Origin of the sequence: Pelagirhabdus alkalitolerans (assembly GCF_900096905.1) — a bacterium.
GTDB classification, from domain to species: Bacteria; Bacillota; Bacilli; order Bacillales; family Amphibacillaceae; genus Pelagirhabdus; species Pelagirhabdus alkalitolerans.
Window position 1 is genome coordinate 1 of sequence record NZ_FMYI01000012.1, and the last position, 57671, is coordinate 57671.

45 protein-coding genes, 14 tRNA genes and 1 rRNA gene (1 of these 60 running past the window's edge) are annotated in these 57671 nt (G+C 37.1%); 51 read left to right on the top strand and 9 right to left on the bottom strand.

All coding sequences use genetic code 11. From position 1 onward, the window contains the following. The first annotated feature begins 17 nt into the window (after positions 1-17). The 18 genes from rrf to BLR62_RS11410 all read left to right on the top strand — a co-directional run bounded on the left by rrf (position 18) and on the right by BLR62_RS11410 (position 8620). Positions 18-131: ribosomal RNA gene (gene rrf / locus BLR62_RS11325) — 5S ribosomal RNA — on the top strand. An 11-nt stretch (positions 132-142) separates the two neighbouring features. Next, a tRNA-Asn gene (locus BLR62_RS11330) sits at positions 143-217 on the top strand. A 4-nt stretch (positions 218-221) separates the two neighbouring features. Then, positions 222-314: transfer RNA gene (locus BLR62_RS11335), tRNA-Ser, on the top strand. 14 nt (positions 315-328) lie between these two features. After that, a tRNA-Glu gene (locus tag BLR62_RS11340) sits at positions 329-403 on the top strand. A gap of 23 nt (positions 404-426) precedes the next feature. Continuing rightward, positions 427-502 (top strand) — tRNA-Val (locus BLR62_RS11345). Positions 503-521: 19 nt separating this feature from the next. Continuing rightward, positions 522-598 (top strand) — tRNA-Met (locus BLR62_RS11350). 4 nt (positions 599-602) lie between these two features. Then, positions 603-679 (top strand) — tRNA-Asp (locus tag BLR62_RS11355). A 28-nt stretch (positions 680-707) separates the two neighbouring features. Then, positions 708-783, top strand: a tRNA-Phe gene (locus BLR62_RS11360). Between the two features lie 7 nt (positions 784-790). Beyond that, a tRNA-Tyr gene (locus BLR62_RS11365) sits at positions 791-876 on the top strand. A gap of 22 nt (positions 877-898) precedes the next feature. Continuing rightward, positions 899-969 (top strand) — tRNA-Trp (locus tag BLR62_RS11370). 9 nt (positions 970-978) lie between these two features. After that, positions 979-1054, top strand: a tRNA-His gene (locus BLR62_RS11375). Between the two features lie 32 nt (positions 1055-1086). Beyond that, positions 1087-1161: transfer RNA gene (locus BLR62_RS11380), tRNA-Gln, on the top strand. Between the two features lie 4 nt (positions 1162-1165). Then, positions 1166-1240 (top strand) — tRNA-Gly (locus BLR62_RS11385). 38 nt (positions 1241-1278) lie between these two features. Next, a tRNA-Cys gene (locus tag BLR62_RS11390) sits at positions 1279-1352 on the top strand. A 6-nt stretch (positions 1353-1358) separates the two neighbouring features. Beyond that, positions 1359-1440, top strand: a tRNA-Leu gene (locus BLR62_RS11395). Positions 1441-1575: 135 nt separating this feature from the next. Further along, the gene (locus BLR62_RS11400) at positions 1576-4272 is read left to right on the top strand and encodes a glycosyl hydrolase family 95 catalytic domain-containing protein (protein WP_090797035.1); all 2697 of its coding nucleotides are present in this window, start codon (positions 1576-1578) and stop codon (positions 4270-4272) included. A 95-nt stretch (positions 4273-4367) separates the two neighbouring features. Next, positions 4368-5528, top strand: a complete 1161-nt coding sequence (locus tag BLR62_RS11405) for an exonuclease SbcCD subunit D (protein ID WP_090797038.1) — start codon at positions 4368-4370, stop codon at positions 5526-5528. Beyond that, positions 5525-8620, top strand: a complete 3096-nt coding sequence (locus BLR62_RS11410) for an AAA family ATPase (RefSeq protein ID WP_090797040.1) — start codon at positions 5525-5527, stop codon at positions 8618-8620. The genes BLR62_RS11405 and BLR62_RS11410 overlap by 4 nt, the downstream gene beginning before the upstream one ends. Before the next feature lie 37 nt (positions 8621-8657). Here BLR62_RS11410 and BLR62_RS11415 read toward each other — a convergent pair whose 3' ends face one another. Next, positions 8658-9395 carry an alpha/beta hydrolase gene (locus tag BLR62_RS11415; RefSeq protein WP_090797043.1) on the bottom strand — a complete coding sequence of 246 codons (738 nt, stop codon included), beginning with the start codon at positions 9393-9395 and terminating at the stop codon, positions 8658-8660. A 106-nt stretch (positions 9396-9501) separates the two neighbouring features. On the opposite strand from BLR62_RS11415, the gene BLR62_RS11420 reads away from it, so the two are divergent. Next, positions 9502-10227: a YwaF family protein gene (locus tag BLR62_RS11420; RefSeq protein WP_090797045.1), complete on the top strand. Its 726-nt coding sequence runs from the start codon at positions 9502-9504 to the stop codon at positions 10225-10227. Positions 10228-10253: 26 nt separating this feature from the next. On the opposite strand, the gene BLR62_RS11425 is transcribed toward BLR62_RS11420, so the two are convergent. Beyond that, positions 10254-11075, bottom strand: coding sequence for a Cof-type HAD-IIB family hydrolase (locus BLR62_RS11425; protein ID WP_090797048.1), 822 nt, complete (start codon positions 11073-11075; stop codon positions 10254-10256). 135 nt (positions 11076-11210) lie between these two features. Further along, positions 11211-13076: a PTS fructose transporter subunit IIABC gene (locus tag BLR62_RS11430; protein ID WP_090797049.1), complete on the bottom strand. Its 1866-nt coding sequence runs from the start codon at positions 13074-13076 to the stop codon at positions 11211-11213. Between the two features lie 214 nt (positions 13077-13290). Here BLR62_RS11430 and BLR62_RS11435 point away from each other — a divergent pair, with 214 nt between their 5' ends. The 13 genes from BLR62_RS11435 to fliT all read left to right on the top strand — a co-directional run bounded on the left by BLR62_RS11435 (position 13291) and on the right by fliT (position 25592). Further along, positions 13291-13944 carry an SDR family oxidoreductase gene (locus BLR62_RS11435; protein ID WP_090797052.1) on the top strand — a complete coding sequence of 218 codons (654 nt, stop codon included), beginning with the start codon at positions 13291-13293 and terminating at the stop codon, positions 13942-13944. A 194-nt stretch (positions 13945-14138) separates the two neighbouring features. Beyond that, positions 14139-16400 carry a sensor domain-containing diguanylate cyclase/phosphohydrolase gene (locus tag BLR62_RS11440; protein ID WP_090797054.1) on the top strand — a complete coding sequence of 754 codons (2262 nt, stop codon included), beginning with the start codon at positions 14139-14141 and terminating at the stop codon, positions 16398-16400. A gap of 390 nt (positions 16401-16790) precedes the next feature. Next, entirely contained in the window at positions 16791-17462 is a 672-nt protein-coding gene (locus BLR62_RS11450; protein WP_090797059.1) for a response regulator transcription factor, read from the top strand. Next, entirely contained in the window at positions 17463-18809 is a 1347-nt protein-coding gene (locus BLR62_RS11455) for a sensor histidine kinase (RefSeq protein ID WP_090797062.1), read from the top strand. 77 nt (positions 18810-18886) lie between these two features. Further along, a complete protein-coding gene (locus tag BLR62_RS12480) occupies positions 18887-19051 on the top strand; it encodes a hypothetical protein (protein WP_218119775.1) in 165 nt (54 codons plus the stop codon). 26 nt (positions 19052-19077) lie between these two features. Further along, on the top strand, positions 19078-19746 hold the full coding sequence (locus tag BLR62_RS11460) for a zinc metallopeptidase (protein WP_245719463.1): 669 nt from the start codon (positions 19078-19080) through the stop codon (positions 19744-19746). 16 nt (positions 19747-19762) lie between these two features. Then, positions 19763-21178: a phospholipase D-like domain-containing protein gene (locus BLR62_RS11465; protein ID WP_090797066.1), complete on the top strand. Its 1416-nt coding sequence runs from the start codon at positions 19763-19765 to the stop codon at positions 21176-21178. A gap of 24 nt (positions 21179-21202) precedes the next feature. Then, positions 21203-21868 carry a cobalamin B12-binding domain-containing protein gene (locus BLR62_RS11470; RefSeq protein ID WP_090797068.1) on the top strand — a complete coding sequence of 222 codons (666 nt, stop codon included), beginning with the start codon at positions 21203-21205 and terminating at the stop codon, positions 21866-21868. Between the two features lie 20 nt (positions 21869-21888). Beyond that, a complete protein-coding gene (locus BLR62_RS11475; RefSeq protein ID WP_090797071.1) occupies positions 21889-22812 on the top strand; it encodes a GGDEF domain-containing protein in 924 nt (307 codons plus the stop codon). Between the two features lie 84 nt (positions 22813-22896). Next, positions 22897-23280: a flagellar protein FlaG gene (gene flaG, locus BLR62_RS11480; RefSeq protein ID WP_090797074.1), complete on the top strand. Its 384-nt coding sequence runs from the start codon at positions 22897-22899 to the stop codon at positions 23278-23280. A 15-nt stretch (positions 23281-23295) separates the two neighbouring features. Beyond that, entirely contained in the window at positions 23296-24804 is a 1509-nt protein-coding gene (locus tag BLR62_RS11485) for a flagellar hook-associated protein 2 (RefSeq protein WP_090797077.1), read from the top strand. 34 nt (positions 24805-24838) lie between these two features. Then, positions 24839-25237 (top strand): flagellar export chaperone FliS, encoded by a 399-nt coding sequence (gene fliS / locus BLR62_RS11490; protein ID WP_090797079.1) that lies wholly within the window; start codon positions 24839-24841, stop codon positions 25235-25237. A 1-nt stretch (position 25238) separates the two neighbouring features. After that, entirely contained in the window at positions 25239-25592 is a 354-nt protein-coding gene (fliT, locus tag BLR62_RS11495) for a flagellar protein FliT (RefSeq protein WP_090797082.1), read from the top strand. A 41-nt stretch (positions 25593-25633) separates the two neighbouring features. Here fliT and BLR62_RS11500 read toward each other — a convergent pair whose 3' ends face one another. The 3 genes from BLR62_RS11500 to BLR62_RS11510 form a co-directional block, all read right to left on the bottom strand. Further along, positions 25634-26380 (bottom strand): amino acid ABC transporter ATP-binding protein, encoded by a 747-nt coding sequence (locus tag BLR62_RS11500; RefSeq protein WP_090797084.1) that lies wholly within the window; start codon positions 26378-26380, stop codon positions 25634-25636. A 19-nt stretch (positions 26381-26399) separates the two neighbouring features. After that, positions 26400-27098, bottom strand: coding sequence for an amino acid ABC transporter permease (locus BLR62_RS11505; protein WP_090797087.1), 699 nt, complete (start codon positions 27096-27098; stop codon positions 26400-26402). Between the two features lie 136 nt (positions 27099-27234). Beyond that, positions 27235-28143 (bottom strand): transporter substrate-binding domain-containing protein, encoded by a 909-nt coding sequence (locus tag BLR62_RS11510; RefSeq protein ID WP_090797090.1) that lies wholly within the window; start codon positions 28141-28143, stop codon positions 27235-27237. 178 nt (positions 28144-28321) lie between these two features. On the opposite strand from BLR62_RS11510, the gene hpf reads away from it, so the two are divergent. Then, entirely contained in the window at positions 28322-28885 is a 564-nt protein-coding gene (hpf, locus tag BLR62_RS11515; protein WP_090797093.1) for a ribosome hibernation-promoting factor, HPF/YfiA family, read from the top strand. Positions 28886-28935: 50 nt separating this feature from the next. Here hpf and BLR62_RS11520 read toward each other — a convergent pair whose 3' ends face one another. Next, positions 28936-30108, bottom strand: coding sequence for an ROK family transcriptional regulator (locus tag BLR62_RS11520; protein ID WP_090797095.1), 1173 nt, complete (start codon positions 30106-30108; stop codon positions 28936-28938). 179 nt (positions 30109-30287) lie between these two features. Here BLR62_RS11520 and BLR62_RS11525 point away from each other — a divergent pair, with 179 nt between their 5' ends. Continuing rightward, on the top strand, positions 30288-30896 hold the full coding sequence (locus tag BLR62_RS11525) for a hypothetical protein (RefSeq protein ID WP_090797098.1): 609 nt from the start codon (positions 30288-30290) through the stop codon (positions 30894-30896). Between the two features lie 70 nt (positions 30897-30966). On the opposite strand, the gene upp is transcribed toward BLR62_RS11525, so the two are convergent. Continuing rightward, positions 30967-31599, bottom strand: coding sequence for a uracil phosphoribosyltransferase (gene upp / locus BLR62_RS11530; protein WP_090797101.1), 633 nt, complete (start codon positions 31597-31599; stop codon positions 30967-30969). 252 nt (positions 31600-31851) lie between these two features. Between upp and secA the strand changes: the two genes are divergently transcribed. The 8 genes from secA (at position 31852) to BLR62_RS11570 (ending at position 42757) form a co-directional block, all read left to right on the top strand. Further along, a complete protein-coding gene (secA, locus tag BLR62_RS11535) occupies positions 31852-34359 on the top strand; it encodes a preprotein translocase subunit SecA (RefSeq protein WP_090797103.1) in 2508 nt (835 codons plus the stop codon). 63 nt (positions 34360-34422) lie between these two features. Further along, positions 34423-35524, top strand: a protein-coding gene (gene prfB, locus BLR62_RS11540) for a peptide chain release factor 2 (RefSeq protein WP_143008375.1) whose coding sequence is annotated in 2 segments (ribosomal slippage) — positions 34423-34494 and positions 34496-35524 — 1101 coding nt in all. Because the reading frame shifts where the segments join, the coding sequence is not laid out codon by codon here. A gap of 150 nt (positions 35525-35674) precedes the next feature. After that, on the top strand, positions 35675-36541 hold the full coding sequence (locus BLR62_RS11545; protein ID WP_090797108.1) for a YitT family protein: 867 nt from the start codon (positions 35675-35677) through the stop codon (positions 36539-36541). Between the two features lie 217 nt (positions 36542-36758). Then, complete coding sequence (gene ftsE / locus BLR62_RS11550; protein ID WP_090797109.1) at positions 36759-37445, top strand: cell division ATP-binding protein FtsE; 687 nt, start codon at positions 36759-36761, stop codon at positions 37443-37445. Then, positions 37435-38328, top strand: coding sequence for a permease-like cell division protein FtsX (gene ftsX / locus BLR62_RS11555; protein WP_090797112.1), 894 nt, complete (start codon positions 37435-37437; stop codon positions 38326-38328). Before ftsE ends, ftsX begins: the two co-directional genes overlap by 11 nt. 69 nt (positions 38329-38397) lie before the next feature. Further along, positions 38398-39798 (top strand): murein hydrolase activator EnvC family protein, encoded by a 1401-nt coding sequence (locus BLR62_RS11560; protein ID WP_176759290.1) that lies wholly within the window; start codon positions 38398-38400, stop codon positions 39796-39798. A gap of 113 nt (positions 39799-39911) precedes the next feature. Further along, positions 39912-41390: a S41 family peptidase gene (locus BLR62_RS11565; protein ID WP_176759291.1), complete on the top strand. Its 1479-nt coding sequence runs from the start codon at positions 39912-39914 to the stop codon at positions 41388-41390. Positions 41391-41581: 191 nt separating this feature from the next. Continuing rightward, positions 41582-42757 (top strand): PDZ domain-containing protein, encoded by a 1176-nt coding sequence (locus BLR62_RS11570; RefSeq protein WP_090797117.1) that lies wholly within the window; start codon positions 41582-41584, stop codon positions 42755-42757. Positions 42758-42810: 53 nt separating this feature from the next. Here the strand turns inward: BLR62_RS11570 and BLR62_RS11575 are convergent, their stop codons facing one another. Beyond that, positions 42811-45996, bottom strand: a complete 3186-nt coding sequence (locus BLR62_RS11575) for a DEAD/DEAH box helicase (protein ID WP_090797119.1) — start codon at positions 45994-45996, stop codon at positions 42811-42813. A 138-nt stretch (positions 45997-46134) separates the two neighbouring features. On the opposite strand from BLR62_RS11575, the gene BLR62_RS11580 reads away from it, so the two are divergent. The 9 genes from BLR62_RS11580 to BLR62_RS11620 all read left to right on the top strand — a co-directional run. Then, on the top strand, positions 46135-47724 hold the full coding sequence (locus tag BLR62_RS11580) for a peptide chain release factor 3 (protein WP_090797120.1): 1590 nt from the start codon (positions 46135-46137) through the stop codon (positions 47722-47724). A 139-nt stretch (positions 47725-47863) separates the two neighbouring features. Next, a complete protein-coding gene (gene uvrB, locus BLR62_RS11585) occupies positions 47864-49840 on the top strand; it encodes an excinuclease ABC subunit UvrB (RefSeq protein WP_425438881.1) in 1977 nt (658 codons plus the stop codon). Between the two features lie 6 nt (positions 49841-49846). Beyond that, a complete protein-coding gene (uvrA, locus tag BLR62_RS11590; protein WP_090797124.1) occupies positions 49847-52708 on the top strand; it encodes an excinuclease ABC subunit UvrA in 2862 nt (953 codons plus the stop codon). Between the two features lie 66 nt (positions 52709-52774). Then, the gene (locus tag BLR62_RS11595; protein ID WP_090797127.1) at positions 52775-52978 is read left to right on the top strand and encodes a PspC domain-containing protein; all 204 of its coding nucleotides are present in this window, start codon (positions 52775-52777) and stop codon (positions 52976-52978) included. After that, entirely contained in the window at positions 52975-53337 is a 363-nt protein-coding gene (locus BLR62_RS11600) for a phage holin family protein (RefSeq protein ID WP_090797129.1), read from the top strand. Before BLR62_RS11595 ends, BLR62_RS11600 begins: the two co-directional genes overlap by 4 nt. 96 nt (positions 53338-53433) lie before the next feature. After that, positions 53434-55167 carry an aminodeoxychorismate synthase component I gene (gene pabB / locus BLR62_RS11605; RefSeq protein WP_090797132.1) on the top strand — a complete coding sequence of 578 codons (1734 nt, stop codon included), beginning with the start codon at positions 53434-53436 and terminating at the stop codon, positions 55165-55167. Positions 55168-55268: 101 nt separating this feature from the next. Beyond that, positions 55269-56222 carry an HPr(Ser) kinase/phosphatase gene (hprK, locus tag BLR62_RS11610; protein WP_090797134.1) on the top strand — a complete coding sequence of 318 codons (954 nt, stop codon included), beginning with the start codon at positions 55269-55271 and terminating at the stop codon, positions 56220-56222. Positions 56223-56325: 103 nt separating this feature from the next. Next, positions 56326-57135, top strand: coding sequence for a prolipoprotein diacylglyceryl transferase (gene lgt / locus BLR62_RS11615; RefSeq protein ID WP_218119776.1), 810 nt, complete (start codon positions 56326-56328; stop codon positions 57133-57135). Positions 57136-57159: 24 nt separating this feature from the next. After that, positions 57160-57671, top strand: the 5' portion of a protein-coding gene (locus tag BLR62_RS11620) for a nucleoside recognition domain-containing protein (RefSeq protein WP_090797138.1). The gene runs 436 nt beyond the window's last position; only the first 512 of its 948 coding nucleotides appear in the window; it begins with the start codon at positions 57160-57162; its stop codon lies off the right edge, out of view.

A 57671-nucleotide genomic window follows, 5' to 3' on the forward strand; every position in this document is an offset into this window, starting at 1 on the left:
CCTTCATATTGACTTTGTCTAGTGACAATCGCGAAGAGGTCACACCTGTTCCCATGCCGAACACAGAAGTTAAGCTCTTCAGCGCCGATGGTAGTTGGGTTTACCCCTGCAAGAGTAGGACGTCGCTAGGCATTTCATCCATTCCACAGTAGCTCAGTGGTAGAGCAATCGGCTGTTAACCGATCGGTCGTAGGTTCGAATCCTACCTGTGGAGCCATAATGGAGAGCTGTCCGAGTGGCTGAAGGAGCACGATTGGAAATCGTGTAGGCGATATTAATTCGTCTCGAGGGTTCAAATCCCTCGCTCTCCGCCAGAGTTTCATTATCTGGCCCGTTGGTCAAGTGGTTAAGACACCGCCCTTTCACGGCGGTAACACGGGTTCGAATCCCGTACGGGTCACCATTTATTTTATATTTATTTCATACGGAGGATTAGCTCAGCTGGGAGAGCACCTGCCTTACAAGCAGGGGGTCGCAGGTTCGAGCCCTGCATCCTCCACCATGAAGTCCTTTTACATTATCGCGGGGTGGAGCAGTCTGGTAGCTCGTCGGGCTCATAACCCGAAGGTCGCAAGTTCAAATCTTGCCCCCGCAACCAAAATGGTCCGGTAGTTCAGTTGGTTAGAATGCCTGCCTGTCACGCAGGAGGTCGCGGGTTCGAGTCCCGTCCGGACCGCCACTTAAATTAATAAGTGTCCACAAAAAATGGCTCGGTAGCTCAGTTGGTAGAGCAACGGATTGAAGCTCCGTGTGTCGGCGGTTCGACTCCGTCTCGAGCCACCATTTATTTGGAGGGATAGCGAAGTTGGCCAAACGCGGCGGACTGTAAATCCGCTCCCATCGGGTTCGTAGGTTCGAGTCCTACTCCCTCCACCATTTCTTTATTAAAAAAATATATAGGGGTATAGTTTAACGGTAGAACAGAGGTCTCCAAAACCTCCGGTGTGGGTTCGATTCCTACTACCCCTGCTCTTTATGGCGGTTGTGGCGAAGTGGTTAACGCACCGGATTGTGGTTCCGGCATTCGTGGGTTCGAGCCCCATCAACCGCCCCATTCATTTAATTAATCTCAAACTATATATATGTTGGGCTATAGCCAAGCGGTAAGGCAACGGTTTTTGGTACCGTCATGCGCTGGTTCGAATCCAGCTAGCCCAGCCATGATGCGAAAGTAGTTCAGTGGTAGAACACCACCTTGCCAAGGTGGGGGTCGCGGGTTCGAATCCCGTCTTTCGCTCCATTTTTTTATTTACACATTAAAATAATGATTTGCAGTGTGGCGGTATAGCCAAGTGGTAAGGCAGAGGTCTGCAAAACCTTTATCACCGGTTCAAATCCGGTTACCGCCTCCATATTTTGCCTGAGTGGTGGAACTGGCATACACGCGGCACTCAAAATGCCGTGCCTCCGGGCTTGTGGGTTCGAATCCCACCTCAGGTATCATATATTAAGATCCTCTAACATTTATTGTTGGAGGATCTTTTTGCTTAAACATTCATTTGTTAACGCTTCCATTAAGTGAATAGAATGTTTATACTGTAAATTAACATTCAAATATTTACGGGAGGTTAAATCATGAACATACCAAAGTCATTATACAAAAAAGGCTGTCATTCTTATTCTTATGAGGAAATTCCTGATTATAATGCTAAAACGGAGTGGAGAGAAGGAATGGTTAGTGGAAATGGTGAGAATGGTTATGTAACATCAGGTTCACCTTATTCAGACACATTTATATTTCAATATATGCAGAACTTATTTCCATCAAATGCGCCAAGGTTTATTCCAAACGAACTCCCAGAACAGTTAGATGAAGCAAGAAGGAATGTTTTTAATCTTAATGATAATTGGAAAATAAAATATGCTAATGGTGAGGTTAGAAAACAAGCTTACTATTATAGTTACCATCCTGCACATCAATTAAGAATTAAGATACGTAAGCAAAGTGAATTGAAAGACTATATGAGGTGGACAAATTATGAAACGGCAGAGACAGGTGTTGCCTATGAAGATGTGGATGGACAATGGGTTCGAAAGTCATTCACTTCAAGAGTAGACAATGTTACAATTACTAAAATCGAACAATCTTCGTCACATAGTAAGATAAATTTAGTCATTTCAATCGATGATGTATTAGGTATGTCAGGTGCACATGAAACGTTAAATGAAGTAAAAAAATTGCAATATAAAAAGTTAGTTGATGACTCTGCTCAGTATATTGCTCAGGTGGGACATTATCCATCTTATGAAGGCAGTGAACTAGCTTTGGGTGGCTATGCCGGATTAACGCGAGTGTATGTTGTCAATGGCACGAAGGAAAGAATTTTATTGCCAGATACTAATGAGTCCATTAATGTAGGAAATGATCAAAATCCAGCTATAGAAGTAAAAAATGCAGAGGCGGTATATTTAGTTACTCAATCCAATCGAACACATGATATGGGTAAATTAAATGCGTTTAAAGACCAATTAAAATTCTCATTGTTAGATCAACTTTTGTTAAATACAAATCAAGTGGTTTCACGTTATATAGATAGTAATGGTCATTTTGATTACGATGAAGCACTAAATGTACATATACAAAAGCATGCACCAGAGTTTAATGCAGCCTACTTTCAGTTAAAGAGTAATGAAAATAACGATAAGGATAATGAAGCTATTATTGAAAGGCAGAAACAAAATCAAAATCAGGTTGATCCAGATTTTCTGAATAAAATATATTTACAAGGACGATACGCGATGATTTGCAGTAGTGGACTCAGTGCTCCGCGTTTATATGGCATGTGGACAGGCGAATGGGATCCAGGGTGGCGTTCGATTCATACGTTAGATGCAAATGTTAATTTACAAGTTGCAGCTATGAATACAGGAGGGCTCACCTATTTACCTCTTGGCTATATTTATTTCTTTTTAAGACAAGCGCCTGATTTTGAGTATAATGCTAGGATGGCTTATCATATGCATGATGCATTACAAGTTTCAGTCAATTCTGATGGGGATCGTGCGATGCATATAGAGTATGACAATGATTATCCGTTTCAATATTGGAATGCAGGGGCGAGTTGGGGCTTACTTCCTATATTTGAGTACTGGCAATGCTATGGTAATCGTCACATACCAATCCATGAACAAATGAGAATTCATGATTTGCAATCACTTTTAAGTGTTCGAGATGGTGGTCTTGACGATCAGGAATTTGATGAATTATTGGATAAAGGCTATCTAGATTTAGAAAAAGATATTTTACTCCCGCTACTAACAAAGCAAGCAAATTTTTGGGAACAAATATGTACGCCTGAATATTTTACAGATGTGAATGGTGTTCCTAGATATCAAAAAGGTAAAAAGGGTTTATTAAGTGGAGAGAAGTATTTAATTTTACCGGCCTATTCTCCTGAAAATCACCCGATTGGTTATGATAGTCATCTTACTGCAAACGCAACAATGGACATTGCAGCTGCAAGGGATGGACTTTTCATGGTAATTGAACTGGAAAAGGCGGTCAAGCGTCCTGGTTATGAAAGAGCCGTCCGAAAATGGGAACGACTTCTTAAGAAATTACCTGAGTATCTTTATGATGAGGACGGGGCTTTACGTGAATGGTCGATGATAAGTTATAAAGAAAATAATAATCATCGACATTTAAGTCATTTGTATCCGGCTTGGCCAGGTTATGAAACGAAAACAGATTCAATTTTATCAAAAGCAGCGAAAAAGGCATTAGAAAACCGAAATACAGCCAATACGAAAGATGCAACAGCTGGTCATGGCTGGATGCATAAGGCACTTGTTTCGGCACGACTTAAAGACCCTAAAGGTGTTGTCGATTCCCTTCTTCCAATGATGACTCACCAGGGTTATTACACATCATTAATGACCGACCATGATACAGACAGAAGTCATAATAGCTATTGTACCGATACACTTTATGCTACAGTCGCGGTTATTCATGAGGTGCTATTGTATTCGAATAAGAATGAAATTGAGTTGCTGCCTGCACTTCCTTTAGATTGGTCTTCAGGTATGATCCATGGGTTGACGGCTCGTACACAAGTTGAAGTTCAAAGGTTATCTTGGGATTTGGATAAGAAGTCAGTGAATGTAACAATTTGCTCCCATTCAAATTCGGATCAAGTTATCCAAATGAAACTCGGTTTTTCTTGGAAAATGGCAGAAGTAGATGGCAAAATAAGTTATAATGAATTTAACGAGAATTTGAAAGTATCTTTAAAAGCGGGTGTCGAGTTAACGATTAACTATACATTGATATGAAAAATGTAAATCATACCAACAGATGTAAAAGCACTCATTTTAACTAATTGGGTGTTTTTGCATTCATGCATAAAAGATTAGGAGTGAGGATGATTATGAAATTTTTACATACAGCTGATTGGCACTTAGGCAAGATTGTTCAAGGTGTTCATATGACAGATGATCAAGATTACATATTAAAAGAATTTATTAAGGCTATTGAGACTGAAAAACCTGATGCGGTTGTTATAGCAGGGGATTTATATGATCGAGCGGTACCACCTACTGAAGCTGTGTCGTTACTCGATAATGTTCTTGAAAGGATCATTTTGCACTTAGAGGTACCAGTTATTGCGATTGCCGGTAATCATGACAGTCCAAGCCGGCTGCATTTTGCAAATAAAATTATGCGATCTAAAGGCTATTATGTAACAGGGGAACTATCGAGCCAACTTGAGCCAGTTAAATTAGAAGATGAACATGGTGAGGTGCACTTTCACACGGTTCCTTATACAGATCCCAGTCAGGTGCGGACGTTATTTGGAAATGATGACATAAAATCACACGATGATGCGATTAAAGAAGTGGTGCATCACATCGAACGTGATATGGATCCGAACGCACGTCATGTTTTTGTTGGTCACTTATTTGTGACACCTCGTGGCGAAGAAAAGGAAAACACCTCTACTTCTGAACGACAGTTATCTGTTGGAGGGGCGGAACATGTTTCAAGTGAGCATTTTAAAAACTTTCATTACACAGCTTTAGGTCACTTACATCAGGCACATAAAGTCCATTCAGACAACATTCGATATGCAGGTTCGCCACTAAAATATTCGGCTTCTGAAGAGCGCCATCAAAAAGGCTATTACGTTGTAGAAATTGACGAGCATGGACACACATCAATCGAAAAGAAAAACTTGATCCCTAAGCGTGATATGAGAATTGTCCGAGGCAAAATGGAAGATCTCCTTAGTCAACCTCGTAACGATGATTATGTCTTTGTTCACTTAGAAGATGAGACACCTGTTTTATCACCAATGGAAAAAATTCGTGCTGTCTTTCCCAATACGTTGCACATTCAACGCGATGTGTCGATAACGGGTGCATTAAGTTGTGACGCATCTACTTCAACGCCAGTTCGTCATAAAATGGATCATCTTTCTTTGTTTAAAGCTTTTTATCAAGAGGTTAAAGGAACGGTGTTAACTGATGAATCAGAAGCAATCTTTAAAGATGTATTAGAAGAAGTAAATGAAGAGGAGCGTCGTAAATGAAACCTATCAAATTGACCATGACAGCATTTGGCCCATATAAAGATCAAGAAGTCATTCAATTCACGGATTTAAATGCACATAAATTATTTGTTATATCAGGTAAAACCGGTGCTGGTAAGACGACTGTATTCGATGCGATTTGTTTTGCTTTGTATGGAACGGCAAGTGGTGAAGATCGTGGTGAGGCGAGAATGTTGAGAAGTCATTTTGCTGATGAACAGGTACATACCTCGGTTGAATTTGAATTCGAACTTCAGTCTAAACGTTATCGTATTTTTAGACAAATGCCTCACATTAAGAAAGGGAACAAAAGTGCCACTGGTGACAAGTATGAGTTTTATCAGCAATTAGAAGATAAAGAAATTCCTTGTGTTGACCGTCAAATGGTCAGTGAAATCAATCAAAAGGTAAAAGACCTAATCGGCTTATCAGAAGATCAATTTAAACAAATTGTTATGTTACCTCAAGGTGAGTTTCGTAAATTACTAACCTCTGAGACGGACAATAAAGAACTTATTTTACGTAAAATATTTAAAACAGAACCGTATTTATGGTTTTCGAATAAAATGAATGAAAAACGAATAAAAGCTGAAAAAGCGTATAAAGAAGCCCATATGTATTTAAAACAACAAGTAAGTCATATTCGTGAGTCGATACCAGAACGTGAGGGTTCAAGGTTAAAAGAAGTGTTCGAGCAAGGTGAATGGCTACCTCAACAGATCATAAAAGGTTTAGAAGATGAAAATGTCTATTATAAAAAAGAACTTGACTTAAGTAAGAAGGCGTTTGATCGAGCTAAGAAAGCTTATGATGAAAAATACAAAGCTTATTACCAAGCGGAAGCAACGAATCAACAATTTGATCAATTAAAAGAAAAAGAAGCTGAGCATCAAGCGTTAAATGCACAAAAAGAAGAAATGAATGAGAAAAGAGAGTTGTGGAAGCAAGCTGAACGAGCAGCAACATTAAGTGCTTATGAAACGCAAAAATGTGAGGCTTATTCCGATGAACAAGCACAAACGCAAACGGTTGAAACGTCAAAAAAGGTTTTGGAGCAGACAAAGAATCGATTAAGTCAGGCTGAGAAAAAGTATGCTGATGAACAAAAAAAAGAAGAAGACAGACACAAAACCACGCAAGATTTGAATCGTTACAAAGAGTTATTACCTATTGTGGAAGCAGCAGACCGAAAGAAACGTAAACTTGATGAATTTGAAAAAGCAATCAAAGAACAAGAAAATGTACTGAATTCAACTAAGGAAAAAGAAACAGCATTAAGTGACGAAATTGATCATTTGAACGCTGAACTTTCAAAACTAGATGAGGTACCTGAGAAATTATTTGAGAAGAAAGAAAAGCTAAACAAAATGACTGAGAAGGGCAAGACGTTTCGTCAATATATAGATGGAACGAAAGAGATACAAACTCTAACATCAGAAGTTGAACAAGCAAAGGCATTATATAAAAAAGAAAAAAATCACTTTAAAAGTATAGAAGATTCTTGGATAAAAGGACAAGCAACTGTTCTTGCGCGGCAACTTCATGATGAAGAGCCATGTCCTGTTTGTGGAAGTATGAGTCATCCGAATAAGGCCATTCATCATGACCGTGTCCCTTCTCAAGAGGCATTTGATCAAGCAAAGGATGCTGTTAACAATACTTATGAAGTCTATATTAAGAAAAATACAGACTTAAAAGGTAAACATGAAGAAATCGAAAAATTAAGAGAGACTTTATCCGAATTTCAATTTTCAACTGATGAAGAAGCAAGTTTGTTATTTAATCAGTATTTAGCGGAAGCGAAAGCATTAGGTCAAAGTGTTAAAGATTTAGAAAAAGAAAGTGAAAAGTTAAAATCAACGCGTAAAGAAAAAGAAGAAAAGGAAAGAGAATTAAAAGCCTTAAACGAAACACTGGAAAAGCAAAAAGCAGATCTACAAACGGCTAACGTTAACTTTGCGTCTTTAAAATCAGAATATGAAAGTGAATTGAGTCGATTACCAGAAGAACACCAGACACTTTCGGGGTTAAATCAAGCCATTGAACAGTTGGAAAAGAAGAAACAGCAATTAGATGCTGCATGGGAACTGGCTCAAAAAGAGTTAACGGATGCAAAACAAGAACAAGTAACGAAAGAAACAGAATTAAATGCCGCTAAACAACAGTTAAAAGAGAGAAAAGACCGATATGAAAGAGCAATGACGCAATTTAATGACGCCTTAAAAGAAGCTGGGTTTCGATCTGAAGAGGCTTATCAAGAAGCTTTCATGTCAAAAGAGGAACGTGATCAACTTAAAGACGAGGTGGATCGATTTGACTCGAGGCTTTCAACACTTGATCAACAAATTACAGAGCTTAAAGATAAGCTAAAGAACAAACAAGAGTTAGATCTTGTTGCCATGAGTGAGGCATTGGTCGTACTCGAGAGATCAAAAGAAGAAGCTTATCAGAAACAAACACAGACACGACAGTTCGTCGATCAAACTAAACAAATGATGAGGTCGTTGACTGAAATGGTTGAAGAAATAAAGCAGAAAGAACATACTGTAAACGTCATAACGGATCTTTATGATGTGATTCGTGGTCAAAATGATCGTAAAATATCATTTGAACGTTATGTGCAAATTGAATTTCTAGAACAGATTATTGTCGCTGCAAATGAACGATTGAATCGTGTTTCTAACGGTCAATTTCACCTTGTGCGTAGTGACAGGCAAGAAAGCAGAGGGAAGCAAAGTGGTTTAAGTCTTGATGTATATGACGCCTATACCGGTCAAAATCGAGATGTTAAAACGATGTCTGGTGGTGAGAAATTTAACGCTTCCCTTAGTCTAGCATTAGGTATGTCTGATGTTATTCAAAGTTATCAAGGTGGTGTGAAGATTGATACGATGTTCATCGATGAAGGGTTCGGTTCATTAGATGAAGAGTCGTTACAAAATGTGATCGATACATTAATTGATTTACAAAAATCCGGCAGAACGGTCGGAGTTATTTCACACGTTCAAGAAATGAAAAATGTTTTCCCTGCCATTTTAGAAGTGAAGAAAACACTTGAAGGTTACAGTGAAACAACCTTTATCGTAAAATAGTAATGAAACTAAATAAACGTATAGGAAAATAAGTGATTTAATCTATAATATGATCAATCAATGTTTGAACGACTTTGTCTAATTGTTCTTCTCGGGTGATGGTGCTTTCACCATCGCCTGATTGGAATCCGTAATGTGCAAAATTTGAGTGGTTACCACCTTCAATTTCAATAAAATTTGTATGAGGGGGTAATAAATTCATCGAGTCTTGATAATTGTCATAATCGATAATGTCATCATTTGTTGCATGCAATGAAATGACAGGTTGATCAATATGACTTAAATCACTACCACTTGAAGGATAAGAGGCTAGAAAAAAGATCCCATCTATTGCTTCAATATTTTCACTCGCATAAATCGAGGCACTGGCTCCACCGAGTGAGTGTCCACCAATCCACCATTGTTTTTCAGAAGGATGAGCATCTTTAATGTCTTCAAAGGCACTAGTGTTTAAGATAGCTAAATTTAGAGGCATTTCAGGTATAAACACACGAATGCCCTTGTTTTGAAGCATCGTTGCAAAGACAGCATAGGCTTCTGGTTCGACTAGGGCACCTTGGTACAAAACAAGATTAGCTAACGCGTTTTCTGGCTCAAAGATCACCGTGTTATTGTTGGTGGAAACAGAAGATGATTGCATCGCTTCGTTTGCTTGTTCATCAGCTGAGTATGTTCTCAATTGTAAGAATAGGTAGCCGCCCATGAAGATAATCAGAATAATAATTAGGACAATTATGAATCGTTTAAAGATTTTGTTGTTTAGGGATATAGACATAGAACAAGTCTCCTTATTTTAATAATTAATACGTAAATTAAGTCTGATCACATAATAGCTATTACTGATCTTTTCAAGGTTTATTTATAGAAAGGAGGCTACTAGATTGATAGACCTTATAAGTTTTAACCGAGAAGATTATCCATTTGAGCTTTTTTCTTTTTCACATATTAGTATGATCATTATAGCATGCTTATTAATATGGGTGATGTCACATTATCGACATGCAATTAAGCAAAAGGGAGCTGGAATTTTAAAATACAGCTTACTCGTTATTTTAATAGGGGGAGAAATCACATTTCATTTGTGGTTCTTCGTACATGGCGAATGGGATTTGACAACGAATTTGCCGTTACAATTATCATCACTTTCCCTCTATTTATGTGCGATCATGTTAATAACGAATCATTATAAAATGTTTGAGGTGACATTTTTCATTAGTGTGGTAGGTGGTTTTATTGCGATGATCACCCCGGAGCTTTTCTTCGGATTTCCTCATATGCGTTTTTTTCATTTTTTTATTGTCCATGCTGCGATGATCGCTTCTAGTTTTTATATGGTCTGGATTGAAGGGTTTAAAGCGACTGCAAGATCCGTCATTCGCTCATTTATTACATTAAATATCATCGCTGCTTTTGTTTTTATGGTGAATCAATTGATTGATGCGAATTATATGTTTTTAGCAGGGAAACCGAGTAATGTCAGTGTGATAGACTTTTTAGGTCCATATCCTTGGTACATTATTCCGCTTGAAATAATCGCTTTTACATCATTTTGGATGCTTTATTTTATCTATTTTAAAGCAAATAAAAAGCAGCAAACAACCTCCTAGTTATAAAGGAAGTGTTTGCTGTTTTGTTATTGGTGGACTGTTAACACATAGTCTTCAATCACTTGACTGACACCTTCATTGTTATTTGATGCTGTTGTTAAATTGGAACGATTTTTAATTTCATCAGGTGCATTTTCCATTGCGACACCGAGTCCAGCGTATTCGATCATTTCAAGGTCATTATAACTATCACCCATTGCAATGATCTCCTCTTGTTTAATCCCTAATGATTGTGCAAGTTGATTTAATCGTGTTCCTTTTGTAATTCCTTTTTCCGTAAATTCCAGAAAGTAGGGTTTAGATCGAAACACACTAAACACGTCAGTAATTGAAGGTTCTTTGATTAGTTTTGATTGAATCGCTTCTAACTTTTTAGGTTCATCGACCATGAGAACTTTAACGGGCTCTTTTGTGACGTGATCCATAAAGGTATCAACTTTTTCAATCGGCAGTCCTGTAATATCGGATTCGATTTGAGTGTATGGATTAATGTCTTCAGTAATAATAACATCATCAATATAAGTATGGATGTATGTATTTTCGATTTTACTTTGTTCAAACAAGAAGTTTACTTGTTCACGTGTCAGCGTACTGTTTAACACCAATTCATCGGTTCTGTAATTTAATACGTTAGCGCCATTGAAAGATAAAATGTAACTACCATAATGATCAAGCTTTAACTCTTCAGCATACGGACGCATGGCTAGAGTGGGTCTACCGGAAGCGAGTACAACTTTTATACCTTGTTCTTGAGCTCGTATGAGTACTTCTTTTGTTTTGGGTGAAATGGTATGATCATCTCTCAGCAAGGTATCATCTAAATCTAGTACAATCATTTTGTATGTCATGTTTTTTGTCCCCTTTTATTTTCTATATTTGATTCATTGTACTAAATTGAAAGTGAATTGGACAGTCTTATGAGAAAAAAAGACTGAAAGAACTTGTAAATAGTCCTTTCAGTCTTAAGCTTGTTATTTAACTGATTAATTTTTAATCGGTTTTTTCAAAATACCCAATAATAAAGCCGTCACAATTGATCCGATTAAAATAGCTAAGAAGTAAAGAAATGCACTACCTTCAACTAAACCAATAACAAAAATTCCCCCGTGTGGTGCGGGAAGTCCAATGTTAAAGATCATCGATAGTCCGCCTGCCACTGCCGAACCAGTGATTAAAGATGGAATAACCCTTCCAGGGTCAGCTGCGGCGAATGGAATAGCGCCTTCTGTAATGAAGCTGGCTCCCATAACAAAGTTTGATTTACCAGCGTCCAACTCTTCACGGGTGAAGCGATTTTTAAAAATCAATGTAGCGATTGCAATACCGAGTGGTGGAACCATCCCACCAGCCATAATGGCTGCATGTGGTGTTAAAAACCCTTCTGCAATCATAGCAATACCAAATGTATACGCTGCTTTATTGACAGGTCCACCCATATCAACGGCCATCATACCACCTAGAATAATACCTAATAAGACAGCGTTTGTTGTTCCCATACCTTGTAACCATTCACCTAGTGCGAGGTTAAAGGCACCGATTGGAATTTCAATAACGTAGTACATGAGCATACCTGTTGTAAAGATGCCTAAAACAGGATAGATTAAAATCGTTTTGATGCCTTCAAGTGAAGCGGGTAAGTTTTTGAATAGTGCTTTAAATCCTAAAATAAGATAACCAGCTAGAAAGCCTGCGATTAAGCCACCTAAGAAGCCAGACTCACCTTGAGCAGCTAGAAAGCCCCCAACCATCCCTGGTGCGAGTCCAGGACGGTCAGCAATACTCATTGCAATAAAACCAGCCAATACTGGAACCATCAAGCCAAATGCATTTCCGCCACCAATCGTATTTAAGGCTTCAGCAAATGGATGATAAGTAGGTGAATCAGGGACATGGGCTTCAATATCAAACAAGAAACCAAGTGCAATTAAGATACCGCCCCCAACTACAAATGGAAGCATGTGTGAAACCCCGTTCATTAAATGACGATAAAAGGCGTTACCTTGTTTTCTTGGTGAAGAAGAATGGTTTCCTTCTGCTGAATGAATCGGTGCATTAGGTGCGAGCGCTTGTTTGATGAGCTCTTCAGGTTTGTGAATGCCGTCTGTTACTCCCGCTTCAATTAACACTTTGCCACCAAAACGATCACGATCAACCTTTGTATCAGCAGCAATGATGATTGCATCAGCTGATTGAATTTCTTCATCTGTTAAAACGTTTTTAGCTCCTCCAGATCCTCGTGTTTCAACCTTCATATTGATATTTAATTCCTTAGCTTTATCTTTAAGTGCATCCGCAGCCATAAAAGTATGGGCAATACCCGTGGGGCAACCTGTTACGGCTAAAATCGTTTGTCTGTTATGTTGCTCGGAGCTTGAGTCATCTTCAGCTTGTTTTTCGTTTTCTTTACGATCAATGATTGAAAGAATGTCTGCTTCATCCCTTGCATCTAATAATTGTTGTCTGAATGAGGTGTCCATTAGCATACTTGATAAGCGTGCTAACGTATCAAGGTGCTCATTGTTTGCGCCTTCTGTAGCTGCGATCATGAAAATCAAATGACTATCCTGGCCATCTAAAGCATCATAATCCACACCAGACTGAGATCGTGCAAATGCAATTGCGGGCTGTTTTACAGCATTTGATTTAGCGTGAGGTATGGCAACTCCATCCCCAATGCCTGTTGTTGTATGTTCTTCTCTTTTCAAAATGTCGCGCTTAAAGCGATCAGCGTTACTCAGCTTGCCAGCACGATCAAGCATCTTTACCATCTCATCAATGGTATCTGATTTGGAACTTGCGGATAAATTCAGATCAATAGTCGCTTCTGTTAACAGTTCTGTAATTCTCATTGTAAAACCTCCTAAATAATAGAGTAAAAAATAATGAGTTCATGAAGCTCAATTCTTAATATAAATAGCATAACTGAAACGCTTTCAAAAATCAATCATTTTTATTCATTTTTTATCATTTACAATCAAAATCGATCAAACCTTAATAATGTTTAACGTTTTATTATAAAGGTAATAGACAATATTAGAACATCAAAAAGAAAGGATGAAATTAATGAAAGTATTAGTTATAGGCGCAAATGGCCAAATTGGAAAACATTTAGTTAAGATGATTCAAGATACAAGTGATATGACAGCCAAAGCGATGATTCGTAAAGAAGAGCAAAAAGATTATTTTGAAAAGCTCGGAGCTGAAACAGCTGTTGTTGATCTAGAATCATCGATTGAATCAATCCAAGCAGCAACAGAAGATGTTGATGCTGTGGTGTTTACGGCAGGATCTGGTCCAAATACCGGTAAAGATAAAACGATCATGGTTGATTTAGATGGTGCGGTTAAAACGATTGAAGCGGCTAAAAAAGCGGGCGTTAAGCGTTATGTAATGGTAAGTTCATTTGATACAACACGTGAAGAGATTCAACGAGCACCTGAAGGTTTCGCGCCCTACGTTGTAGCTAAGCATTATGCTGATGATTGGTTAAGAAAAGCAGATATGGATTATACGATTGTTCATCCGGGTGGTCTTACGAATGATGATGGAACAGGAAAAGTTACGTTAAAAGAGAAAACAGATCGAGGAAACGTACCTCGAGAAGATATTGCGCACGTGCTATTAGAAACGCTCCAAAAACCTTCGACAATAGGTAAAGAATTTCAAGTGATTGAAGGCGATCAAACCATTAGTGAATCGTTAGATCAGATTAAATAAAGTTATAAAGAGGATGTAAACTAGGCGAGCAGTGCATATTGTTGCATTGCTCGTTTTTATATGTTCACGAATTCGTCATTGAATTATCAGAATTTGTCGAAAATAAAAGTGAAAAAAATGCGCATCTATATTATAATGAGACTATAAGCACAGGACTTGTTACATGATGGGGGTGAGCGAAGGTGACGCTATCAATGATACTTATTAGTAATATCTTGATTTTACTTACGGTTTTGTTTATTTATAAAAAAAGAGAAAAACAAAAATCAGATGAGATGGTAGAACGATTTCATCATCTCGCTCATAATAGTCAATCCTATTTGTGGGAAGTCAATATAGAGGGCATTTTAACTTATGTGAGTCCCAATATTAAATCCATACTCGGTTATACTAAAGAGGAGTTAGTTAACAAGTGGTATTTTTATGATTTATTAGATCAAAAAGATCAAGAAGCGATGAAAGATATCGTATTTGATCGAATGAAACAAGGTTTACCATTAAAAGACTATGAGAATAGACAAAGAATGAAAAATCAAAAAATCAAATGGTTTTTAACATCCGCTAGGCCGATATATAAAGACGGAAAAATGGTCGGTTACCGGGGTAGTGACGTAGAAATCACGAAGCAAAAACAAAGTGAAGAGAGCCAAATCGATTCACAAGAAAGATACCGATCGATTATTACGGTATCAAATACAGGTGCCTGGGAGTATCGATCAGCTAGCGATGATTTATGGTGCAGTAAACAATATTTCACAATGCTAGGCTATGATAAAACAGATTATGATTGGACGACACGTCAAAATTTTCTTAGTACTTGGATTAATTTAATGCATCCATCAGATCGCAGGGAATCAAGTAATAAGTTCAAAAACTATATTCAAAGCCCGAAAAATACAATGTATGAAAATGTGTTTCGTTTATTACGTAAGGATGGAACTTACGCTTGGATTTGGTCAAGGGGTAAGACGTTGAAGGATTCTGAAGGAGATTATACTGACCTAACAGTAGGTACCCACATCGATATTACTGAAATGAAACAATTAGAAGAAAGGCTGTATCTAGAAAAAGAACATTTTCATAAGACATTGCTTTCAGTGAGCGATGGGGTTATTACAACAGATGAAAGAGGTAAAATTGTTGTAATTAACCAAACAGCTAAAAATTTAACAGGGTATGAGCCAGAGACAGAAAACAAATTATTTATTGAAGATGTACTCCATTTAACAGATGAAGATACAGCTGAAAAGACGCTGTTTAATATGAAAGACTTAGAAAAAAGCACTGGATTGAAACGGTCGTGTTTGAAGCACCCCAATGGCGAATCGATTACGATTGAATACACAGTTAATCAAATACGATCACAAAATAATGAAATGTTAGGCATCGTTTTTGTATTTCGTGATATTTCAGAACGAATAAAAAAAGAAGAAGAAGTAACGTTTCTTAGCTTACGGGATCAATTGACGGGTCTTTATAATAGACGCTATTTCATTGAAATGATGAAAGAGTTAGATAGAAGCGATCAAATGCCGATTAGCATCATGATGATTGATGCTAATGGTTTGAAATTAATGAATGATGTATTCGGTCATAAGGCTGGAGATGAGCTTCTGCAAAAAATCGCTAGCTATTTAACTCAGCATTCAAGAGAACACGATATAGCTTTTCGCGTTGGAGGCGATGAATTTGTTTTACTCCTACCGAAAACACCTCTTATTCAAGCTGATATGTTAATGAAAAAAATTGATAAAAGCGTTAAGCAAGATAAAACGCATTTTCTTCCTCTTACGTTATCGATTGGTTTAGCGACTAAGAAAAATGAGGAAGATGATATTTACCGAATCTATCGACAAGCTGAAGACCGTATGTATATTAAAAAGATGAGTGAGCGAACAGAGTTAAGACATGACATGATCGATAAGATTATCGATCAATTACACGATCACATTCCAAATGAACGTGATCATGCGAATGAAGTAAGACGTTTATCAACAGATTTAGCTAAAAGGATCGGGATGTCTGAGGATCAACAAAAGGAAATTGCTCAAATCGCTTGGTTTCATGACATTGGTAAAATTGTTTTATCTAAAGATTTATTGTTAAAATCGTCACCTCTAAATCGAGAGGAAGAGCACCAACTGAAGCGCCATCCTGAAGCAGGATACAGCATATTAAGTGCTGTTAATCATTACGCGTCTTTTGCGGATCCAATTCTATCGCACCATGAAAAATGGGATGGAAGCGGCTATCCAAAAGGATTAAATCAAGATCAGATCCCTTTATATGCAAGAATTATTGCCATTACAGAATCTTATGACCAAATGAGACGCGACCAACCCTATCGAAAAGCTCTATCTTCAAAGGAAGCTAAACAAGTATTAATTGAGCAAAAAGGAAAGCAATTTGATCCTGAATTAGTGGATGAATTTATTCAACACGTTTTAACTAAATAAATAAAAGGTGAAATGAGTCTGGGACAAAACAAAAATGAATATCTTAAAACACGAACAATCCGATCAAAAGGTCACCGCAATCTGAAATGGACTCCCTTTCTGCTCACACGGCCTCAGCTAACTTTAGAAGCAAAAATCGCTTCTAAAGTGGATCTTCAGCTCGTGCTTTTCCCGCAAGAGTCTCGTCCATTCCAGATTGCTGTGAAATATGTAAACAAATAGCCGGACAAAAAATAGTTAAAATACTATTTATGTCCGGCTATTACATTGACTTATTTACTTTTGTTTCAGACTCTTTTCTTTTTTTATAAAAAAGGGAAATCCTTTGTTTCAAGGCTCTAAATTAGCTATAATATGTTTGAAATGAACCCAATAGGGATGTGATGAAGTATGCCAACTATTCTGGTCGTTGATGACGATGCACATATTCGTCAATTAATTCAATTGTATTTAACAAATGAGAAGTTCACAGTTATAGAAGCGAATGATGGTGAAGAGGCTTTAGATGTAATGGCTCAATCACCAGTAGATTTGGCGATTATTGACGTGATGATGCCTAAAGTAGATGGTGTTGAATTAACAAAAGAAATAAAGCGCTATGATGCCATTCCAATCTTGATGGTAACGGCTAAAGGCGAGTCAGAAGATAAAGTAAAAGGATTTAATGCAGGAACAGATGATTACTTAGTAAAACCATTTGATCCGATCGAATTAGTGTTACGTGTGAAGGCTTTACTGAAACGTTATAATGTAATGACAGACAAACAAAACACAATTAAAGACGTGACGATCGACCTCGAACGACTCATCGTTCAAAATGAAGAGATAACTCTAGAGCTAAAACGAAAAGAGTGTGAATTGCTCTTTGAATTATCCAAAGAACCAGGTCGAGTCTTTACAAGAGCTCAACTTGTTGATAAAATTTGGGGCTTCGATTATGAAGGAGATGAACGGACAGTCGATGTTCATATTAAACGATTACGAGAAAAACTTATACCGTTTGATTCCATTCAAATTACAACGGTTAGAGGATTAGGTTATCGAATGGAGGCTGTCGATTAAATGCGCCGAAGTCTATATTGGCAGTTTGTGACGACGTTTATCACGGGCGTCATTTTAAGTTTAGTTTTGTCGTATGGCATTACATCTATATTTTTTCAAAGTGAAGTGATCCATCAAGAGGAGATGGAAGATACGTCCCAGTACGTTGTTGAATTATTAGATATGGTGGATACAGATGACTTGCCTAGGTTATTAGATTTGTTGAATGATTTTGGTGTTGAGGCGGTCATATTGGATGAAACAGACGAGCCATATTTACCAAATATGAATACCGAGTTCATCACTGAAGAGATGGTTGATCAAATAAATGCGAATGAAACATCAGAGATTACAACGTTCACCCCCGGGAGACGTGATCTTGTTCGATACATCGGAACGCCAGTTGACTATGAAGGTGAACGGTTTACGTTATTTGTTAAAATGAATTTCGAAGATGAGTTTGCGGGATCTAGACGTCTTACATTAAACGCGCTTATCCTTGTTTTAATTATTGGTAGTGTATTTATTATTTTAGTATCTCGCTATTTTGTGTCGAGTATTCGTTCAATAACAGATGCAGCAGAACAGCTTAAAATGGGAGATTTTAATGTCCAATTAAAAAGTGAGCGCGAAGATGAAGTCGGTCGATTAATTCGAAGCTTTAATCAAATGGCTGAATCACTTAAAAATATGGATGAAGTACGAAAAACGTTTGTTAGTAACGTTTCTCATGAAATTCAATCGCCCTTAACATCGATTAAAGGGTATGCTCGAGCACTCGTAGATGGTGTTGTCAAAAAGGAAGATGAGCACGATTATATGATGATCATCTATAAAGAAGCCGATCGATTATCTCGATTGTCTGATCACCTCTTACGAATGGCTTCGTTAGATTCAGACAAACATCCTGTAAAAAAAGCACCTTATCGATTAGATGAGCAAATTCGTCGAGTGATCTTATCAACTGAGATGCTTTGGCAAGAAAAAGACTTAGAAATTAAATTAGATTTGACAGATGATGTGATCGAAGCAGATCAGGATTTAATGGAACAAGTTTGGTTGAATTTAATTGTGAATGCGATCAAGTATAATCATGCAGATGGTGAGATTCATGTGTCCAATTACGAAGAGGACATATATAGGGTCGTTCGCGTTAGCGATAGGGGTATAGGAATTCCTGATGATTCAATCCCTTATTTGTTTGATCGCTTTTACCAAGTTGATCAATCACGGACAAAGACGCGTTCAGGAAACGGTCTAGGTTTATCTATTGTTCAGCGTATTGTTGCTCTACATGGAGGCTATATTGATGTCATCAGTGAAGAAGGTGTAGGAACGACATTTTTTGTGTATTTACCCAAAAAATAATATAAAATTAGTGTTTAGTTCATATTCAGTTCATAAAGTGGGTATATACTAACCTCAAGATCAATACATTGAGGTAGGTGACTACTGTGACTTATTATGACTCTAATTGGAGTCAAGCCCAAACAGATCATTACAACCAATTAACAAAAGAAAAATCAATTATGGAAAACATAGCATCCTCTTTGCAAGAAGAAGGAATCGATGCTACTGTAATAAAGAAAATCAAAATGCCTGAAAGGTAGTGAAAAACATGTTTTTATTTCATCCAATGGATTTCTTAATTTTCATTGCGTTCGGTTTAGCAATGTGGGCGCAATCTAAAGTGAAAAGTAATTTTCATAAATATGCGCGTGTCCAAGCGAATGCACAAGTGACAGGGTTACAAGTAGCTAGACGTATTCTTGATCAAAATGGCTTATACGATGTGACGATTGAACGATCAAAACGAGGAGATTTATCGGATCATTACGATCCACGTTCGAAAACGGTTCGATTATCAGGACCGATTTACAGCGGTTCTTCCATTTCATCATTAGCAATAGCTGCCCATGAGGTGGGTCATGCGATCCAACATGCTAAAGGTTATTCAATGCTTAAATTCAGATCTGCATTGTTCCCTGCAGCCAACCTTGGTTCAAGGATGGCACCACTTTTATTAATTTTAGGGATTATGGCAGAGTTTAATCAGTTAATTGGCGTAGGAATTGGATTGTTCTCAGCAGCTGTGCTATTTCAAGTTGTCACGCTTCCTGTTGAATATGATGCAAGTAGACGTGCGAAGAATCAATTGATGGAGATGGGATTTGTCACTGCTAATGAGAAAAAGGGTATTAGTAATGTATTAAATGCGGCCGCTCTAACATATGTTGCAAGTACGTTAATTGCTGCTCTTCAACTCTTGAAATTTGTTATGATCTTTGCTGGTAGACGTGACTAAATAAAAGGAGATCACTATGTTCGGATTAAAGCTTAAAAGCCTAACAAAACGCATTTTGTTAGGCTATTTTTTTTACGTTGTTATAACAGGTGTGGTGATGTTTTGGTTACTTCAGCCAACCGAAGTAAAGGTAGGGTCAACGGATGATCTTTCTTTTCGTGAAACAGATGAAAAAGTGGCATCGATTGATGAAAGAGATGATGCGTTTAAAGTACGATTAGATTTAATAGAAGCGGCTGAAGAGTCACTTGTAATGAGTTATTATGCGATGCAAGGTGGCTATACCGTTGATTTATTTTATGATGCTATTTTAGAAGCAGCCGAACGCGGTGTTGACGTTCGGTTTATGATCGATGGTATTTTCCATAACATGCGCTTTCAAGATCGTCACATTGAACATATTTTTAATGAGCATCCTAACATTGAGCTTGCTTATTATGAGCGATTTTCTTTTTTGAAGCCGTGGTCATGGCACAATCGGTTACATGATAAATTTATGATTGCAGATGAGAAAAAAGCTTTGATTGGTGGTCGGAATATAGGTGATAAATATTTTGCAGATGATGGTGTAATGACAGTGTCTAATGATCGAGATCTGCTTATCATCAATCCAAACAATCGTGAACCAGTTATTATTCGGGATATGCTAAATTATTTTGATTACGTATACGAGAGTGACTATGTTGAGGTTCAGTCAAATAGTCGGCTGGCTTCGATCAATGACCGTAGAGCTAAACGTTATAAAGATGATTTAAAGGAACGTACGCAACAATTAAAAAATGAGTATAACGATTTTTTTGAAGAAAGCATTCATTGGTCTGATGCTGCACGTCCTGTCAAACGGGCTGAATTTGTTCACAACTCGATTGATCGATTTTATAAACAACCTCATGTTCTTAGACGTCTGCTACTGCAAGCTGAAAAAGCGAACGATTCATTAATGGTTCAAACCCCTTATTTAATTCCAACACGACCACTCAAAGAAAAAGTTGAAGCAATGAACATTGATCAGCTAAATAAAGCCGTTTTAACAAATAGCTTAAGTGCTACTTCAAATATAATGGCACACAGTGGTTACCGTAATCACCGTAAGAAACTTAAAAATTCAGATGTTACACTCTATGAATATCAAGGTCCTGACTCATCGTTGCATATGAAGACATGGCTTTTTGATCAAGATGTAGCGGCGGTCGGTTCGTTTAATGGTGATGCAAGGAGTACTTATTTAAATACAGAGTCGATGTTAATCATCGAGAGTCCAGAGTTAGTAGCAGATATCCATGACTATAATCATGCGTCTTATCTTAGTAATAGTTTGACCGTTGATAATCGAGGGAAGAATGAGGTAAGAGAAGATGAAAGCCCTTTATCCAAAAAGGTAATGACATGGCTTATTCGTCCGATTGCAAGAGGGATTGCTTATTTACTCTAATAATTCCTGTTAGGATGTGAAAACATGCAGACACTGGAAGATATAAAACTAGCTTATGAAGAAGCCTTACTAAATGGGAAAACAAGAGAGGGCTATGAATTAATTCAAGAAGCGCTCAATGAAGGACAATCGTTAATTGATATTTATTTGATCATAGCTGAAGCGATGTATAGTATTGGTGACTTATGGGAAACCAATGATATTTCGATTGCGCAAGAACATGCGGCGACCGCTATTACACAGTTTGTTCTCACACAAATAAGTGCCGAATCCATCAAACACTATAGTCCACTAGATACAAAAGCCTTCATTTTTTCAATTGAGTCCAATACGCATTACTTAGGTATTCAAATGATTAAAAGTGTTTTTAATGTGTATGGTATTCAGACATTTGATTATGGTCCTAATGTTCCCAATACAGACATCGTAAATGAAATAAGTGAAAAACAACCACATTATGTTGCCTATTCTGTCTCAATGCCTGATCATATTGACAAAGCTAAACAGTTAAGCCAAATGATAAGAGAATGTCCGACGGGGACTTCACCGATGATTATTATAGGAGGGTATGCATTCGTAAAAGAGCCTCATTTGTTGGAACAAGTCGATCACGATTATTATTTCCCTACTATTTTGGAATTAGAAGACTGGTTGAGAGAACAGACTAACATGATACCATCAAACACATAATCAACTTGGGGGCGACGAAGATGCAAAACAATCGTGAATTAACAATGGAATCGATGCATCATTTATTTAATCAAGCACAACTATCATTGTTTCTAGTGAATCTTGATGGATCCATTCTAAAGAAATATGGTTATGCACAGTTTCAGCTTGAGGCTGAATTAAACTCCATTTATCAAATTGTTGATAATCATTCGAAAAATCGATTAGAAAAAATATTGAAGGATGAGAAGAAAGAAGGAACGACAGATATTTATCTGTTAAGTTCAACGCACCCAGCTGCTTTTTTTCTAACGTATGTAAAAGAACAAGATTTAGTCTGGCTTTTTATTCTACCGTATCCGCCAGAATATTCTCAAATGGTATCTAATATGCTTGATGCTAATGCAGAGTTGACTAAACTGTATGAGCAAAAAATTCAACTTGAATATGAGCTTAAACATCATATGAAAGAGCTAGAGAAATTAAGTATTACAGATCCTTTAACTGGTTTGTACAATCGTCAATATTTTTATGATTATGTCAATGAGAAACTTGAGTCTAGAGATAGTTGGCAAATGTTATCGTTAGTGATGATTGACTTTAATGATTTCAAGAAGGTCAATGATCAATATGGTCACAAAACGGGTGACTATTTATTAAAAGAGTTCGCTCACATTATACAATCACAATGTGACATGGCGTTTCGTTTTGGTGGCGATGAGTTTGTAGTGGTATCAGTTGATCTGTCGCACGATGTGATTAAAAAACGTCTTGATCATATAAATCGATTGTTTTCTCAAAAAACAGAAATTGTTTCATTGTCATACGGCATTAGTTCTATTTCTAAGGATAAAGCCGGTCAGATTGGTACTAATCAAGATATTGATCATTATTTAAGATTAGCAGATCAAGCGATGTATCGTTATAAACAAGCATATAAAAATAACTCGAAAGAAATGGATTAAATAATTTTCATGTGAAGCCTTTAAAATATTTTTCTAAAGCCGATATAAGAACTAAATGGAGAATATAGAGGAGTTGGCAATGTTATGGATGTAAACAACGTTATGTCTCAAGGAGCATTTTCAAGTCGGTCTACACAAGAGCGTTCAACTGTAGTACCAGATAGAAGTGCATCACATGTTCAACCAACGACCCAACCAACAAGAGAAGCAGAACAACATAGCCACTCAAGTGATTTAAATGATCGAAGAGCTGATATAGAAAGTATGGTTGATGGTCTTAATGAATTCTTAGAACCTGTTCGTACATCGATCAAATTTGAAATGCATGACAAACTTGAGCGTTACTATGTAAAAGTGGTCGATTCACAAACAGAAGAACTTATTAGAGAAATTCCGCCTGAAGACATGTTGGATATGTATGCAGCAATGGCTGAATTTATGGGTTTTATTGTAGATGAAAAAATTTAAGCGAGGTGTTTTAATATGAGAATTGGCGGTATGGCCTCAGGTATGGATATTGACGGTATCATGGAAGACTTAATGGCAGCTGAACGATTGCCACTTGATAAAATGGAACAAGATCGTACGAAAATTGAGTGGGAACAAGATGCCTATCGTGAAGTGAATGCTAAATTTGCAGACTTAGATCAAATGATGCTCGATATGCGTTTAAGTCGTAACTATAATTCGAAACAAGCAACCACATCAAATGATGCTATCTCAGCAACAGCAAATTCGTCTGCACCTGAAGGTAGTTTTGAACTATCCGTAGAAACCTTGGCATCGAATGCGGTGTATTCATCACAAGACGAAGATGGTAACGGAACTGGGATCTCAGTAGATAGCAATGATAAAATTGATCCTTCTAAACCAATTGCCGATCAGTTAGAAAAATTAGGAATTGATGATTTTAATGAAACAATAAAGTTTACTAGTTATCACGAAGGGGAGCCAGATGGAAAAGAGTATGAAATTGAAATTTCTGATGAAGATTCTTTAAACGATGTGCTAACAAAAATTACCCGCGGTGATAATGGTGTGAGTGCTTTTTATGATGTGCAAACGGATTCTGTTATTATGGAACGCACTGAGGCTGGTGCTTATAATGATGGAGATGAAATCGTATTTGAAGATAACTCCTTTTTTACTGATGTACTTAAATTAAAAGAATCAAGACCAGGTACTGATGCAGAGTTCACGTATAACGGTGTGGAATTGAGCTCAAAAACAAATTCAACAACACTAAATAACATTGAATATACGTTCAACGATGTGACAGATGGTACATTTGTTAACGTAACAAATGATACAGAAGAAACCTTCGATATGATTATGGAGTTTGTCGATAAATATAATGATTTAGTTGAAGATGTTAATGGTCGATTACGCGAACCTTCTAATCGTGATTACCCCCCTTTAACTGAAGCTCAAAAGAATGATATGTCAGAGCGTGAGATTGAGTTATGGGAAGAACAAGCTCAAAGTGGATTATTACGGGGTGATTCTATTTTAAGCGGATCATTATCTCAAATGCGCCAAGCTTGGTCATCATCAGTTGATAATGATGGACCTTACTCACACTTTTCTGAGATTGGTATTATGACGACAGCTAATTATTTAGATGGTGGACGTTTACAGGTTGATGAAGATCAATTACGTGAAGCATTATCAGAAGATGCTGATGGTGTTCATCGTCTATTTTCAAATAGTAGTGATGACGAGGGACGAGGTATTATTAATCGCCTGGATGACGTTGTTGATAATACAAGGTCACGTATTGATAGTCGTGCAGGACGCGCAACTCAACAGCCCCATCAGTACACGCTAGGTAGAGAGATGCGTAATATTGATAATCGAATGGAATCATTCCAGCGTCGTTTGCAACAAACCGAAGATCGCTACTGGAATCAATTTAGCGCGATGGAACGCGCCATTTCTGAGATGAATAATCAATATAGCCAAATGATGTCACAATTAGGTCAACCAATGTAGTTTGAATGGATAATGGCGAAAGGATGTTTTAAAGATGGTTCAACAACACTATCAAGCTTATAAAAATAACTCAGTAAATACGGCATCACCAGCGGAATTAACGTTGATGTTATACAATGGATGTTTAAAATTTATAAAACATGCTAAAAAAGGGATTGAAAATAAAGATATTCAAATGAAGAATACGAATATCCAAAAAGCTCAAAATATTATTAGCGAATTGATGGTGACATTAGATCAGGATGCTCCGATCGCAAAAGACATGATGCCTCTTTATGATTATATTAATCGTCGCCTAATTGACGCGAATGTAAAAAATGATTTGACGATCTTGATGGAAGCATATGGCCTTGTTGAACAGTTCCGTGATACGTGGAAAGAAGTTGTGAAAAAAACGCGTATGCAAGAATATTCAGAAAGCGCGCGAGCTTAATATGCGTCCGTTAGATCAATTAAAAACAATAACGGATTCTTTGGAAAACCTTGTGAATAAACCTGTTTCTTCTAAAGATCGTGATATCGTGATTGAACAAATTCAGGATAAGTTAACCCAACGTCAAAAGGTAATCGATCAGTTAAAAACACCTCAAACTGATGATGACAAAAAGTTGGGGCAAGACATTTTAAAAAAAGATCGAGTAATTCAAGAAAAGGTTCAGGAGTTACTATTAGATGTCAAAAAAGATATGAATAAACATAAAAAACATAAAAACACATCAACTAAATATTTGAACCCTTACCAACATGTATCGGTAAAAGATGGATCTTATTGGGATAAGAAAAAGTAAACAAAAACACCGCGCTTTAAAAAAGCGTGGTGTTTTTAAATTTAAGCCTCATCATCCAATAGTTGAAGAAAGCTCTTCGTTTGTTGTTTTTCTGGGTGAACAAGCACTTTTTCAGGACTGCCTTCTTCAATAATATAACCATCATCCATAAATAACACTTTATCTGCAACACGTTTAGCAAAGTTCATCTCATGTGTGACAATGATCATCGTTTGGCCTTCATTTGCTAGTTCTTCAATGACTTTTAGCACTTCTCGGACAAGTTGTGGATCAAGTGCTGAGGTAGGTTCGTCAAACAACATGACATCAGGTTCCATCATTAAAGCACGGGCAATCGCAACACGTTGTTGTTGCCCACCGGATAAAGCATCAGGGAATTTATCCAAATGATCGATCATCCCAACTTTATCAAGTAGTGCTTCCCCTTTTTTGATAAGTGTTTCTTTGCTTTCTTTTTTCACGATAAGTGGCGCTTCAATTATATTTTCGATGACCGTTTTGTGTGGGAACAAGTGAAAGCCTTGAAAGACCATCCCAGAATATTGTCTAAGCTTTAATTTCTCTGTTTTTTTGAGGGGACGTTCGCTAAACACTTGAGTCGTATCTCCAATTGTGATCGTTCCACTGTTGGGTGTTTCAAGTAAATTTAAACATCTTAATAAGGTTGTTTTTCCGGAACCAGAAGCCCCGATTAATGCAACGACTTCCCCCTTTTTCACTGAGAAATCAATCGATTCTAAAACCGTTGTTTCATCAAACTTTTTATTTAAATTACTAATTTCAATCATCTACTCACACCTCCTATTTTTAATTGGATATATAGCGATTGTAACGCGCTTCTAATCGTTGCTGGAAATAACCGATAATCACACAGACGATCCAATAAATCAGTGCGGCTGCAATATACATTGTCATGCTTTCATACGTTCTACCTGCAACAATACGTGCTGAATATAAAAGTTCGTGAACAGTAATAACCGAAGCGAGTGATGTCCCTTTAATAATATCCATAAAAATACTAAAAGTAGGTGGTAGAGCAATACGTGTCGCTTGAGGAATAATAATGCGTCTCATCATTTGGAAGTAATTCATTTGAAGAGATTCAGCAGCTTCCCATTGTCCTTTAGGCACGGACATAATCGCTGAACGGATAATTTCCGCATTATAGCCTGCAAAGTTCAAACTAATCCCAACAATAGCCGCTACAATAGGGCTAGTGAATTGAATGCCAATGACAGGTAACCCGTAATATAAAATAAAGATGAAAACGAGTAAAGGCGTTCCACGCATAAATGATATATACGCGCGTGCAGGAAAACTTAATAGTTTGAATTTACTCATTCGTGCTATTCCAACAACCAGACCAAATAAAAGAGCGAAAAGCATGCTGAACAGTGAAATGATCATCGTTATTTGAAGCCCTTCAATCAATAAGGGTAAAGAATCAAGCGCAAGCTCAGGATTAAATAAATGTTCCCAGTGAATTTGGTTAAACCAATCAAACAAATCGATCACACCCTTCTAAAACAGAATAAAAACTCGACTCATACTAATTTTAAGAATTAGCATGTTTATCTTTCATGCGTAAAATAAAAGGTGATCAATGTATATTACATTGAAACACCTTTATTTTATTGACTATTTAAAAATCAAATTCAACAACATCGTCTGAATCAATCGGTTCAGATGCATCGGCACCTAGAAATTCTTCAGATAGCTCGGCTACTGTACCATCTTCACGTAAAGCGTTAATCGCAACTGACAGTTGTTCAGCTAGTGCGTCATTTCCTTTTAAAACAGGAATAGCACTTGTTGTTGGGTGATATTTAACTTGATCAGCAACAACTAAGTTATCATCACCGAAATCTTCGATAATTTGAGCAAGAACTAAACGGTCATTCAAGTAAGCATCTTGATTACCGTTTAAAATATCACGCAGAATAGCTTCTGTTCCACCATCGTATGCTACACCATCTGCTCCGACATATTCACTGAAACGAGCATAATTACTTGTAAGTGATCCAAGTGCAACAGGAACATCTTCAAGATCATATGCATCGTCAAATTGATCAACATCGTCTTCACGTACGATAATTGAGCCGTATGAGAATTTATATGGATCAGTAAAAGTAAATGTCTCTAGACGTTCTTCAGTAATAGCGAAATCATTAACAGCTAAATCAATTTGTCCGTTTCTTAGCGCTGGTAAAATCCCATCAAAATCCATTGTTTCAAATTCAACTTCTAAATCTAAATAATCAGCAATTTCACGTACAAGTTCTACATCGAAACCTGTTAATTCGTTCTCATCATTAAAGTAAGTGACAGGTGAATACGTACCAGATGTTCCGACAACGAGTGTTCCTTCTTCCTCAATATCGCTCCATGAGGAATCTGTACTTTCATCTTCGATTGTTTCATCTTCTGTTTCCTCTGTTTGATCTGTATCTGCATCAGTATCAGCAGGTGATTCATCATTATCTAGTGTGCACCCAATGACACCAATTAATAGAATACTCATAAATAAAAATAAAGATAGCCATTTTTTCATGTTAATTTCCTCCCCCTAATTTAATCCTGACTTTATTAATCAGAATAATATGCATTAGGATAGCATGAATTTTATAGTCCGTCAATTGATTAAACAAAAAACAATTATATTTTGTTGGTTTATACAGGATTTTTATAGGGTAATACAGAATTATAGATATAGAAAGGAGGACACTTTTATGAAATACAACATACGTGGAGAGAACCTTGAGGTGACTGGAGCGATAAAAAGCTACATTGAAAAGAAGGTTAGCAAGTTAGAGCGCTACTTCGAAACACCTCCTACATCAGATGTAAACGTTAATTTAAGTGTCTATAATGATGAACAAGAAATTGAAGTGACCATCCCGATGCCGAATCTTTTACTTCGGGCAGAGGAGAACCACACTGATTTATACGCTGCTATTGATTTAGTAGTTGATAAATTAGAACGTCAAATTAGAAAATATAAAACAAAAATCAATCGAAAGAATCGCCAGAAAGGCGCACCAAAACATATCTTTGCAGAGATGGAAAAAGATTTGTTAGAGGGTGAAGCTGAACAAGAGCAAGAAGATGATAATGGTTTAGAAGTTGTTCGTACTAAACGATTTGACTTAAAACCAATGGATTCAGAAGAAGCGATCCTACAAATGGATATGTTAGGTCACTCGTTTTACGTGTTTACAAATGCGGAAACCGGTGATACAAACGTTGTCTATCGTCGTCACGATGGCAAATATGGCTTAATTGAGCCTAACTAAAAGTAATCGATAAAAAAAGCTGTTGAGTTTTTATAACTCAACAGCTTTTATTAATTTTCTCTATTTAACAGGAATGCTTCGATGGTAAAGGCTGCCATACCAGATACCGTAGAATGAGAGCCTAGCTTTGCGCGCTCAATTGACAAGTCACGTTGATGGAAACCAATCGCATGTTCTTTAATATATCGAAGTATAGAAGGGTAAAGCATTTCTTCAGCTTCACTAAGCTGATTTCCAATGACAACATATTCTGGGTTAAAAATGTTAATACAATTTGTTAACCCGATACCAATATATGTTCCAATTTCTTCAAACAAATCAATAACTGATTGATTATCTTCCTTTGCTTGCGACATCAACTGTTTTAAGGGCGCTTCTTCATTTTCAGCTATCATATCTCGTTTGATCGCTTCATCAATTAATGCTTGAAGTGAGGCATAGCGCTCCCAGCATCCAAGATTACCGCATTGACAAGGTCGTCCATCTTTTTCAACGGTCATATGACCGACTTCACCAGCAAACCCATTTAAACCGCTGTATAATTGAGAATCGAGAATCATACCAACACCGATTCCAATGCCTATACTGGCATAGATCATATCCCTTTTTACATGTTTTCCACCATAACGCATTTCACCATAAGCACCAGCATTGGCTTCATTTTCTACAAAAACAGGACAGCTAAATTCTGTTTCAAGTTTTGATTTAAGCTGAATTTTTTTCCATTTTAAATTGGGAGCTAATAAAATTTCACCATCATGTCCGACAACAGCAGGTACGCCAACACCAATACCAATTAAACCGTATCGACTTTTAGGCGATCGATTGTTCAATCGTTCAATTAGTTTTATTAAAGTAGGGTAAACGGTGTCAAAGTCATTAGCATGTGTTTGGATCGTTTCCTGTTCAAGAATATCACCATTTAAATCAGTTAATGCTCCTAATATGTAACCAACGCCTAAATCTATGCTAATTGAATAGCCAGATTTTCCATTAAACAAAAGCATAACCGGACGCCTACCACCACTAGATTCTCCAGGTCCCGACTCTTCAACTAATTCTTCATTTATAAGTTCGCTGACAAGCGAGGAAACTGTTCCTTTATTTAACCCTGTTAATTGGGCAACACTTGCTCGTGAAATGGGTGTTTGATTAATTATCGTTGATAAAACTAATGTTTTATTTTCTTGTTTGACAACATGTTGATTCCAAGTCCGTTTCATTGATCTTGTCCACTCACTCTCTCTGCATAATTTAATTAAGTCTACTTTAACATATTGAAAACGTTAATTCTATAAACTTTGTTTGTAAATTAAACAAAGTTTGATTCCAATTTATTTACCAACTTAATATTTAATGATAAGCTATGAATATGTGAGTTAAATGCTAGATGAGGTGAAACATGGTTAAGTTAAGGGATACACTAAAAGGAATGACAAACAGAGAACGTATCGATTATTTATGGGAATATTACAAAATACATTTTTTCTTTATCATTATTTTTTTTATTATGTCTGCTTTAGTTATTAACTGGTTGTTTTTTACAGAGAGTACACAAGTAGGGTTATATGTTGTTAGTGACTCGTCTATGGAAGAGGTAAATGACATAACAGAAGCACTTGAAAGTCATGAAACGAATGATTACGGTATTGTAATGGATCATTCATATCATGAAGGAGAGTTTGATGATACCGCAAATCCGCAATTTTATGAACGATTTACAATTCGTTTGGCTGTCGGGCAAATTGATATGATTGTAGCGAATGAATCATTTGCTGAACATCTTTTTGATCGTGATGCATTTATACCATTGAATGAAGTATTACACCTTGAATCGATTAACGTGGAGAGTCGAGACACATATGATGTTAATGATGAGGTGTACGGGTTAAGAGTGAATGAATTCGATATTTTTGATGCGTCAGAAGGATTATCAAATCATTATTTATTCGTTCCCGGTTCAGGGCATAACAAAGAAGAAACGGCAGAATTTATTAAGTCCATTAACTAAGATTATTAAAAGTTTATATGATCAAAAAGAAACCGTGTAATCATAATGATTGCACGGTTTCTTATAATTATTATTTTGTGCCATAAAGGCGATCGCCTGCATCACCAAAACCAGGTGTAATATAACTTTTCTCATTTAAACCAGGATCAAGTGCCCCTGTGTAGATTGGAACTTCTGGGTGATCCTCATGAATTTTATCAATGCCTTCTTGAACAGCAATTAAACATAAAAACTTAATATTTTTTGCACCGCGCTTTTTAATCGCACTAATGGCTGCAGAAGCGGATCCGCCAGTTGCTAACATTGGATCGACAACGATTAACTCTCTTTCACCGATATCCTCAGGTAACTTTGCATAATATTCAACAGGTTCAAGCGTTTCAGGATCACGATAAAGACCAATGTGCCCTACCTTTGCAACGGGAATCAAGCTTAAAATACCATCAACCATACCAAGACCGGCACGCATGATCGGTACAATCCCTAATTTTTTCCCACTGAGACGTTTAACGCTTGTATTCGTAACAGGTGTTTCAATTTCAACGTCAGATAAAGGTAAGTGTAGAGTGATTTCATAAGCCATCAGTTTAGAGATTTCTTCAACGAGTTCTCTAAATTCTTTAGGACCTGTGTTTTTATCACGGACAATTCCGAGTTTGTGTTGAATTAATGGATGATTAAAAACATGCACTTTTTTTGTCATTAGTGATCTCTCCTTCTTTTTACTAATTGTATATAGTACAGGAGGATTCGAAAAATAACAAGAGAAAATCGCTTCTGTTATTCTTATATTTGTATAGGAACTGTATTAACATAAATGACAACAAACGAATACCCAACCATCACATTTTATGATTCTTGTTTTAAGAAAACCCCAGTGTTATGATATAATTTGGAATAGTGAGAAACAGAATAATAAAGGCATCACTTTAAATGAAATAGAGGAGCGTAAATTATGCGTCGAATGTTAAAGAAGTTATTTGACGGAAATCAACGTCAACTAAAAGAAGTACAACAAATTGTTGATCAAATTGAAGCATTAGAACCGGATTATGAGCAATTGTCTGATACTGATTTAAAAGACAAAACGGAAGAATTTAAAGAACGTTTTAAAAACGGTGAAACCCTAGATGATTTAATGGTAGAAGCTTACGCGGTCATCCGTGAAGCGTCCAAGCGTGTTCTTAATATGCGTCCATTTCAAGTTCAGCTGATGGGAGCGATTGTTCTCCATCGTGGTGACATTGCAGAAATGAAAACGGGTGAAGGTAAAACACTTGCATCGACTATGCCTGCTTATTTAAATGCGATAGCTGGTAAAGGTGTTCATATTATTACAGTTAACGAATACTTAGCAGATCGTGACGCGAAGGATATGGGCGTATTATATGAGTTTTTAGGACTGACTGTTGGATTGAATGTTAACAGTTTAACAAAGGAACAAAAAAGAGAAGCTTATTATGCTGATATTACGTACGGAACGAATAATGAATTTGGTTTTGACTACTTGCGTGACAACATGGTTCTATATAAAGAACAGATGGTACAGCGTCCACTGAACTTTGCGATTATTGATGAGGTAGACTCGATTTTAATTGATGAAGCGAGGACACCTCTAATCATTTCAGGTTCAGCGCGCAAATCAGCGACGTTATATCAACAAGCAAATGCTTTTGTTCGTACGTTAGTGAGAGAAGTTGATTATTCATTTGATGAAAAAACAAAAGGGGTTCAATTAACAGAAGAAGGGATTACTAAAGCTGAAAACTTTTTTAATATTAAAAACTTATTTGATTTAAATCATGTCACACTAACGCATCATATTAATCAAGCACTCAAAGCACACGCTTCTATGCACCGTGATACAGATTATGTGATTGAAGAAGGCGAAGTTGTCATTGTTGATCAGTTTACCGGTCGTCTAATGAAAGGTAGACGTTATAGTGATGGACTCCATCAAGCGATTGAGGCCAAAGAAGGTTTGCATATTCAAAACGAAAGCATGACACTTGCTTCTATTACGTTCCAAAACTTGTTCAGAATGTATGATAAGTTAGCAGGTATGACAGGAACAGCGAAAACAGAGCAAGAGGAATTTAGAAATATATACAATATGGATGTTGTTGCTGTTCCAACGAATAAACCAATTATTCGTGAAGATAAGTCTGATCTTATTTTTAAAACAATGGACGGTAAGTTTAAAGCAGTTGTAGCAGATATTAAATCTCGTTATGAGAAAGGTCAGCCGGTATTAGTCGGTACGGTAGCTGTTGAAACATCTGAAGTGATTTCAAATTACCTTAAAAAAGCAGGCGTTAAACATAACGTGTTAAATGCTAAAAATCACTACCGTGAAGCGGAGATCATCGAAAACGCAGGTGAACGTGGATCGGTCACCATTGCGACAAACATGGCAGGCCGTGGTACAGATATTAAACTTGGTGATGGCGTTAAGGAATTAGGTGGTTTGGCCGTGATCGGTACCGAACGACATGAATCGCGTCGAATTGACAACCAATTAAGAGGACGTTCCGGTCGTCAAGGTGATCCTGGTCTTACACAATTCTATTTATCAATGGAAGATGAGTTAATGAGACGTTTCGGTTCTGACAATATGAAGGCCATGATGGAACGTTTCAAAATGGATGATACACAACCTATTGAAAGTAAAATGATTTCAAAAGCGGTAGAATCAGCCCAACGCCGTGTTGAAGGTAACAACTTTGATGCACGTAAGAATATTCTAGCTTATGATGATGTCTTAAGAGAACAGCGTGAAATTATTTATAAACAACGATTTGATGTGATTGATTCTGATAACTTACGAGATATTGTCATGAATATGATTGAGACAGTTGTTCAAGATGTGGTCTATACGCATACACAAGATGATGACGATGCTAATTGGGATCTAGATGCGATCATTGAATATGTTCATTCGAATCTCGTTGAGTCGAACTACATCACCAAAACAGACATTGAAAATCAATCACCAGATAAGATGATTGAAGCGATCATGGCTAAAGTTGTTGAAAAATATGATGCCAAAGAAGAAGATATGGGCTCTGAACAAATGCGCGAATTTGAAAAAGTCATCCTATTAAAGATCGTTGATACGAAATGGATGGACCATATCGATCAAATGGATCAATTACGCCAAGGGATTCATTTACGTGCATATGCGCAAAATGATCCGTTACGTGAATATCAAATGGAAGGTTTTGCGATGTTTGAAGCGATGGTTCAAGCCATTAATGAAGATGCATCACGCTATGTCATGAAAGCGCAAGTTCGAGATAACTTGAAACGTCAAGAAGTAGCAAAAAATGCGACGGCTGTTTCAGGTGATGAAGGTAAAAAACAGAAGAAGAAAACACCATTTAAAAAGGCAGACAATATCGGAAGAAATGATCCATGTCCGTGTGGAAGTGGTAAGAAATATAAACATTGCCATGGAAAATAACACATTCAAACACTGGGCATCCTAAAAAAGGATGTCCTTTCAATTTATTAGTGAGGTGACGATATGGAATTAAATGAAATGAAGCATGAAATTGATAAGATGACTAACCGCCTAGCGGAATTTAGGGGGTCTCTTTGACTTAGAAGAGAAGCGAACACGGATTGCTGAACTCGAAAATGAAATGACCGATCCTAGTTTTTGGGATGATCAAACCTATGCGCAAAAAGTGATAGGTGAAGTTAACGGATTGAAAGATTTGGTTCATACGTATGATAAACATTCAGAGACACTTGAGAATTTAGAAGTTAGTTATGAACTCGTAAAAGAGGAAGATGATGCTGAACTTTATCAAGATCTAGAGGAAGAAATTAAACAATTAGCAAAAGATTTGAATGAATTTGAGTTATTTATGCTGTTAAATGAACCGTATGATAAAAATAATGCAATCCTAGAGTTACATCCAGGTGCGGGTGGTACAGAATCACAGGATTGGGCCAGTATGTTACTGAGAATGTATAATCGATGGGCTGAGTCAAAAGGATTTAGTGTCGAAACGCTGGATTACTTACCTGGCGATGAAGCAGGCGTGAAAAGTGTGACGTTATTAATTAAAGGCCATAATGCATACGGGTATTTAAAAGCTGAAAAAGGTGTTCACCGCCTTGTACGTATTTCGCCATTTGATTCATCAGGACGTAGACATACATCTTTTGCATCATGTGATGTGATGCCGGAGCTCGATGATGATATTGATATCGATATAAACACTGAGGACTTAAAAATTGATACGTATCGTGCAAGTGGTGCAGGGGGACAACACGTCAATACAACAGATTCTGCTGTTCGTATTACACACACACCAACCAATACAATTGTGACGTGTCAGTCAGAACGTTCTCAAATAAAAAATAGAGAACAAGCAATGAAGCTATTAAAAGGTAAACTTTATCAACTTGAGGTTGAAAAGCAACAAGCCGAGCTAAATGAGATTAAAGGTGATCAGAAGGAGATTGGATGGGGGTCGCAGATTCGTTCTTATGTGTTCCATCCCTACTCAATGATCAAAGACCACAGAACGAACGTTGAAGTCGGTAATACACAAGCCGTTATGGACGGGGAACTTGATCCATTTATTGATGCTTATCTAAGACAACAAATGGATTAATATAGAAGCTAAAAAACGTCGATTATTAAATAATGATCGACGTTTTTTAATGATTTCCTACATCGTGATAGAGCGATAAAACCAGTTGTCGCAAGAGTTGAGACGTGATATACTCCTTAAGGTTGAGTAAAAGAAATAGAGGTGTTAAGTATGATTGCAAAATATAGACGTCAAGGTATCTCGTCTGAGTGGTTATTACTAATTGAATATAGTTTAGTTATAATTGGATCGTTTTTTATAGCGATTGGATTTAATTTATTTTTACTACCTAACGATATTGCTTCAGGTGGTGTTGCAGGTATTAGTACGATTCTACGTGCTTTATTTGATTGGCAACCTTCTCTTGTGCAATGGGGAATCAATATACCACTGTTTGGTTTAGGGACATGGATTCTTGGTAAGAATTTTGGCATGAAGACGTTTGTAGGGACGATCGCAGTTCCCCTTTTCGTATCATTAACCAGCACTTGGAACCCTGCAACACCAGATCCATTATTAGGAGCGATCTTCGGTGGTATGGCTTGTGGGCTCGGAATCGGTATTGTATTTAGAGGTAAAGGTTCAACAGGCGGTGTTGATTTAGCTGCACAAATATTTCATAAATATGTACCACTTCCATTCGGTATTTGTATTGCGTTGTTCGATGGGTTAATCGTTTTGACAGCGACGTTTGTCTTTTCAGTCGAACAAGGTTTGTATGCACTTATTGCTCTATTCATTACGAGTCGAACGATTGACCTCGTTCAAGTTGGTTTGAATTCATCTAAAAATATTATGGTCATTACAGATGAAGTAGACTCTGTTAGAAAAGCTTTGTTACATACGGTTGATCGTGGTGTAACAGTTTGGCATGCTGAAGGTGGATATACAAAAGAAAATAGAAAAATGGTCATGTGTGTTGTTAATCAACATGAATTTAGTCGAACGACCCAGATCATAAAAGGAATTGATCCAAGTGCATTCATCGTTGTCATGAATGCAAGTGAAGTCATAGGAGAAGGATTTAGCAGAAGCTAAATCTTTCTTTTTTTATCCCTTCGATTTTCCTATCTTGATAGAGTCATAAGTACTATAAATAGTGTTGAAACTTGAGGTTAAGCAGTTTTGAAATGAAATTGTAATAAAAATAATAACAAAAAAAGTCGATTTAGATGTTATAATGTAATAGATTGAGCAGACGAAGCGTTTGTTTCAAAAGATAATTACTATAATTAAATCAAAGGTGATTGAGTTTATGATAGAATTAAAAAATGTCAAAAAGACATATCCAAATGGTGTAACAGCTCTAAATGGTATTGATATACATATCGATTCCGGAGAATTTGTTTATTTAGTTGGTCAAAGTGGTGCTGGTAAGTCGACATTTATCAAATTAATATTCCGAGAAGAGATGGCTTCTTCTGGGGACATTTATATTAACAATCGTGATTTATCAACAATGAAATGGAAAGACGTTCCTCATTTAAGACGTGAAATAGGCGTTGTTTACCAAGATTTCAAATTACTTCCTAAAATGACAGTCTATGAAAATGTTGCATTTGCACTTGAGGTCGTAGAAGAATCCCCTCGTCAGATTAGAAAACGCGTGATGGAAGTGTTAGATCAAGTTGGACTTAAGAATAAAGCACGTTTTATTCCAGATGAATTATCAGGTGGTGAACAACAACGTGTTGCGATTGCTCGTGCGATTGCCAACTATCCGAAGTTGTTAATTGCTGATGAACCAACAGGTAATCTAGATCCCGATACATCTTGGGAAATTATGAAAATATTAGAAGAGATTAACGCAACAGGAACGACCATAATCATGGCAACACATAGTAAAGACATCGTGAATACGATCAAACGTCGAGTGATTGCCGTTGAAGGTGGATTAGTTGTACGTGATCAGCATAGAGGTGATTATGGATATGAAGATTAGAACATTTAAGCGTCACTTCAGAGAAGGTTTAAAAAATACATGGCGAAACAATTGGATGACACTTGCTTCAGTTGCAGCTGTTACGACGACACTTTTACTCGTTGCGACATTTTTAGTTCTTATGTTTAATTTGAATCATGTTGCCGATGCATTAGAAGAAGATGTTCAAATGAAAGTCCTAGTTGATTTAACGGCTGATGAAGATGAGACAGAAGCACTTGGTGATGAGTTAAACGCGTTAAATAATATTGAAAGTGTAGAATTCTCATCACGTGATGAAGAGTTAGAGGGTCTTATTTCAAGTATGGGAGAGCAAGGAGATTCTTGGGGGCTTCAAGATGAAGATAATCCATTGAATGATGCTTATGTTGTGCGGGCAAATGAACCGCAAGATACTATTGAAATTGCAGAAGAAATTGAGCAAATGGATTCAGTAGAACGTGTCAATTATGGACAAGATGTCGTGCAAAACCTATTTACTTTTAACAACTACGCTAGAAATATCGGGCTCGTTTTAATCGTTGCCCTCTTGTTTACAGCAATATTTTTAATCTCAAATACGATTAAAATTACGATTATGGCAAGAAGACGTGAAATTGAAATTATGAAACTTGTCGGTGCGACGAATTGGTTTATACGTTGGCCATTCTTTGTGGAAGGGTTACTACTGGGTGTTTTAGGTAGTATTGTTCCAATCAGTATACTGACGGTTGGGTATTATTATTTAGATCAGAATGCTGCGGCAGTTAATCAATTTGAGTTTATTCAAATATTGCCATTCTACCCGTTCATTTTCCAATTAGCAGCGATTATATTAGCAATTGGTGCTGGTATTGGTATATGGGGAAGCGTCATGAGTGTCCGTAAGTTCCTTAAGGTGTAAGTCTCTTATTTTAAGAGACTTACTCTCTTACATAATAAAAATATATTAAGCTAAAATGGAGGAGTAATGATGATCAATAAAAATAAATACATATTAATTGTTCTAATCGTTTTCGCTTCGTTTTTCGCTTTTTCAAACTCGACTCATGCGCAAAGCATTGATGAATTAGAAGCTGAACTTAACGCTTTGGAAGAAGAGAGAGAAAGCATTAACGAAGACGCTAGTGATGCTGAAGAGAAAATTGCTGAGAATGAAGAACGACAACGCGAAGTTGAAAGTAAAATTGAAGATATCGATGAAGATTTAGAAATAACAGAGGATAGTTTAGAAGAAAAAGAGAATGAGATTAATTTAACAACAGAAGAAATATCACGAATTGAGCTTTCAATTTCAGAAACTGAAGAGGAGATCGATGAAACAGAAAATGAAATTGAAGAACTTAATGATGATATTGATTACTTAATGGATCGTATAGAAGAACGTGATGAATTGATTAAAGAACGTTTGCGATCAATGCAGCATAATGGTGGTAATATCAACTACTTAGAAGTTTTATTTGGCTCACAAAGCTTTGGTGATTTCGTTAATCGTATTTCAGCTGTTACTCGTATAATGGAATCAGACCGAAGTATCTTGGACGCTCAAGAGAAAGATAGAATTGAACTAGAAGATAAGCGTGCGTCAGTAGAAGGTAAAAAAGAACAGTTGGTTGCAGACAAGCAAAAATTAGATGATGACCAACAAGAACTTGAAAATCAACGAGCAACTTTAGTTGCACAAGAACAAGAATTGTCAAATTTACATGCTCAATTAAACGAACAGCGTGATGAACAATCAGATTTAATGGTTGTCTTAGAAGATGAGCATGAAGAATTGGAAGAATTAACGATGTCTATGGAAGAAGAGAAGCAGACATTACAAGACCAAGAACGCATCATAGCTCAAATGATTGAAGAAGAAGAGCAAAGACAAGCTGAACAGTTAGCAGATGAAGAAAATCAAAATGGAAGTGGAGATAGTAATGCAGGTCCATCAAGTCCACCTAGTAATGGTGGAGGAGATGGTACGTTCATTTGGCCTTCCGAAGGATCATTACTCACTGAAAGATCCTATTATGGTCCTAGAATTCACCCGATTTCTAATGAAGAATCATTCCATTATGGGATTGATTTGTCAAACCCTACTGGTACACCGATATACGCATCAGCTTCTGGTGTTGTAACTCGTGCCAATTATTCACCTTCATACGGAAATGTTATTTATATTTATCATCCTGAACTGAATAAATCAACCGTATATGCGCACTTACATACCATGGGCGTTAGTTTAGGTTCAAATGTGAATCAGGGTCAACAAATTGCTACAATGGGAAGCACTGGACAATCAACAGGTCCGCATTTGCACTTTGAAATTCATGAAGGACAATGGTCTCACAGAGGTGGAATAGATCCAATCCCGTACTTGCCATAGAATAGTATTAATTGATTAAATGAATTAAGGCATTGCACATGTGTTGCAGTGCCTTTTTGTTAACTTTTTGTGATACACTATAGAAATAAAGTTTATTTGTGAGGTGGAGCTAGTTGCATATTAAAAAAAGCGTTTTAATCATACTCTTTATGACAGCCCTTTTACTCGGTGGAATTAGTACTTTAGTTACTGTGAGTGTTGTAACAGATGGGTCACTTAATCAAACTACACAAGAACCGGTAGATGGTGATATGTCACAAGAAGAATATGAGGCAATGCTAGATGATATAACAGAAGCGGTGTCACTACCAAAAGTTGTTCAAGCTTTTAATATTATTCAGGAAAACTACATTGAAGATATTGAACAAGAGGCATTAATTGAAGGTGCTGTTCGCGGGATGTTAAATACATTAGGGGATCCGTATAGTGAGTATATGGATGAAGATACGATGGCACAATTTGATGAACAAATAGAATCGTCATTTGAAGGTATTGGTGCTGAAGTCAGTATGGTTGATGGAAAAGTGACGATTATTTCACCAATTCAAGACTCACCAGCAGAAAGTGTAGGACTTAGACCGAATGATCAAGTCATTACAATTGATGGTGAGAGTATTGAAGGACTTGATTTAACAGAAGCGGTATCTAAAATTCGTGGTGAAAAAGGCACAGAGGTTGTAATAGAGATTGAACGTGCAGGTGTGTCTGATTTATTAGAGTTTGAAATTACACGTGATACTATTCCGTTAGAAACTGTTTATGCTGAAACAGAAGAAGTTAACGGACAAACAGTCGGCATGATTCAAATCACATCATTCGCAGAACAAACAGGGAGTCGTTTCCAAGAGGAGTTAGAATCACTAGAGTCAGATGATATTGATGGTTTGATCATTGATGTACGTAATAATCCTGGTGGTTTACTGCCGGTTATTGAAGATATTTTAAAATTATTTATTACGAGTGATCAACCCTATATGCAAATTGAAGATGGAGAAGGGAATGCTGAACCTTATTACTCTGATCTTGAGGAAGAAAAAGATTATCCAGTTTCTGTTTTAATTGATGAAGGAAGTGCCTCCGCTTCTGAAATATTGGCAATTGCCTTGAACGAAGCCATTGATGCAGAAATTGTTGGGAAAAACAGCTTTGGAAAAGGAACTGTTCAACAAACTGTGCCCATGGGAGACGGTAGTTCCATAAAAATTACGATTCTAGATTGGCTTTCTCCCGAAGGGAATTCTATCCATGAAGTCGGTGTAGAACCTACCATTGAAGTCGATCAACCTGATTATTATTACGTGAATCCTATTCAATTAGAAGAAACACTTTCATTTGATGATAATAATGAGCAAATTGAATTTGCTCAGATTATGTTAGACGGATTAGGTTATTCAGTTGATCGCCAAGACGGTTATTTTGATGGTTCAACTGTTGAAGCATTGGAAGCATTTCAATCTGAAAATGAAATTGATGTCACCGGTGAACTTAACCAAGACACAGCTGAAGTATTACAGACGCAAATCATTGAACAAATGCAAGCGAATCAAGATGACCTGCAACGAGAAGCCGCAAAAGAGTCATTATTTGATTAAAGAGGAGCTAAAAGGTTACACAGATGTGTATGCCTTTTAGCTCTTTATTTTTGTTGAAAATAGTGATAAAAAAGCTTTTTTTATAAAAATTTGATGAAAGTCACGATTTGTCATTAATCTATGCTATAGTAAAAAAAGGAACTTAAATGCAACAGCTTTTACATAGTATGTGAGATGACGGAGGGTAAGAAATGGAATTATGGTTAGTGGAGATTGCAAAGGCATTTATGCGTTTTTTGGCAAACCCTTTACTTTATTGGTTTTTAATCATTGCGCTTCTTGCTTCAACAAGTCGTATTAAATATGAACGTCGACAATTCGGACAGAAAATTTTCCCGATTCTGGATGAAGTGTATGGGTATCGGAGAAAGAGTATGGTTTTTGGTCTCATATTATCGCTCCTATTGTTACTTCTTGGTGTTGTACTCGAGCCACTTATGTTAATAGGCTTAGTGATCGTTACTATTTTGTTATCAATATCGAGACGATTCACATGGCTCTCAACAGCTTATACATTTGGAATTACAGCTATTATTTTGTTATTTTTACCTTTATATGAGTCATGGTTACCAACATTTTTACAAGTCGAAATTTCAACCTTATCGTGGGTTAGCTTTACGGTGATTATGGGCTTGTTTTTAATCTTTGAAGCATTTATTAGTGGGCGAATCATTCAGGATCAGACTTTCCCTGAATTATTTAAAAGCCCTAGAGGGAAAACAATCGGACAACATCGTTTTAAAAAGATTATGATCATTCCAACACTTATGATTTGGCCTATAGGTGGTCTTGAATTAAACATCGATTGGTGGCCAGTTCTTGAATGGCAAGGTGAACAATTTGGCTTAATTATATTCCCGTTTATAATAGGCATTGAGCATGTTTTCAAAAGCGCTCTTCCCCAAAAGATGATGAAACGAATGAGTCACTATTTACTGCTACTAGGTTTAGTTGTAGTAGCTATTAGCTTAGTAGGTTATTTTGTAGAGATTGCAGTTATTATGGGTGTCGCTGTCGCCTTAATTGGTCGGGAGTGGATCACGTACCGATTTAGACGACAAGACAGTCAAGGGGAACCATTTTTCAATCCGATTAATAACGGTATTAAAGTTTTGGCAGTATTGCCCGAATCACCTGCTGTGGATATGGGATTAGGAGTAGGTGACCGGATCACAAAAGTGAATGGGTTAGCTGTGTCAGGTGTAAATGACTTTTATCAAGCTTTACAAGAAAACCGTGCATTTTGCAAATTAGATGTGCTAGACGAACGTGGAGAGGTTCGGTTTGTTCAAAGAGCGCTTTATCAAAATGAACATCATGAACTAGGTGTTATTTTCTCCGTTAGCCATGATGAACGAGTAGGCTGATTTGAAATACGACAAAAGGTGCGATTATTTCCTAGGAAATAATCGCACCTTTTTTATTCATCAATGTTTAATTGAATTAATTCTTTTAATTCATCTTTTGAAAGAGAGGAGAGTAGTGTTTCTCCAGGCTCTAATATTTCATCAACGAGCTCTCGTTTTTTTTGCTGTAAATTAAAAATTTTCTCCTCGATCGTTCCTTCTGTAATTAATCGAATCACTTCGACTTTGTTTTGTTGACCGATTCGATGGGCACGGCCGGCTGCTTGAGCTTCTACAGCAGGGTTCCACCATAAATCAAATAAAATAACAGTATCAGCGCCAGTTAAATTCAGGCCTGTGCCACCAGCTTTTAATGAGATTAAGAAGATTTCTTTCTCACCACTATTAAAAGCTTCGGCCATTTGAACCCGTTTTTCAGAGGGGGTTTGTCCATCGAGATAGAATGAAGAGATGTGATCGTCTTTTAATTGTTGATCAATAATCTGAAGCATACTAGAAAATTGAGAGAAGATGAGCACACGTCTGTTTTGTTCTCTTAGTTGGTCAATCATTGTCATCAGTAAATTTAATTTTCCGGATTCACCTTCATAATTTTCTACAAACAAGCTAGGGTGACAACAAATTTGTCGTAAACGCGTTAAGCCGGCAAGAATTTCTAGCTTTCCTTTTTCAAATTGATCCGATTCGATCACTTCATTTATTTGTTGTTCAATTCGATTTAAATAACCAATATAGAGCTGTTTTTGCTCTTTTGTCAGTTCGGCGTATTGTTCAAATTCAATCCTTTCTGGTAAGTCTGGTAATACGTCTGTTTTTAATCGTCTTAGAATGAAAGGGCGTGTTCTGAGTTTAACGTCATTAATGTCTTCTTTGATGAAGGCTTGTTTTGGTCCAAGAAACCCAGGCGATATCGTTTCAAAAATAGACCAAAGTTCATCTAATCGATTTTCAATCGGTGTTCCACTCAAAGCAAATCGCTGTTTGGCAGTAATCTTTCGGGTAGCTTTGGCTGTTTGTGTTAAATGATTTTTAATCACTTGTGCTTCATCTAAAATAAACTGGTCAAACAATTGATTTTGATAAAGTTCAATATCCTGTCTCAGTGATGGATATGATGTAATCCATACATCGGGTAAAGGGTCTTGACTGAGTTTCTTTCGTCTTTCATTTTTGGATCCTGAGATGACATCTGTTGATAATGTTGGCGCAAACTTTTCAAACTCTTTCTTCCAATTGAAAGTAAGAGATGCTGGTGCAACAATAAGTGCTGGAAGGTGATTCTCTTTTTGTTTTTCGCTTAAAATAAAGCTTATCGCTTGAACCGTCTTTCCTAATCCCATTTCATCTGCCAAAATACCGCCCAGGTTATATTTAGCCAAAACATTGAACCATTGATAGCCTGTCATTTGATAATCTCTTAACTCGGCATTCAATGATTTAGGAAGTGCATAGTTTACGTGTTCAGGTTGTTGTATATCTTCAACCAGTTGTGAGAAAGCTTCTGTATATTCCGTTTGATCTGTTAGGACTTGGTTAACTTCAAGACTTCTAGCGCCGTGAAGTGTTAGCTGGTTTCGCTCAATATCTTGTTTTTTAAGTTTTACACGATCCGCTAGTTCTTTAAATTGTTCAAAGGAATCATCGTCTAACTTTATTAAAGGGCCCTTCTTCGTACGATAAAACTGCTGTTTTTCAATTAATGCTTTTAGTAGTTCGTCTACTTCATCGTGAGATATACCGTCGATATCAAAATCAATCGAAAGCATGCCTGTTTCGTTATTGACCGATACCGATGATTTCAGTGTCGGTTCTTGATCTAATTGTAAATTTTCAACACTCTCAGAAAGGTAGACCGTACAATCATTCATTAAACCGGGGAGTACGTCATGAACAAATGTATAGATGGCTTCCACTTGAAAGAGGTGAAACCGTCCGTGGATCCATTTAAATCCGGCAGACTTTAGTCGGTCTATTAATGCGTTTTCAGTACTTATGTCTCTTTTAACAACAGCATCTGAACCTGATCGCGTTTGATTAGGGCCAAATCGTTTATCGCCATATACAAAGTCTACTGATGCCGTGAGAGCTTGTTTATTTTCTTCAATGTAGAGTTCAACTTGTAATTCATCTGATAAGATCGCTCGACTAGCAGCGTCACTATAGGTTAATTCACCAAGTGTCTCCAATTTAGGCGTAACGAAGCTTAAAAATTGCGTCATATTATGGCGCCCAATCTGATATGATTTCTTTTGGCGATAAGGTAAAATATCACGGATTTGTTTTAAACTCTGACTTTGTTCATTTGATAATTTATAAAAGTGATTTTGATCAACTAAATAGTGATAATGGGTTAAAAATTGGTAGTCAAACAAGTCACTAAAATCAATTTCAAAATCCCTATTGTCTGATTCATTAATTCGAATTGGAATCTGAGGTGACTCAGATTGTAATGTAATCGAAGACCATACTGTCCCGTCTTCTTTTGTTAAATCGAATGATTGATATTGAACAGAATCTAAGAATGAATCGATTAAAAAAGGCGGAATTAAAATGTCTCGTTTTGAATACGTTGTGTACTCCCCGCCATATAAATGGGCATGTACAATCGCTTCTTGTAATAAACGGATTAACTGTAAGTCAACATTATTAATAACGTGTTGGCTGGGATGGTAATGAAGGTTTTGAGTAATTGAATAGTCGTTTTGATCGATAACAGATTCAATAAACTGTTTAATATCTTTTATTATATAGACGTTCGATTCACCTGCTTTTAACGATACGTTATACAAGAGATCTTGCCCTACAGGTTGTTTTGTCTCTTTTATATGGTAATGAATTAAAAGAGGTGTATCTGCTTTTGTTTTTTTCGCATTATGTGGACTAAACGCTTCGATCATACGTAATGGAAACGGGTCGGTATCTGTTCGCTTCTCAACAGGATCTTGCTTTTGTGTGTTGGGTTGGCTAATAGCTAGTAATACAGCAGCAATATGCTTACACGTATAATGGGTTTCATATGCTGGACAATGGCAGGTTGCCTCTAGGTCATCGTCCTCAAAAACGAATATGCGGACTTGATAGTTTTCGGCTCCCTTTACGGTCGCACTCCATGATTGAATGCTTGAATTGTAACTTAATTGATTGACGCGCCCCTTGTTGTAATAATCGAGGCCTCTTTTATAAAAACGGGTACCCGTCATTTTAATAATATCTTGTGATTCTAAATAGATGTAAGACATAATGAACTCCTTTTTAAAACAATAAAAGCTTATCATATCATTATAACAAATTTTGTTGACTTAGCACTTATATTTGTGCTACTTTTCAATAGGAAACATCTAAGCAGATGTTAATTTCGGTAGTGAGAAGGTTAAAAGATGACATTAATAGAAGAAGTGAACGCAAGAAAGACATTTGCTATTATTTCACACCCTGACGCAGGGAAAACAACGATGACAGAAAAATTGTTACAATTAGGTGATTTAATTCGAACAACAGGAACAGTAAAAGGTAAAAAGACAGGTAAGTATGCGACGTCAGATTGGATGGAAATCGAAAAACAACGTGGTATTTCAGTGACATCGAGTGTCATGAACTTTCCTTATAAATCCCATAAAGTGACGATTTTAGATACACCAGGCCACGAAGATTTCAGTGAAGATACGTATCGGACGTTAACTGCTGTTGACAGTGTTGTTATGATTATTGATGCAACAAAAGGAATTGAAGCCCAAACGATTAAATTGTTTAAAGTTTGTAAAATGCGAGGGATTCCAATTTTTACGTTTATTAATAAATTGGATCGAGAAGGGCGTGAACCACTCGAACTTCTCGAACAAATTGAAGAGGTTTTAGATATTGAAACCTATCCTATGAACTGGCCAGTCGGTATGGGGAAACGATTTTTAGGTATTTTTGATCGTTATCATGAACAGTTTGTCGCTTATAATGGAAATGAGAAAGAGTCGTTTTATGACTATGAATCATTGGAAAACGGAGAGGTGCCGTCGATAACAGAAGATGTAACATATCAAGAAACGAAAGATGAACTCGCACTCTTAGATGAAGCAGGGGACCCTTTTACACTTGATCGTGTCTTAAAGGGTGAGCAGACACCTGTCTTTTTCGGAAGTGCTTTAGCGCCTTTTGGTGTAGAATCATTTTTTGATACATTTGTTGAAATGGCTCCAAGTCCAAAGCCACGACGAACCACTGAAGGATTGAAAAGACCGGAAAACACTGATTTCTCAGGGTTTATCTTTAAAATTCAAGCGAATATGAATCCACAACATCGTGATCGTGTTGCTTTTTTACGTGTGTGTTCTGGAAAGTTTGAACGAGGGATGACGGTGAAGTTACCCCGTACGAATAAAACGATTAAACTGAATCAAACACAACAATTTGTTGCCTCATCAAGAGATACTGTAGAAGAAGCGTATCCTGGTGATATTATTGGTATATATGATCCAGGAGTTTATCGAATCGGTGACACGTTATTAGAAGGTAAGGGTGCATTTGAGTATGATGAACTACCTCAATTCCCACCAGAATTATTTAAACGTGTGACAGCTAAAAATGTAATGAAGGCAAAACAATTTAAAAAAGGATTAGAACAACTTGTGCAAGAAGGTGCGATTCAACTCTTCACTCAGCATCCAATGGAAAGTTATATTATTGGTGCTGTCGGTGATCTTCAATACCAAGTATTTGAACATCGCATGCGAAATGAATATAATGTAGAAGTAACACTCGAATCGATTGGCGAGAGAATTCCACGCTGGCTAGATGAAGAAAAAGTTGATACGAGCTTATTTGATGAACGAAACATGTTGGTTAAAGATCGTGAAGGCGCATTTCTCGTCTTATTTAAAAATGATTTTGCCTTAAAGTGGTTTGAAGACAAACATCCAAATATAACATTGATTGATTTGTTTGAAGTGAATCAATATGATCAATCAGAGACGTAAAAACTTGAGGTGATTCACCTCAAGTTTTTTTGTAAAACGAATGTACGTTCGATAAAAGTGTTGAAATGGTGTATAATAGGTTTAATCATCTATTCGATAGGCTAAATGTAAAGAAGAGAATGGAGGGCTTAGTTTGGCAATGGATTTTGAATTGGTTTCAGCATATAAACCCGAAGGCGATCAACCGAGAGCCATCAAGCAATTAGTCGAGGGTGTTCGAGAAGGTAAACGAGCTCAAACACTACTTGGGGCTACAGGAACAGGGAAGACATTTACCGTTTCAAATGTCGTTAAAGAAGTAAAAAAGCCAACGCTTGTGATTGCTCATAATAAAACTTTGGCAGGTCAATTGTATAGTGAGTTTAAAGAATTTTTTCCGAATAATGCGGTTGAATACTTTGTCAGTTATTATGATTACTATCAACCAGAAGCTTACGTGCCTTCTACGGATACCTTTATTGAAAAAGATGCCAGCATTAATGATGAAATTGATAAATTAAGACACTCAGCAACGACATCTTTATTTGAACGTGAAGATGTGTTAATCGTGGCGAGTGTGTCTTGTATATATGGTTTAGGTTCACCAGAAGAATATAAAAAGCAAGTTCTTTCATTGCGTTTAGGGATGGAGAAAGGACGTGATCTTCTACTTAGGGATTTAGTGGATATCCAATATGCCCGAAATGATATTGATTTCCAACGTGGTACATTTCGTGTTAGAGGAGACTCGGTCGAAATTATTCCAGCATCTAGAGAAGAGCATTGTATTCGCATTGAATTTTTCGGTGATGAAATTGATCGAATCCGAGAAGTCGATGCCCTAACGGGGGAAGTATTAGGTGATCGTGAGCATGTTGCGATTTTCCCGGCTTCCCACTTCGTAACGGGAGAAGATAAGTTAAAGGTAGCGATGAAGAATATTGAAGCTGAATTAAATGAACAACTTACTTATTTTAAAGAACACAACAAATTACTAGAAGCACAACGTTTAGAACAACGGACTCGATATGATTTAGAAATGATGGAAGAAATGGGTTTTTGTTCTGGGATTGAGAATTATTCACGCCATTTAACGTTAAGAGAATCAGGCTCAACGCCGTATACGTTAATTGATTACTTCCCAGATGATTTTATGATTGTTGTAGATGAATCCCACGTTACCCTTCCTCAAATTAGAGGGATGTTTAACGGGGATAAGGCACGAAAACAAGTCCTTGTCGATCATGGGTTTCGTCTTCCTTCAGCACTAGATAACAGACCCCTTACGTTCAGTGAGTTTGAAGATAAGGCGCACCAACTTCTATTTGTTTCGGCTACGCCTGGCCCTTACGAACTTGAGCACACACCAGAAATGGTTGAACAAATCATTCGTCCAACCGGTTTATTAGACCCACGTATCGATGTGCGTCCAATCGATGGACAAATTGATGATTTGATTGGAGAAATCAATCAGCGTGTTGATCGTGATGAGCGTGTCTTGATTACAACCTTAACAAAGAAAATGTCAGAAGATTTAACCGATTACTTGAAAGAAGTTGGAATCAAAGTCGCTTATTTACACTCCGAGATCAAAACCCTTGAGAGAATCGAGATCATTCGCGATCTTCGGGTAGGAAAATACGATGTGCTTGTCGGGATTAATTTATTACGTGAAGGACTGGATATTCCAGAAGTATCACTTGTTGCGATACTCGATGCTGATAAAGAAGGGTTTTTACGTTCTGATCGTGCACTTATTCAAACGATGGGACGTGCGGCAAGAAATGAGTCTGGTCAAGTTGTCATGTATGCGGATCGAATAACGGATTCGATGCAGCGAGCGATTGAGGAGACGAATAGACGTCGTGAAAAGCAAGAAGCCTATAACGAAGAACACGGTATAACACCTAAAACGATTGATAAAGGTGTTCGAGACGTGATTCGTGCAACGATGGTAGCAGAAGTTAGTGATGAAAGTACAAAAGAACAACCAAACTTAAGTGAATTATCGAAGAAAGAAAAAGACAAGTTAATTGAATCGATGGAACAAGAGATGAAACAAGCAGCACGCGATTTAAACTTCGAAAAAGCAGCAGAACTTCGCGATCTTGTGCTTGAATTGAAAGCGGAAGGATGAGCGTTAATGGCTAAAAAGAAAATATCAATAAGAGGGGCAAGAACGCATAACTTAAAAAATATGGATGTTGATATTCCTAAAGATCAATTAGTTGTTTTAACAGGTTTATCGGGTTCAGGAAAATCATCACTTGCCTTTGATACTATTTATGCAGAAGGGCAACGTCGTTATGTTGAATCATTATCTGCATACGCTAGACAATTTTTAGGTCAAATGGATAAACCAGATGTTGATGTGATCGAAGGGTTATCACCTGCTATTTCAATTGACCAAAAAACAACAAGTAATAACCCGCGTTCAACTGTTGCAACGGTAACAGAGATCTATGATTATTTACGTTTGCTTTACGCCCGGGTAGGACGTCCGGTTTGTCCAATACATGAAGTAGAGATTTCTTCACAAACAATTCAGCAAATGGTTGATCGTATTTTGACTTATCCTGAACGAACAAAGTTGCAGATTTTAGCTCCTGTTATTTCAGGGCGTAAGGGTGAGCATGTCAAAGTGCTAGAAGATTTAAAACAGCAAGGGTACATTCGCTTAAGAGTGGATGGCAATATGGTTGAAATCGATGATGATATCCAACTTGATAAAAATAAAAAACATACAATTGAGGTAGTTGTCGATCGTATTGTTGTGAAAGAAAAAGTTGAAACACGTCTTAGCGATTCACTTCAAACGGCTTTACGATTAAGTGATGGTCAAGTGAAAGTGGATGTGATGGGTGAGGAAGAACTACTTTTCAGTGAAAACCATGCCTGTCCATATTGTGGTTTTTCAATTAGTGAATTAGAGCCGCGTCTGTTTTCATTTAACGCCCCATACGGAGCATGTCCAACATGTGACGGATTGGGCCATAAGCGGGAAGTAGACCTTGATCTTGTCATGCCTGATAAGACCTTAACATTAAATGAGGGAGCCATTGTTGCTTGGCAACCGACAAGCTCACAATACTACCCGCAACTGCTAAAAAGTGTTTGCCATCACTATCAAATTAGTATGGATACGCCTGTTAAAGATTTACCTAAAAAAGAGCTTGATATCATTTTAAATGGAAGTAATGGAGAGAAAATTCATTTTAGTTATGAAAATGATTATGGGATGAAGCGCGATACTGATATTGCTTTTGAGGGTGTCTTAAATAATATTGCACGTCGTTTCAGAGAGACAAGTTCTGAATATATACGTGAACAAATGGAAAAATACATGGCCGAGCATTCTTGTCCGACATGTAACGGCGATCGTTTGAACAAAGAAGCCCTTTCAGTCCGTGTTAATGATACGAACATTGGTCAGGTGACACGCTTTTCTGTTGTGGAGGCCAATGAATTTTTATCAAACTTAACCTTGTCAGAAAAAGAGAATAAAATCGCCAAAATGATTTTAAAAGAACTGAACAATCGGTTAACTTTTTTAACCAATGTTGGCTTAGACTACTTAACGTTATCTCGTACAGCCGGTACTTTATCGGGTGGTGAGGCGCAACGCATTCGATTAGCAACACAGATCGGTAGTGCTTTAACGGGTGTTTTATATGTACTCGATGAACCGTCGATCGGTCTTCATCAACGTGACAATAATCGCTTAATTGAAACCTTACAACAAATGCGAGACTTAGGAAACACACTGATCGTTGTTGAGCATGATGAGGATACGATGCTCTCAGCTGATTATTTGATTGATGTCGGTCCTGGTGCAGGCGAACATGGCGGTAATGTCGTTGCTAGCGGGACACCGAAACAAGTCATGCGCCAATCCAAGTCATTAACAGGTCGTTATTTATCTGGCAAAGAGTTTATCCCTCTTCCAGCATCCAGACGTCAACCCTCTGATCGTTGGTTGACCGTTAAAGGAGCTAAAGAAAATAACTTAAAATCGATTGATGTTTCGATACCGATTGGTGTTTCCACAACTGTGACAGGTGTATCAGGATCTGGTAAAAGTACCTTAATTAATGAAATATTGCTTAAAAAACTAGCGATGACACTTTCTCGCGCCAAACAAAAGCCTGGGGAACACGATGCAGTTGAGGGGATGGATCATTTAGAAAAGGTGATAGATATTGATCAGTCCCCGATCGGAAGAACCCCACGTTCAAATCCAGCTACTTACACAGGTGTGTTTGATGACATAAGAGATGTGTTTGCTCAAACGAATGAAGCGAAAATAAGAGGTTACAAAAAAGGAAGATTCAGCTTTAACGTGAAAGGTGGGCGTTGTGAGGCTTGTAAAGGTGATGGCATCATTAAAATAGAAATGCATTTTCTTCCGGATGTTTATGTTCCGTGTGAAGTTTGTGATGGAAAAAGGTATAATCGCGAAACGTTAGAAGTAGCCTATAAGGGAAAGAATATTGCTGACGTTTTAAATATGACAATTGAAGAAGCGTTAGACTTTTTCAAAAACATTCCTAAAATCAAGCGGAAATTACAAACGGTCTACGATGTCGGCCTTGGTTATGTCAGGTTAGGACAACCAGCGACTACACTTTCAGGTGGTGAGGCGCAACGTGTTAAGTTAGCGAGTGAATTGCACCGACGTTCAAATGGGAAATCACTTTACATTTTAGATGAGCCAACAACAGGTCTTCATATCGATGATATAGGACGTCTTTTGAAAGTATTAGATCGTTTAGTCGAAAATGGCGATACAGTCATCGTGATTGAACACAATTTGGATGTTATAAAGGCAGCTGATTATATCATTGATTTAGGACCAGAAGGCGGTGATAAGGGTGGCCAAGTCGTCGCAACAGGTACGCCTGAAGAGATTTGTGAGGTAAAAGAATCTCATACTGGTCAGTATTTGGCTCCTGTACTAGAGCGTGATCGAACACGTACAGAGGAGCGGATGCAAAAGTCGAAGTAATGAATGTCGTTTTATACGTTTACTATATCTTCTTTGAAGGAATATCAAAGTGAAGGAGTGAGTCTAATGACAAAAAAATTGTATCGTTCAAATGAAAATGTCATGTTAGCCGGTGTATTAGGAGGGTTTAGTGAATATATCAATGTGGATCCAACGATTGTTAGAATCTTATATGTGATTGCTATGATATTCACAGCCTTCTTTCCACTTCTATTCTTATATATTGCAGCAGCAATTATTATACCGAAGAGTGATGTGTATCGACCATGACAAGATGGATTTTATCGCTTATATTAGATGCGGCTGCACTGGTTGTAGTCGCCCAACTATTTGAAGGCTTTCAACTTGAAACCTTTGGAATTGCGTTATTAGCTAGTTTAATTTTATCTATTCTAAATGTTATTGTTAAACCGATATTAGTCATATTAACGTTACCAATCACAATCTTATCGTTAGGTCTGTTTCTTTTCATCATTAATGCGATCACATTAATGATTACGCAATCGATTATCGGATCTGAATTTGTGATTGAAGGGTTTGGGCTGGCTATCGTTGCATCAATTGTTATTTCAATTATCAACTTAATTCTTAACAAACTCGTTAAAGATACGATATTATTAAGTAAGTAAATGTTGAGCATGGAGTTTATCTCCATGCTCACTATATTTGTTTAGGGTTAAAGCATCATGATCACATAATGAAAGGTTTTAAAATGGAGGGGTAAAGTGAAGGATATAAAGCTGCGTTTTGATTTTAATGATGAGGGATTTAATCCCATACAGTTTACGAATCCAAAAGAAGTGTATGTTGCGAATCAAATAGACGAAGTAATCCCATTGATGGAGAAAGTCCAAAAAGCTGTTCGTTCTGGTGATTATGTTGCAGGCTATCTATCATATGAAGCAGCCCCTGCTTTCAATAAAGATTTGAAAACTCATGTCTCACCTAATATGCCGATCGCTTGGTTTGCCTGTTTTAGTGAGAAACAACCTGTACAGACGATTTCAAATAAACCCTATAAATTGACTGATTGGCAGGAAACAACCTCCTACGAAGATTACGAATCCGCGATTCAAAGTATAAAGCAAGCGATTCGAATCGGTGATACATATCAAGTGAATTATACGACCCGACTTTTGAGTCTGTTTAAAGGGTCAAAGGAAAGTTTTTATCATGACTTGACCGATCATCAACAAGCAAACTATAGTGCGTATTTAAACATAGGTGATTATCAGATTTTATCTGCTTCTCCAGAATTATTTTTTAAAGTTAATAAAGGAAAGATTGAAACGAAACCGATGAAAGGGACACATAAAAGAGGGCGGACGTTAGAAGAAGATCAACGATTTAAACATTTCTTAACACAATCAGCAAAAGAACGAGCAGAGAATTTAATGATCGTGGATCTTTTACGTAATGATATTGGAAAAATTGCTGAAGTTAACTCAGTCCATGTACCTGAGATGCTAACCGTTGAAACATATCCAACGGTTCATCAAATGACGTCGACTGTTCGAGCGAGTTTAAAACGTGACACGAACGTGATCGACTGGTTCCGTGCTTTGTTTCCGTGTGGTTCGATTACGGGTGCTCCCAAAATAAAAACGATGGACTACATAAAAAGTCTTGAAACAACACCACGCGATGTCTATTGTGGTGCTATCGGTTATATAACACCTGATGAGGATGCCATTTTTAATGTACCGATTCGAACAGTTGTGATTGATGATCAATCGAATCGAGCAACTTATGGTGTAGGTGGTGGTATTACATGGGATTCACAATCTGAAAATGAGTATGAAGAGACAAAAGTAAAAGCACGTCTTTTAACAGAACGAAATCCTCGATTTTCTTTGTTAGAATCGATGCTACTCGAAAACGGTGACTTTCCATTTTATCATCAGCATTTAAATCGATTAAAAATATCAGCTGAATACTTTCAATATAAAGCCCCGCAAAAGAGTATCGAACATGTGTTAACGATTTTAAGTCGAACGTATCCAGTAGGACGATTTAAGGTTCGAGTTCAATCAAATAAAGACGGACAAATCACAGTGAATTTAGAAAAAGCTGACTCTATAAAAGAATCGCCTGTTAGTTATTTAGCAAAAAGACCGATTGATTCAAACGATCCGTTCCTATATCATAAAACGACACATCGTCAAGTATATTGGGATGTTATGGTCCGGAAATCAGATAATTTCTCAACGTTACTCTACAATGAACGGGAAGAGTTAACAGAGTTTACCATTGGAAACGTCGTGTTAGAAATAGACGGAGTTTACTACACCCCGCCAACTACTTCTGGCTTACTTGCGGGTGTATACCGGGAAAAGTTAATCTATCAAGGTGTTATCAAAGAACACGTTTTGACACTTAATGATTTAAATAAAGCTGCGTCTATTTGGTTCATTAATGGTGTACGAGGTTGGGTGAAATTAAAGGAAGTAAAAAACTGATCAACAGTTAGATGCTAACCGTGTAAGTTCTATAAAAAAATGCTACAATGGATTCACACAGTATGACTATTGCGTGAAGTGACTAGATGGAGGGATCCCGTATGGCTAAAGTGCAAACGAAAGATTTACTAGAACAATTCAAACTGGAACTCGTAGCTGGTGAAGGTGGACTTGAAAGAGAATTTATAATGAGTGACATTTCAAGACCTGGTGTTGAATTAACAGGTTATTTTAGATATTACCCTAAGGCAAGGCTTCAGGTGTTAGGAAAAACAGAACTTTCATATTTTAATGAACTATCATCTGAAGAACGAATTGAGCGTTCTAATCGTTTGTGTACAGATATTACACCGTGTATTGTTATTTCGCGTGGAATGGATATTCCAGTAGAGCTGATCAATGCATGTGATGAATCAGATGTTCCATTACTTAGATCACCTTATAAAACAACGCGTGTTGTCAGTCGTTTAACAAACTTCCTAGAGGCTAAATTTGCACCATTTACGACCATGCACGGTGTGCTTGTCGATATTCATGGTGTAGGTGTATTGATTACAGGTCAAAGTGGCGTAGGTAAAAGTGAAACAGCTCTTGAACTCGTTAAACGTGGTCACAGGCTAGTGGCTGATGATAGTGTTGAGATTAGACAGGAAGATTATGATCGTTTAATCGGATCATCACCTGATTTAATTGAACACTTACTCGAGATCCGAGGGCTCGGTATTATTAATGTTATGACACTTTTCGGTGCGAGTGCAGTTCGCTCGCTTAAAAAGATTGATTATGTTATTAATTTAGAGAGCTGGGATGAGAAGAAACAATATGATCGTATCGGAATGGATGAGGAAACGATTAAGATTATCGATGTCGATATTCCAAAAGCCATTGTACCTGTTCGTCCAGGTCGTAATTTAGCAGTTATTATTGAGGTAGCAGCAATGAATTTCCGTTTAAAACGTTTAGGTGTGAATGCGGCTGAAGAATTCTCATCTAGATTGACTAAGATGATTGATCAAGAAAAAACAAGTGTCGACAAAGGGGTTGACTATGATTAACGCGAAAGATATTGCATAGATATGTGTGTCTTTTTCGTGTTTTTCTTAAGATAAAAGGGGGAAGTTTTACGTGTCATTATTAAATGCATATCTTGATCCTATTATGATTGATGTAGGACCGATTACAGTTTATTGGTATGCTGTCATTATTGTTGCAGGTGTTGTGGCAGGTTTATGGTTAGCGACTAAAGAATCGGTACGTTTAGGATTATCAAATGAATTATTTTCAGATTTACTCATGTGGGCGTTGCCTATTGCGATTATTTCTGCTCGTCTTTATTACGTGTTATTTGAATGGCGAGCTTTTGTCGGAAGAGAATGGTGGAGTATCTTTGCTGTATGGGAGGGTGGCATTGCCATACACGGTGCATTAATTGGTTCCGTTATTACGGCATATATATTTGCACAGAAAAGAAATATACCTTTCTTTAAAATTGCTGATATCGCAGCTCCTGGTATTATTATAGGACAAGCGATCGGTCGTTGGGGAAACTTTATGAATCAAGAAGCACACGGAGGCCCCGTATCGGATGCTGCCTATGAAAATTTCATTCAATACTTACCAGCATTTATCGAAAATCAAATGGTCATTGATGGTGTCTTATACCATCCTACCTTCTTGTATGAGTCTCTTTGGAACATTGCTGTACTTGCTGGTTTACTGATTTTAAGAAGATACAACCCATTACGTGGGGAAGTATTTATTCACTATGTTATTTGGTACTCAGTCGGTCGCTTCTTTATCGAAGGCTTAAGAACCGATAGTCTCTATATATTCGGCATATTACGAACAGCACAAGTGATTTCGATTCTTCTTATCATCGGCGGTATTTTGCTTCTGATCTATAGGAGAAAATCAAAGCAAGTTGATGTTCATTATAATGGTAAAAAAATAACTCAAGTCAAAAAATAGATAGATGAATTAGGGGATGTTTGTTTGATTGCTACGTTAAAACGTGGTGTGACAAACGGATTCGGTGTCACGTTTTCTTTAGCAAAGGTGATATTTCCAGTAACCGTTATTGTGTCTGTTTTGCAGTTCACACCATTTTTAGATTGGATTGTAACTTTGATCGCCCCCTTCATGGAATGGTTTGGTTTACCAGGTGAAGCGGCAGTTCCGCTTGTTGTCGGTAATTCATTAAACCTATATGCAGGAATTGGTGCGATTGTATCTTTTGAATTTACTGTGAAGGAAGTATTCGCTTTAGCTGTTATGCTTTCTTTTTCACACAACCTATTTGTTGAATCAACCGTTGCAACAAGAGTAGGTGTCCGCTTTTCGGTTGTTATTGGTATTCGCTTGGCGCTTGCTTTTTTATCTGCCTGGTTAATTCATTTGCTTTATCCAGGTGGAGAGGAATTAGCTCAGTTCGGTTCTTTTCAAACGGACACACAGGAAGTAAGTGGTGTGTTTGAAGTATTGGTTGAATCATTGATACGTGCCCT

Bases quoted from the DNA above. Each gene is read 5' to 3' on its own strand.
- BLR62_RS11405 (WP_090797038.1), top strand. From the start codon at position 4,368: ATGAAATTTTTACATACAGCTGATTGGCACTTAGGCAAGATTGTTCAA.
- uvrB (WP_425438881.1), top strand. From the start codon at position 47,864: ATGGATTTTGAATTGGTTTCAGCATATAAACCCGAAGGCGATCAACCG.
- fliS (WP_090797079.1), top strand. From the start codon at position 24,839: ATGGTTCAACAACACTATCAAGCTTATAAAAATAACTCAGTAAATACG.
- BLR62_RS11410 (WP_090797040.1), top strand. From the start codon at position 5,525: ATGAAACCTATCAAATTGACCATGACAGCATTTGGCCCATATAAAGAT.
- hpf (WP_090797093.1), top strand. From the start codon at position 28,322: ATGAAATACAACATACGTGGAGAGAACCTTGAGGTGACTGGAGCGATA.
- BLR62_RS11545 (WP_090797108.1), top strand. From the start codon at position 35,675: ATGATTGCAAAATATAGACGTCAAGGTATCTCGTCTGAGTGGTTATTA.
- flaG (WP_090797074.1), top strand. From the start codon at position 22,897: ATGGATGTAAACAACGTTATGTCTCAAGGAGCATTTTCAAGTCGGTCT.
- BLR62_RS11560 (WP_176759290.1), top strand. From the start codon at position 38,398: ATGATCAATAAAAATAAATACATATTAATTGTTCTAATCGTTTTCGCT.
- BLR62_RS11470 (WP_090797068.1), top strand. From the start codon at position 21,203: ATGCAGACACTGGAAGATATAAAACTAGCTTATGAAGAAGCCTTACTA.
- fliT (WP_090797082.1), top strand. From the start codon at position 25,239: ATGCGTCCGTTAGATCAATTAAAAACAATAACGGATTCTTTGGAAAAC.
- lgt (WP_218119776.1), top strand. From the start codon at position 56,326: ATGATTGATGTAGGACCGATTACAGTTTATTGGTATGCTGTCATTATT.
- BLR62_RS11600 (WP_090797129.1), top strand. From the start codon at position 52,975: ATGACAAGATGGATTTTATCGCTTATATTAGATGCGGCTGCACTGGTT.
- BLR62_RS11580 (WP_090797120.1), top strand. From the start codon at position 46,135: ATGACATTAATAGAAGAAGTGAACGCAAGAAAGACATTTGCTATTATT.
- BLR62_RS11430 (WP_090797049.1), bottom strand. From the start codon at position 13,076: ATGAGAATTACAGAACTGTTAACAGAAGCGACTATTGATCTGAATTTA.
- BLR62_RS11465 (WP_090797066.1), top strand. From the start codon at position 19,763: ATGTTCGGATTAAAGCTTAAAAGCCTAACAAAACGCATTTTGTTAGGC.
- upp (WP_090797101.1), bottom strand. From the start codon at position 31,599: ATGACAAAAAAAGTGCATGTTTTTAATCATCCATTAATTCAACACAAA.
- BLR62_RS11440 (WP_090797054.1), top strand. From the start codon at position 14,139: ATGATACTTATTAGTAATATCTTGATTTTACTTACGGTTTTGTTTATT.
- BLR62_RS11460 (WP_245719463.1), top strand. From the start codon at position 19,078: ATGGATTTCTTAATTTTCATTGCGTTCGGTTTAGCAATGTGGGCGCAA.
- BLR62_RS11570 (WP_090797117.1), top strand. From the start codon at position 41,582: ATGGAATTATGGTTAGTGGAGATTGCAAAGGCATTTATGCGTTTTTTG.
- ftsX (WP_090797112.1), top strand. From the start codon at position 37,435: ATGAAGATTAGAACATTTAAGCGTCACTTCAGAGAAGGTTTAAAAAAT.
- ftsE (WP_090797109.1), top strand. From the start codon at position 36,759: ATGATAGAATTAAAAAATGTCAAAAAGACATATCCAAATGGTGTAACA.
- BLR62_RS11510 (WP_090797090.1), bottom strand. From the start codon at position 28,143: ATGAAAAAATGGCTATCTTTATTTTTATTTATGAGTATTCTATTAATT.
- uvrA (WP_090797124.1), top strand. From the start codon at position 49,847: ATGGCTAAAAAGAAAATATCAATAAGAGGGGCAAGAACGCATAACTTA.
- BLR62_RS11475 (WP_090797071.1), top strand. From the start codon at position 21,889: ATGCAAAACAATCGTGAATTAACAATGGAATCGATGCATCATTTATTT.
- hprK (WP_090797134.1), top strand. From the start codon at position 55,269: ATGGCTAAAGTGCAAACGAAAGATTTACTAGAACAATTCAAACTGGAA.
- BLR62_RS11415 (WP_090797043.1), bottom strand. From the start codon at position 9,395: ATGTCTATATCCCTAAACAACAAAATCTTTAAACGATTCATAATTGTC.
- BLR62_RS11450 (WP_090797059.1), top strand. From the start codon at position 16,791: ATGCCAACTATTCTGGTCGTTGATGACGATGCACATATTCGTCAATTA.
- secA (WP_090797103.1), top strand. From the start codon at position 31,852: ATGCGTCGAATGTTAAAGAAGTTATTTGACGGAAATCAACGTCAACTA.
- BLR62_RS11455 (WP_090797062.1), top strand. From the start codon at position 17,463: ATGCGCCGAAGTCTATATTGGCAGTTTGTGACGACGTTTATCACGGGC.
- BLR62_RS11525 (WP_090797098.1), top strand. From the start codon at position 30,288: ATGGTTAAGTTAAGGGATACACTAAAAGGAATGACAAACAGAGAACGT.
- BLR62_RS11520 (WP_090797095.1), bottom strand. From the start codon at position 30,108: ATGAAACGGACTTGGAATCAACATGTTGTCAAACAAGAAAATAAAACA.
- BLR62_RS11400 (WP_090797035.1), top strand. From the start codon at position 1,576: ATGAACATACCAAAGTCATTATACAAAAAAGGCTGTCATTCTTATTCT.
- BLR62_RS11575 (WP_090797119.1), bottom strand. From the start codon at position 45,996: ATGTCTTACATCTATTTAGAATCACAAGATATTATTAAAATGACGGGT.
- BLR62_RS11595 (WP_090797127.1), top strand. From the start codon at position 52,775: ATGACAAAAAAATTGTATCGTTCAAATGAAAATGTCATGTTAGCCGGT.
- BLR62_RS11485 (WP_090797077.1), top strand. From the start codon at position 23,296: ATGAGAATTGGCGGTATGGCCTCAGGTATGGATATTGACGGTATCATG.
- BLR62_RS11435 (WP_090797052.1), top strand. From the start codon at position 13,291: ATGAAAGTATTAGTTATAGGCGCAAATGGCCAAATTGGAAAACATTTA.
- BLR62_RS11500 (WP_090797084.1), bottom strand. From the start codon at position 26,380: ATGATTGAAATTAGTAATTTAAATAAAAAGTTTGATGAAACAACGGTT.
- BLR62_RS11425 (WP_090797048.1), bottom strand. From the start codon at position 11,075: ATGACATACAAAATGATTGTACTAGATTTAGATGATACCTTGCTGAGA.